This window comes from Streptomyces sp. NPDC001889, from assembly GCF_053594535.1.
Window position 1 is genome coordinate 56540 of record NZ_JBSFER010000029.1, and the last position, 57397, is coordinate 113936.

Annotated in this window: 52 protein-coding genes and 1 pseudogene (2 of these 53 cut by a window edge); 20 read left to right on the forward strand and 33 right to left on the reverse strand. The window is 72.2% G+C overall.

Annotated elements, in window-relative coordinates:
* The 10 genes from ACWCRA_RS29830 to ACWCRA_RS29875 form a co-directional block, all read right to left on the reverse strand.
* Positions 1-542 carry the 5' end (the start) of a M1 family metallopeptidase gene (locus ACWCRA_RS29830; protein ID WP_351547296.1) on the reverse strand. It extends 817 nt beyond the left edge of the window, so the window shows 542 of its 1359 coding nt (coding positions 1-542); its start codon is at positions 540-542; its stop codon lies off the left edge, out of view.
* A 191-nt stretch (positions 543-733) separates the two neighbouring features.
* Positions 734-4750: a Pls/PosA family non-ribosomal peptide synthetase gene (locus ACWCRA_RS29835; protein WP_451069073.1), complete on the reverse strand. Its 4017-nt coding sequence runs from the start codon at positions 4748-4750 to the stop codon at positions 734-736.
* 286 nt (positions 4751-5036) lie between these two features.
* Entirely contained in the window at positions 5037-6383 is a 1347-nt protein-coding gene (locus ACWCRA_RS29840) for a dicarboxylate/amino acid:cation symporter (RefSeq protein WP_351547290.1), read from the reverse strand.
* A 361-nt stretch (positions 6384-6744) separates the two neighbouring features.
* Positions 6745-7488 (reverse strand): peptidoglycan recognition protein family protein, encoded by a 744-nt coding sequence (locus ACWCRA_RS29845; protein WP_351547287.1) that lies wholly within the window; start codon positions 7486-7488, stop codon positions 6745-6747.
* 251 nt (positions 7489-7739) lie between these two features.
* Positions 7740-8021, reverse strand: coding sequence for a DUF4229 domain-containing protein (locus tag ACWCRA_RS29850; protein WP_351547284.1), 282 nt, complete (start codon positions 8019-8021; stop codon positions 7740-7742).
* Positions 8022-8166: 145 nt separating this feature from the next.
* Positions 8167-9330, reverse strand: a complete 1164-nt coding sequence (gene mqnE / locus ACWCRA_RS29855; protein ID WP_451069074.1) for an aminofutalosine synthase MqnE — start codon at positions 9328-9330, stop codon at positions 8167-8169.
* Positions 9331-9420: 90 nt separating this feature from the next.
* Positions 9421-9876, reverse strand: coding sequence for an Lrp/AsnC family transcriptional regulator (locus ACWCRA_RS29860; RefSeq protein WP_351547410.1), 456 nt, complete (start codon positions 9874-9876; stop codon positions 9421-9423).
* A gap of 158 nt (positions 9877-10034) precedes the next feature.
* On the reverse strand, positions 10035-10721 hold the full coding sequence (locus ACWCRA_RS29865; RefSeq protein ID WP_351547278.1) for a UbiX family flavin prenyltransferase: 687 nt from the start codon (positions 10719-10721) through the stop codon (positions 10035-10037).
* A gap of 173 nt (positions 10722-10894) precedes the next feature.
* A complete protein-coding gene (gene mqnP, locus ACWCRA_RS29870; RefSeq protein ID WP_451069075.1) occupies positions 10895-11815 on the reverse strand; it encodes a menaquinone biosynthesis prenyltransferase MqnP in 921 nt (306 codons plus the stop codon).
* Positions 11812-13263 (reverse strand): menaquinone biosynthesis decarboxylase, encoded by a 1452-nt coding sequence (locus ACWCRA_RS29875; RefSeq protein WP_351547272.1) that lies wholly within the window; start codon positions 13261-13263, stop codon positions 11812-11814. Before ACWCRA_RS29875 ends, mqnP begins: the two co-directional genes overlap by 4 nt.
* 89 nt (positions 13264-13352) lie before the next feature.
* Here ACWCRA_RS29875 and ACWCRA_RS29880 point away from each other — a divergent pair, with 89 nt between their 5' ends.
* Positions 13353-13694, forward strand: coding sequence for a PLD nuclease N-terminal domain-containing protein (locus ACWCRA_RS29880; RefSeq protein ID WP_351547269.1), 342 nt, complete (start codon positions 13353-13355; stop codon positions 13692-13694).
* A gap of 74 nt (positions 13695-13768) precedes the next feature.
* Here ACWCRA_RS29880 and ccsB read toward each other — a convergent pair whose 3' ends face one another.
* From ccsB to hemL, 6 genes are all read right to left on the reverse strand, one after another.
* Positions 13769-14848: a c-type cytochrome biogenesis protein CcsB gene (gene ccsB / locus ACWCRA_RS29885; protein ID WP_351547266.1), complete on the reverse strand. Its 1080-nt coding sequence runs from the start codon at positions 14846-14848 to the stop codon at positions 13769-13771.
* Positions 14845-16698, reverse strand: a complete 1854-nt coding sequence (gene resB, locus ACWCRA_RS29890) for a cytochrome c biogenesis protein ResB (RefSeq protein WP_451069076.1) — start codon at positions 16696-16698, stop codon at positions 14845-14847. Before resB ends, ccsB begins: the two co-directional genes overlap by 4 nt.
* Positions 16699-16703: 5 nt before the next feature.
* The gene (locus ACWCRA_RS29895) at positions 16704-17480 is read right to left on the reverse strand and encodes a cytochrome c biogenesis CcdA family protein (RefSeq protein WP_451069089.1); all 777 of its coding nucleotides are present in this window, start codon (positions 17478-17480) and stop codon (positions 16704-16706) included.
* Between the two features lie 52 nt (positions 17481-17532).
* Positions 17533-18129 (reverse strand): TlpA family protein disulfide reductase, encoded by a 597-nt coding sequence (locus tag ACWCRA_RS29900; protein WP_351547260.1) that lies wholly within the window; start codon positions 18127-18129, stop codon positions 17533-17535.
* 233 nt (positions 18130-18362) lie between these two features.
* A complete protein-coding gene (locus ACWCRA_RS29905; RefSeq protein ID WP_451069077.1) occupies positions 18363-19052 on the reverse strand; it encodes a histidine phosphatase family protein in 690 nt (229 codons plus the stop codon).
* A complete protein-coding gene (hemL, locus tag ACWCRA_RS29910; protein WP_351547255.1) occupies positions 19049-20356 on the reverse strand; it encodes a glutamate-1-semialdehyde 2,1-aminomutase in 1308 nt (435 codons plus the stop codon). Before hemL ends, ACWCRA_RS29905 begins: the two co-directional genes overlap by 4 nt.
* Positions 20357-20629: 273 nt before the next feature.
* Here hemL and ACWCRA_RS29915 point away from each other — a divergent pair, with 273 nt between their 5' ends.
* Entirely contained in the window at positions 20630-21187 is a 558-nt protein-coding gene (locus ACWCRA_RS29915; protein WP_351547252.1) for a hypothetical protein, read from the forward strand.
* Positions 21188-21397: 210 nt separating this feature from the next.
* Positions 21398-22138, forward strand: coding sequence for a Mut7-C RNAse domain-containing protein (locus ACWCRA_RS29920; protein WP_451069078.1), 741 nt, complete (start codon positions 21398-21400; stop codon positions 22136-22138).
* Positions 22139-22180: 42 nt separating this feature from the next.
* On the opposite strand, the gene ACWCRA_RS29925 is transcribed toward ACWCRA_RS29920, so the two are convergent.
* Complete coding sequence (locus tag ACWCRA_RS29925) at positions 22181-22762, reverse strand: TetR/AcrR family transcriptional regulator (RefSeq protein WP_351547247.1); 582 nt, start codon at positions 22760-22762, stop codon at positions 22181-22183.
* A 150-nt stretch (positions 22763-22912) separates the two neighbouring features.
* Between ACWCRA_RS29925 and ACWCRA_RS29930 the strand changes: the two genes are divergently transcribed.
* Positions 22913-24325: an FAD-dependent monooxygenase gene (locus tag ACWCRA_RS29930; RefSeq protein WP_451069079.1), complete on the forward strand. Its 1413-nt coding sequence runs from the start codon at positions 22913-22915 to the stop codon at positions 24323-24325.
* Between the two features lie 267 nt (positions 24326-24592).
* Positions 24593-25354 (forward strand): SDR family oxidoreductase, encoded by a 762-nt coding sequence (locus ACWCRA_RS29935; RefSeq protein ID WP_351547243.1) that lies wholly within the window; start codon positions 24593-24595, stop codon positions 25352-25354.
* 432 nt (positions 25355-25786) lie between these two features.
* On the opposite strand, the pseudogene ACWCRA_RS29940 reads toward ACWCRA_RS29935, so the two are convergent.
* Positions 25787-25957, reverse strand: a pseudogene (locus tag ACWCRA_RS29940) (RtcB family protein); the annotation flags it as partial.
* Positions 25958-26207: 250 nt separating this feature from the next.
* Here ACWCRA_RS29940 and ACWCRA_RS29945 point away from each other — a divergent pair.
* From ACWCRA_RS29945 to ACWCRA_RS29955, 3 genes are all read left to right on the forward strand, one after another.
* Entirely contained in the window at positions 26208-27089 is an 882-nt protein-coding gene (locus ACWCRA_RS29945; protein ID WP_451069080.1) for a DUF3558 domain-containing protein, read from the forward strand.
* Positions 27090-27219: 130 nt separating this feature from the next.
* On the forward strand, positions 27220-27972 hold the full coding sequence (locus ACWCRA_RS29950) for a DUF3558 domain-containing protein (RefSeq protein WP_351547234.1): 753 nt from the start codon (positions 27220-27222) through the stop codon (positions 27970-27972).
* Positions 27973-28048: 76 nt separating this feature from the next.
* Complete coding sequence (locus ACWCRA_RS29955; RefSeq protein ID WP_451069081.1) at positions 28049-29524, forward strand: DUF2637 domain-containing protein; 1476 nt, start codon at positions 28049-28051, stop codon at positions 29522-29524.
* A gap of 35 nt (positions 29525-29559) precedes the next feature.
* On the opposite strand, the gene ACWCRA_RS29960 is transcribed toward ACWCRA_RS29955, so the two are convergent.
* Positions 29560-29766 carry a hypothetical protein gene (locus ACWCRA_RS29960; protein WP_351547229.1) on the reverse strand — a complete coding sequence of 69 codons (207 nt, stop codon included), beginning with the start codon at positions 29764-29766 and terminating at the stop codon, positions 29560-29562.
* Between the two features lie 183 nt (positions 29767-29949).
* Between ACWCRA_RS29960 and ACWCRA_RS29965 the strand changes: the two genes are divergently transcribed.
* The 6 genes from ACWCRA_RS29965 to ACWCRA_RS29990 all read left to right on the forward strand — a co-directional run bounded on the left by ACWCRA_RS29965 (position 29950) and on the right by ACWCRA_RS29990 (position 35668).
* Positions 29950-30324: a transcriptional antiterminator gene (locus ACWCRA_RS29965; RefSeq protein ID WP_351547226.1), complete on the forward strand. Its 375-nt coding sequence runs from the start codon at positions 29950-29952 to the stop codon at positions 30322-30324.
* Between the two features lie 97 nt (positions 30325-30421).
* Positions 30422-30775 (forward strand): DUF2620 family protein, encoded by a 354-nt coding sequence (locus ACWCRA_RS29970; RefSeq protein ID WP_351547223.1) that lies wholly within the window; start codon positions 30422-30424, stop codon positions 30773-30775.
* Positions 30776-30931: 156 nt separating this feature from the next.
* Complete coding sequence (locus ACWCRA_RS29975; RefSeq protein WP_351547220.1) at positions 30932-32266, forward strand: YhfT family protein; 1335 nt, start codon at positions 30932-30934, stop codon at positions 32264-32266.
* 14 nt (positions 32267-32280) lie between these two features.
* Entirely contained in the window at positions 32281-33297 is a 1017-nt protein-coding gene (locus ACWCRA_RS29980; RefSeq protein ID WP_451069082.1) for a phosphotriesterase family protein, read from the forward strand.
* Positions 33297-34484: an aminotransferase class V-fold PLP-dependent enzyme gene (locus ACWCRA_RS29985; protein WP_451069083.1), complete on the forward strand. Its 1188-nt coding sequence runs from the start codon at positions 33297-33299 to the stop codon at positions 34482-34484. The genes ACWCRA_RS29980 and ACWCRA_RS29985 overlap by 1 nt, the downstream gene beginning before the upstream one ends.
* 26 nt (positions 34485-34510) lie before the next feature.
* Positions 34511-35668, forward strand: coding sequence for an alanine racemase (locus tag ACWCRA_RS29990; RefSeq protein ID WP_351547211.1), 1158 nt, complete (start codon positions 34511-34513; stop codon positions 35666-35668).
* A gap of 96 nt (positions 35669-35764) precedes the next feature.
* Here ACWCRA_RS29990 and lysS read toward each other — a convergent pair whose 3' ends face one another.
* Positions 35765-37525 (reverse strand): lysine--tRNA ligase, encoded by a 1761-nt coding sequence (gene lysS, locus ACWCRA_RS29995; protein ID WP_351547208.1) that lies wholly within the window; start codon positions 37523-37525, stop codon positions 35765-35767.
* 144 nt (positions 37526-37669) lie between these two features.
* Here lysS and argS point away from each other — a divergent pair, with 144 nt between their 5' ends.
* Complete coding sequence (argS, locus tag ACWCRA_RS30000) at positions 37670-39442, forward strand: arginine--tRNA ligase (protein ID WP_351547205.1); 1773 nt, start codon at positions 37670-37672, stop codon at positions 39440-39442.
* A gap of 223 nt (positions 39443-39665) precedes the next feature.
* On the opposite strand, the gene ACWCRA_RS30005 is transcribed toward argS, so the two are convergent.
* Positions 39666-39935, reverse strand: a complete 270-nt coding sequence (locus ACWCRA_RS30005) for a DUF1876 domain-containing protein (RefSeq protein WP_351547202.1) — start codon at positions 39933-39935, stop codon at positions 39666-39668.
* A gap of 276 nt (positions 39936-40211) precedes the next feature.
* Here ACWCRA_RS30005 and ACWCRA_RS30010 point away from each other — a divergent pair, with 276 nt between their 5' ends.
* Together ACWCRA_RS30010 and ACWCRA_RS30015 are read left to right on the forward strand one after the other, a co-directional pair.
* Entirely contained in the window at positions 40212-41117 is a 906-nt protein-coding gene (locus ACWCRA_RS30010; RefSeq protein ID WP_351547199.1) for a chitinase, read from the forward strand.
* A gap of 280 nt (positions 41118-41397) precedes the next feature.
* Positions 41398-42309: a glycoside hydrolase family 19 protein gene (locus ACWCRA_RS30015; RefSeq protein ID WP_351547196.1), complete on the forward strand. Its 912-nt coding sequence runs from the start codon at positions 41398-41400 to the stop codon at positions 42307-42309.
* A gap of 81 nt (positions 42310-42390) precedes the next feature.
* On the opposite strand, the gene hemB is transcribed toward ACWCRA_RS30015, so the two are convergent.
* The 7 genes from hemB to ACWCRA_RS30050 form a co-directional block, all read right to left on the reverse strand.
* A complete protein-coding gene (gene hemB, locus ACWCRA_RS30020) occupies positions 42391-43380 on the reverse strand; it encodes a porphobilinogen synthase (RefSeq protein WP_351547193.1) in 990 nt (329 codons plus the stop codon).
* A gap of 57 nt (positions 43381-43437) precedes the next feature.
* The gene (locus ACWCRA_RS30025) at positions 43438-43968 is read right to left on the reverse strand and encodes a DinB family protein (protein WP_451069084.1); all 531 of its coding nucleotides are present in this window, start codon (positions 43966-43968) and stop codon (positions 43438-43440) included.
* A 967-nt stretch (positions 43969-44935) separates the two neighbouring features.
* Entirely contained in the window at positions 44936-46594 is a 1659-nt protein-coding gene (locus tag ACWCRA_RS30030; protein ID WP_351547187.1) for a bifunctional uroporphyrinogen-III C-methyltransferase/uroporphyrinogen-III synthase, read from the reverse strand.
* Positions 46591-47550, reverse strand: coding sequence for a hydroxymethylbilane synthase (hemC, locus tag ACWCRA_RS30035; RefSeq protein ID WP_451069085.1), 960 nt, complete (start codon positions 47548-47550; stop codon positions 46591-46593). The genes ACWCRA_RS30030 and hemC overlap by 4 nt, the downstream gene beginning before the upstream one ends.
* Positions 47547-49202: a glutamyl-tRNA reductase gene (locus ACWCRA_RS30040; protein ID WP_351547184.1), complete on the reverse strand. Its 1656-nt coding sequence runs from the start codon at positions 49200-49202 to the stop codon at positions 47547-47549. The genes hemC and ACWCRA_RS30040 overlap by 4 nt, the downstream gene beginning before the upstream one ends.
* Complete coding sequence (locus ACWCRA_RS30045; protein WP_351547181.1) at positions 49199-49930, reverse strand: redox-sensing transcriptional repressor Rex; 732 nt, start codon at positions 49928-49930, stop codon at positions 49199-49201. The genes ACWCRA_RS30040 and ACWCRA_RS30045 overlap by 4 nt, the downstream gene beginning before the upstream one ends.
* Positions 49931-50313: 383 nt before the next feature.
* Complete coding sequence (locus ACWCRA_RS30050) at positions 50314-50589, reverse strand: glutaredoxin family protein (RefSeq protein ID WP_351547178.1); 276 nt, start codon at positions 50587-50589, stop codon at positions 50314-50316.
* Between the two features lie 168 nt (positions 50590-50757).
* Between ACWCRA_RS30050 and ACWCRA_RS30055 the strand changes: the two genes are divergently transcribed.
* The 3 genes from ACWCRA_RS30055 to ACWCRA_RS30065 all read left to right on the forward strand — a co-directional run bounded on the left by ACWCRA_RS30055 (position 50758) and on the right by ACWCRA_RS30065 (position 54231).
* On the forward strand, positions 50758-51699 hold the full coding sequence (locus tag ACWCRA_RS30055; RefSeq protein WP_351547175.1) for an HAD family hydrolase: 942 nt from the start codon (positions 50758-50760) through the stop codon (positions 51697-51699).
* Between the two features lie 312 nt (positions 51700-52011).
* Positions 52012-52806: an ECF subfamily RNA polymerase sigma factor, BldN family gene (locus tag ACWCRA_RS30060; protein ID WP_351547172.1), complete on the forward strand. Its 795-nt coding sequence runs from the start codon at positions 52012-52014 to the stop codon at positions 52804-52806.
* Positions 52807-53025: 219 nt separating this feature from the next.
* The gene (locus ACWCRA_RS30065; RefSeq protein ID WP_351547169.1) at positions 53026-54231 is read left to right on the forward strand and encodes a DUF5667 domain-containing protein; all 1206 of its coding nucleotides are present in this window, start codon (positions 53026-53028) and stop codon (positions 54229-54231) included.
* Between the two features lie 109 nt (positions 54232-54340).
* Here the strand turns inward: ACWCRA_RS30065 and ACWCRA_RS30070 are convergent, their stop codons facing one another.
* The 5 genes from ACWCRA_RS30070 to ACWCRA_RS30090 all read right to left on the reverse strand — a co-directional run.
* Positions 54341-55444: a lysophospholipid acyltransferase family protein gene (locus tag ACWCRA_RS30070; RefSeq protein WP_451069086.1), complete on the reverse strand. Its 1104-nt coding sequence runs from the start codon at positions 55442-55444 to the stop codon at positions 54341-54343.
* Positions 55445-55450: 6 nt separating this feature from the next.
* Positions 55451-56539 (reverse strand): NAD-dependent epimerase/dehydratase family protein, encoded by a 1089-nt coding sequence (locus tag ACWCRA_RS30075; RefSeq protein WP_351547163.1) that lies wholly within the window; start codon positions 56537-56539, stop codon positions 55451-55453.
* A gap of 191 nt (positions 56540-56730) precedes the next feature.
* Positions 56731-56829: a 30S ribosomal protein bS22 gene (locus ACWCRA_RS30080; protein ID WP_003948845.1), complete on the reverse strand. Its 99-nt coding sequence runs from the start codon at positions 56827-56829 to the stop codon at positions 56731-56733.
* A 121-nt stretch (positions 56830-56950) separates the two neighbouring features.
* A complete protein-coding gene (locus ACWCRA_RS30085) occupies positions 56951-57163 on the reverse strand; it encodes a helix-turn-helix domain-containing protein (protein ID WP_003958488.1) in 213 nt (70 codons plus the stop codon).
* A gap of 128 nt (positions 57164-57291) precedes the next feature.
* On the reverse strand, positions 57292-57397 hold the end of the coding sequence (locus ACWCRA_RS30090) for a phosphatase (RefSeq protein WP_451069087.1). The gene runs 710 nt beyond the window's last position; only the last 106 of its 816 coding nucleotides appear in the window; the start codon falls outside the window, past its right edge; the stop codon is at positions 57292-57294.

Here is a 57397-nt window from a genome sequence, read left to right on the forward strand (position 1 = left end):
ACCCAGGTCGTCGTGGAGGCGCTGATCGTCCGGGAGATCAGGGTGCCGTTGGCGACGGCGGGGTACGGGGTCGGGGCGGTGACCGTGATCCGGTACGGAGCCTTGTCCCCCGGCAGGTCGTTGCAGGGGAACCAGGAGCGCGAGCCGTGCGGCTGGGAGGCCACGAGCGCGCCCTCCTCCAACTGCTCCCAGCCCAGCTCGCCCCAGTCGCGGGTGCGGACCGGCTGGGGGACGCCCGCGTAGCGGACCTCGACGGTGAAGGGGGTGCCGGGGGGCAGCGGGCGGTCGGGGCGGATGCGGAGCTTCTCCGCGCGGTGGGTGTAACGGGCGGGCCTGCGGCCGTCGATGAGGACCTTGGTCAGCCGGAACCGGCCGAGGTCGAGGACGACCTCGGCGAGCGGCCCGGCGGCGGGGGCGACCACCGCGCCGATCCTGGCGCGGCCGGTGAGCCGGCCGGTGTGCGGGATGTACTCCAGCTCCAGGTCGTATCCGGTGGTGCGGTAGCGGTCGTCGCCGTGCTGCGGGAGGTAGGAGTCGCTCACCCTGCGTCCTTCGGTCACCTGTCGGGTCGGGGCGGGTTCTTCGGGGCGGGCCGGTCGGCCGGTCGGTCGGGGCGGGTCGGCCGGTCGTCCAATCGGTCGATCCCGGCGGGCTCTCCGGGGCGGGCGGGCCGCGCCGGGCGGACGGTGGGTACGGGCCCCGGAGGCACGGCCCCGCCCGGGGGCCGCCGGGGTCAGCCGCGCGCCGACCGGCGCTTGCGGGCGCGGGCCCGCCCCGGCCGCCACGCGGCGATCGGGTTGCCGAGCCAGCGGGTGCCGTCCGGCACCCGCTCCCCGCGCATCACCAGCGACGCGGGCCCGACCGTCGCCCGGTCGCCGATCACCGCGCCGGGCAGCGCGATGCCGTGCGGGCCGAGCGTGGCGCCCGCCCCGAGGACCACATTGTCCATGCGCATGATCCGGTCGTGGAAGAGGTGGGTCTGCACCACACAGCCGCGTCCGACGCTGGCGCCGGACCCCACCGAGACGAGATCGGCCTCCGGCAGCCAGTACGTCTCGCACCAGACACCGGAGCCGACGCGGGCACCGAGCCCGCGCAGCCACAGACTCATCAGCGGGCTGCCGCCCGCCCCGCCGACCAGCCAGGGCACCGCCAGCACCTCGACAAAGGTGTCGGCCAGCTCGTTGCGCCAGACGAACGCCGACCACAGCGGGTGCTCGACCGCCCGGAAGCGGCCCACCAGCAGCCACTTCGCGGCGAGCGCGACCAGACACGCGACCACGCCCCCCGCGAGCAGCAGCACCCCGCCGAGCAGGATCGCGACCGGGTGGCCGAAGCGGCCGGCCAGCGCGCCGAAGGCCATGATCCCCAGGACCGCGAGGGTGACGGAACACATCACCGGAACGATTCTGCACAGCTCGACGGCGGCCCTGGCCCAGCGGAGGCGGGCCGGCGGGGCGAAGGTGCGGCTCCGGTCGCCGCCCTCGGCGGCCCGGGGGAGCCGCATCGGCGGCATGCCGAGCCAGGAACTGCCCGCCTTGGCCCGCTTCGGGGTCGCGGAGAGCACCCCGACCAGACCCCGCTTGGGCACCCGCCGGCCGGCCGCCGTCATCCCCGAGTTGCCGAGGAAGGCCCGCTTGCCGATCCGGGCCTCGGCAATGCGCAGCCGTCCCCCGCCCAGCTCGTAGGAGGCCACCATCGTGTCGTCGGCGAGGAACGCGCCATCGCCGACGGTGGTCATCGCGGGGACCGCGAGCACGGTCGACGCCTCGACACCGCGGCCCACCCGCATCCCGAGCGCCCGCAGCCACACGGGCGTCGCGAGAGACGCGTACAGCGGGAAGAGATGCACCCGCGCCATGTCCATCAGCCGCTCGGTCGCCCAGGCCTGCCAGGCGATCCGGCTGTGGACGGGGTGGCTGCCCTCGCGCAGCCCGGCGCTCAGCGCGCGCACCCCGGCCAGGATCAGCAGGGCGTACGCCACCAGGGCGGCGGCCGTCGCGAGCGGGACGGCCGCGAGCGGGGAGGCGGACCGGTCCATGATCAGCAGGGCGGGGAGGGCGGCGAGCGCCGGGAGCAGGCCGAGGAGGAGCGAGGTCAGCGAGTAGAGCGCCGTCCAGCGGGCCCGGCGCGGCGGCCGGGTGCCGGGGTGCGGACGGGCCCGGCCGTCGCGGGTGGCCGGGACGCCCGACCAGCGCTCACCGGCCGGGACGGTCCCGGTGACACCGGAGCCGGGGGCGATCTCGGACCGCTTCCCGATCCGGGCGCCGGGGAAGAGGGTGCTGCGGGCGCCGACGGTGGCCTCGGCGCCGATCCGGAGCCGGCCGATGTGCAGCCGGTCGCCGTCCAGCCAGTGCCCGGAGAGATCCACCTCGGGTTCGACGGCCGCGCCCCGGCCGAGCCGGAGCAGACCGGTGACGGGCGGCAGCGAGTGCAGATCGGCGTCGTCGCCGATCCGGACGCCCAGCGCCCGCGCGTAGTACGTCAGCCAGGAGCCGGCCAGACCGGTCGCGCCGGTCAGCTCGGCGAGCCGCTCGGCGGTCCAGAGCCGCAGATGGACGCCGCCGCCCCGGGGGTGGGTGCCCGGACGGACCCCGCGCAGCAGCAGCCGCGCGCCGCCGGCGGCGATGAGGATCTTCCCCGGCGGGCTGATGACGAGCAGCCACCCCAGCGCGACCCACCACCAGGAGACGGTGGGCCCGGCGAGGTGGAGGACGTTGTTGACGGCGGCGGCGACCACGGCCCAGCGCAGCCCGGCGACGGTGAGCAGCGGGAGTGTCAGCAGGCACTGGATCAGCTGGGCCCCTCGGGGCACGGGCCGTACGGCGCGCTCGTCGTCCCGCTCGCCGGAGGTGGCCTCCAGGGTGCGGGCGAGGGCGCGGAGGGTGGGGTGCTGGTAGATGTCGCCGACGGAGCCGGTGCCGTACCGCACCCTGATCCGGGAGACCAGTTGCGCCGCCGCGAGGCTGCCGCCGCCGGAGGCGAAGAAGTCGGCGCCGGGGCCGTCGACCGGGACGCCCAGCAGCTCGGTCCACTCGCCGGCGAGCCAGGCCTCGGCCCCGGTCAGCTCTGTGCGCTCCCCGCCGCCGACGGCGCCGGCGCTGTCCGGCAGGGGCCAGGGGAGGGCGTCGCGGTCGACCTTCCCCGAGGTGCGGGTGGGCAGCTCCGCGACCGGCGCGAGCACCGGGACCAGCGCGGCGGGCAGCTCCCGGCGCAGCCGGGCGAGGGCGCCGGCGCGGTCGAAGGGGGCGGGGGTGCCGGGGGCCGGGGTGCCGGGGGCCGGGGCCTCCGGGACCAGATAGCCCACCAGGACCTGGTGGCCCGCCGGGGTGGTGCGGACGGCGGAGGCGGCGGAGGCGACGCCCGGCAGCGACTGGAGGGCGGCGTCGATCTCACCGAGTTCGATGCGCCGGCCGCCGAGCTTGATCTGTTCGTCGGCGCGGCCCAGGAAGAGCAGGCCCTCGCGCTCGGCCCGGACGAGGTCGCCGCTGCGGTAGGCGCGTGGCCAGCCCAGCGACGGGAGGGGGGCGTATTTCTCGGCGTCCTTGGCCGGGTCGAGATAGCGGGCCAGGCCCACTCCCCCGATGACCAGCTCGCCGCTGCCGCCGAGCGGCACCGGCTCGCCCCGGGGGTCGACGACGGCCAGCTCCCAGCCGTCGAGCGGCAGCCCGATGCGGACCGGGCCCTCCCCGGTGAGCAGGGCGGCGCAGGCGACGACGGTGGCCTCGGTGGGGCCGTAGGTGTTCCAGACCTCCCGGCCGGGGACGGCCATCCGGGCCGCCAGCTCGGGCGGGCAGGCCTCGCCACCGAAGATCAGCAGCCGGACGGCGGCCAGTGATTCGGCGGGCCACAGGGCCGCGAGCGTGGGGACGGTGGAGACGGCGGTGATGCGCTGCTCGACGAGCCAGGGGCCCAGGTCGGCCCCGGTCCGTACGAGGGAGCGGGGCGCGGGCACCAGACAGGCGCCGTGCCGCCAGGCGAGCCACATCTCCTCGCAGGACGCGTCGAAGGCGACCGAGAGCCCGGCGAGCACCCGGTCCCCGGGCCCCAGCGGCTCCCGCGCGAGAAACAGCTCCGCCTCGGCGTCGACGAACGCCGCCGCGCTCCGGTGCGTGACGGCGACCCCCTTGGGCCGCCCGGTGGACCCCGAGGTGAAGATCACCCACGCGTCGTCCCCGGGGGTGACCTCCGGTCGGGTACGGGAGGAAACGCCGGGGCCCCCGGACCCGGCCCCGCGCGAGACCGGCCCTCCGGCAACGGGACCCGGCACACACCCGCCGGGGGGCCCGGTGGCAGCGGGTGGGGCCTCCGGGGGCAGGGTCAGGGTCAGGGTCAGGGCTTCCGTCAGGGTCGCGCGGACGCGTGCCTCGGTGAAGACCAGGGCGGCCCGCTCGTCGGGGTCCTCCGCGTCCACCGGGACGTACGCCGCGCCGGCGGCGAGGACGCCGAGGACGGCCACGTACAGATCGGCGGTCCCGGACGGCACCCGCACCCCGACGCGGTCGCCGGGCCCGATCCCCGCCCCGGTCAGCCGCCGGCGCAGCGACTCCACCCGGTCCGCGAGGGCGCGGTAGGTCAGCGGGGACGTGCCGTCGTCCACGGCGTGGGCCGTCGGATGGCGGCGGGTGGTCTCGCCGAGGATGTCGAGGAGGGTGCGCTCCGGGGCCGCGCGGCCCGCGCGGAACACGGCCGGGGCCTCGGGGCCGATGTCCGGGTCCAGCAGCGCCGGGGTGTCCGGGGCGACGGTCATCCGGCGCACCCGTCGCCGCCCGTCGGTCCGCTCGGGGCGCCGAGGCCCCCGTGTCCCCGCTGGATGGGCAGAACCCGGTTCATCCGCGTCTCACTCTCCGTAGGCCCTGTGGAGTGCGCTGCGACTGCTGCCCCGCACACGGCAAACGAGAAGTTTATCCAGCGTTGCCCCGGCTCGCCTGTTCTGGGTCCCGGGTCCGGGGCCGGGGCGTCCGCGCACCGGAAGGCCCCCGTTCCCCGCCGCGCGGGCGCGCGGCGGGGAACGGGGGCCTCGGAAGCCGCCGGGGTCAGGCCGTGACGGAGACCGGCCGGGTGTCCTGGGACGTCCCGGGGACGTCGTCGATCGGCGAGGACTTGGCGGAGGTGTACGCGTCGTGGTCCAGGATCTTCTCCCGCGCGGCGACGATCACCGGGACCAGCGCCTGGCCCGCGACGTTCGTGGCCGTGCGGATCATGTCCAGGATCGGGTCGATCGCCATCAGCAGACCCACACCCTCCAGGGGCAGCCCCAGGGTGGAGAGGGTCAGGGTCAGCATGACCGTGGCACCGGTCAGACCGGCGGTGGCGGCCGAGCCGACCACCGAGACGAACGCGATCAGCAGGTAGTCCTGGATGCCGAGCTGCACATCGAAGATCTCCGCGATGAAGATCGCCGCCAGCGCGGGGTAGATCGCGGCGCAGCCGTCCATCTTGGTCGTGGCGCCGAACGGAACCGCGAAGGAGGTGTACTCCTTCGGCACACCGAGCCGCTCGGTGACCTTCTGGGTGACCGGCATGGTGCCGACGGAGGAGCGGGAGACGAAGGCCAGCTGGATCGCGGGCCAGGCGCCCCGGAAGAAGTGCAGCGGGTTGACCTTGGCGACGGTCGCCAGCAGCAGCGGGTAGACACCGAAGAGCACCAGGGCGCAGCCGATGTAGACATCGGCGGTGAAGGTGGCGTACTTGCTGATGAGGTCCCAGCCGTAGTCGGCGATGGCGAAGCCGATCAGACCGACCGTGCCCAGCGGCGCGAGGCGGATCACCCACCACAGGGCCTTCTGGAGCAGTTCGAGCACGGCCTCGCCGAGCCCGAGGATCGGCTTGGCCTTCTCGCCCAGCGCGAGGGCGGCGATCCCGGCGACGGCGGCCATGAAGACGATCTGGAGGACGTTCAGCTCGGTGAAGGGGGTGATGACATCGGTCGGGACGATCCCGGTCAGGAAGTCGATCCAGCTGCCCTCGCGCTTGGGCAGGGCGCCGTCCTTCGGGGTGAGGCCGGTGCCCTCGCCCGGGTTGGTCAGCAGGCCGATGCCGATGCCGATGGCGACCGCGATCAGCGAGGTGATCATGAACCAGAGCAGGGTCTGCCCGGCCAGCCTGGCGGCGTTGTTCACCTTCCGCAGGTTGGTGATCGACACCATGATCGCGAAGAAGACCAGCGGGGCCACGGCGAGCTTCAGCAGCCGGATGAAGATGTCGCCGATGTGGCCCAGGGTCTCCTTGAGCCAGCCGATGTCCTGCTCGCGGGCGAGCCAGCCGAGCAGGACGCCGAGCACCAGACCGGCGACGATCTGGACCCAGAAGGGGATCTTGGATATGCGGAAGCCGGAGCCCGAGGGCTTTCCGGTCGTGGTGGACGCGGTGTTCGCGGACACGGACACACTCCAGTAGCGGCGTAAAAGGGGAGAAGAGCGGGGAGGGGCGGCGCCCGTGCGCGAGGGGACTGTTCCGCTGCGGCGGGGGTCAGGCCGAGCGGCGACAGACCGCGGACATACAGCGGCAGAGATCGACATGCAGGCGCGCCACGAGCGGGGGGCTCGCGGCATGGTGAAGGCGCTCTGCTGACGTCATGTCCGATACGTTAACACTTGAACTTTGAGAACCTCAAAGCTCCGCTTTGGGATCTTCGCCACTCCCCGGGCTGCCGGACACCCGGCCCCGCCCAGGTCAGCCCCCGGCAAGACCGCGCCGCACCCGTGCGGCCCGCCGGGACCGGCCTCCCCCGCCCCCCGCCGCTCAGCCCCGGCGGGACCGCCGCACCCGGCGCAGTACCGCTTGCCGCTGGGCCGCCCGCACCGGCCCGGGGCAGGCGTGCGCGCCCCACGCGGCCCCGCCCATCTCATGGGTGCCCAGCCCCCGCCCCTCCGGGGAGTCCGCCACCTCCAGCGGCCAGCCGTGCTCCCGGGCGCCCCAGGCGTAGACGCGCGCGACGGATGCGACCTGCGCGCCGGTGAGCGGCCGGTCCGCGAACCCCGAGGTCTCCACCGACACCCAGGCGGCATTTCCCGCGCGCTGGGTCCAGGCGCGGTCGTGCACCGAGACGTACTGCTCGATCTCGCCCGCCCGCGAGACCCAGAAGTGGGAGGAGCTGCGGGTGGCCGGGTTCGAGAACCGCTCGAACAGCGACCCCTCCCCCTGCTGGACGTGGAGTATCAGCCCGCGCTGCCCCTCCCGTCCGCCCTCGCTGAAGTTCTCGCCGATCGGCCTGCGGGCGGCGCCGGGCATCCAGCCCGGAGGCGGTGCGGCGGAGGCGGTGGAGGCCGAGACGGCGCGGGGCTGCCGGGTGGTGCGCGGCTCCGGGGCGGCGGGGGTCCGCCCGGGCCGTCCCTCCCAGAGGAGGGCCGCCGCCGACACCGGGGCGAGAAGCAGCCCTCCCCCCAGCAGGAACACACCCCGCCGGGACGGCCCGTCCGGTCTCCGGTGCTTCCGCGTCACGGCTGCCTCCGCGTCGGTGCGCCGGGGGCCGTGGGGCTGTTCCACAGGGTGGGCATGCCGAACACTGTGTCCCGCACATGTGATCGTTACCCCATGGCGGCATGACGGGAAGGAAACAGCCCGGACCGGAACCGCCCCCTCCGCGCGCACCGGCCCCGCACCCGGGCGCGCCGGCGGCTCCAGGGGTGCCTGGAGGCCCCGGGTGTGCCGGAAGCCCCGGGTACGCCGGAAGCCGGAGCCCGCCCGCTGTTGTTCGGGAGGCTCCGGCTTCTCGGGGACGCGGAGAGGGAGGAGGGTCAGTCCTCCTGGGTGCGGTTCGCCTGGAGACGGGCCTTGGTCCGGTCGACCTTGCCCACGATCTGCTCGGACATCGCGTCCCGCTGCCGGCGCAGCAGGACGAAGCTGAGCGGCGCGGAGAGCACCAGCGCCAGCAGCACCACCCAGGCGAAGTTGGCATCGGCCACGCCCTTGGGCAGCAGACCGAAGTGGACCAGACCGGCCACCACCACGAAGCAGCCGGCGAAGACGGCCAGGCGCAGGGCCGTGTACTTGATCGCGGCACTCGACTTGGCTGACACTGCGGGGCCTACTCTCTCTCTTCGTACGGGTGGCAGAACGTGCCGAACCAGTGAAGCACGCCCCTCCGGAGGGCGGCACAGTGGCTCGGGGCCGGGCGCGGGACACCCGGTTCGGCACCCACCGCCCCGGGACCGCCGGCGGATCTCAGACGCGCATGGGCTGGGGCGACTCACGGCGGTCGGCGTCCGGACCCGGGTACTCGCGGATGATCTCGTAGCGGGTGTTCCGCTCGACCGGGCGGAACCCGGCGTCACGGATCAGGTCCAGCAGATTGTCGCGGGTCAGCTTGTTCGGCGTGCCGTAGTTGTCCGCGTCATGCGTGATCTTGTACTCGACGACCGAGCCGTCCATGTCGTCCGCCCCGTGCTGGAGCGCGAGCTGGGCGGTCTGCACGCCGTGCATCACCCAGAAGACCTTGACGTGCGGCACGTTGTCGAAGAGCAGCCGGGAGACCGCGAAGGTCTTCAGCGCCTCGGCACCGGTCGCCATCGTCGTCCGCGCCTGGAGGCGGTTGCGGATCTTGCCGTCCTGCATGTCCACGAAGTCGTGCTGGTAGCGCAGCGGGATGAAGACCTGGAAACCGCCGGTCTCGTCCTGGAGCTCCCGCAGCCGCAGCACATGGTCGACGCGGTGGCGGGGCTCCTCGATGTGCCCGTACAGCATGGTCGAGGGGGTCTTGAGGCCCTTGCCGTGCGCCAGCCGGTGGATGCGCGACCAGTCCTCCCAGTGGGTCCTGTGGTCGACGATGTGCTGGCGCACCTCCCAGTCGAAGATCTCCGCGCCGCCACCGGTGAGCGATTCGAGGCCCGCCTCGATCAGCTCGTCCAGGATGTCGGAGGCCGACATGCCGGAGATGGTCTCGAAGTGGTGGATCTCGGTGGCGGTGAAGGCCTTCAGGGAGACGTGCGGGAGGGCTTCCTTCAGCGCGCTCAGGGAGCGCGGGTAGTACCGCCACGGAAGGTTGGGGTGGAGCCCGTTGACGATGTGCAGCTCGGTGAGGTTCTCGTTCTCCATCGCCTTGGCGAGGCGGACGGCCTCCTCGATGCGCATCGTGTACGCGTCCTTCTCGCCCGGCTTGCGCTGGAACGAGCAGTACGCGCACGACGCGGTGCACACATTGGTCATGTTGAGGTGGCGGTTGACGTTGAAGTGGACGACATCGCCGTTCTTGCGGGTGCGCACCTCGTGGGCGAGACCACCGAGCCAGGCCAGGTCGTCCGAGGCGTACAGAGCGATCCCGTCCTCGCGGGTCAGCCGCTCCCCGGCCGTGACCTTCGCCTCCAGCTCGCGCTTGAGCCCAGCGTCCATGCGCCCGCCTCCCATGTCTGACGTCAATCGGGCTCCGACAACGTTACTCCCCCGTCCCCGACGGACGGGGGCGCCCCCACGGCCCCCGGATCAGCTCTGCTCCGGAAGGTCCCCGACCCGGTTCTCCCACTTGGTGGAGAGCACGATCGTGGTGCGGGTGCGGGAGACACCCCGGGTCCCGCTGAGCCGGCGGATCGTCTTCTCCAGGCCGTCGACATCGCCGACGCGCACCTTCAGCATGTAGGAGTCGTCACCCGCGATGAACCAGCAGTCCTCGATCTCCGCGAGATCCCGCAGCCGGCGCGCCACGTCCTCGTGGTCGGCCGCGTCGGAGAGGGAGATGCCGATGAGGGCGGTGACCCCGAGGCCGAGGGACGCCGCGTCGACGGTGGCGCGGTAGCCGGTGATGACACCGGCCGCCTCCAGGCGGTTGATCCGGTCCGTGACACTGGGCCCGGAGAGACCCACGAGCCGTCCCAGCTCGGCGTACGAGGCCCTGCCGTTCTCCCGGAGGGCCTGGATGAGCTGTCTGTCCACCGCGTCCATGTGCCTGGAGCCTTCCATAGTTGCTGAACCTGAGGCGTGCAGGGCGCGAGCCCTGCGATTCTGATGGCGAATCTGATGACGAACCAGCGATGATCTTCAGGGTGTCCGGAATCCCCGGGCAGCGGGAGCCCACGGCGACGGATGTCCGAAAAGGGCCGTCAGGAGGCCGGACCGGCTCCCCGGGAGCCCCCCAGCTCCCCTTCCCAGCGCCGGTACAGCCGGTGCGGTACGCCCACCGCGTCCAGCGCCCGCCCGGCGACGAAGTCCACCAGGTCCTGGATGTGCGTCGCGCCCGCGTAGAAGGCCGGTGAGGCGGGCAGCACCACGGCCCCGGCCTCGTCGAGCGTGACGAGATGCCGCAGGGTCTGCCCGTTCAGCGGGGTCTCCCGCACGGCGACCAGCAGCGGGCGCCGCTCCTTGAGCGTGACGCTGGCGGTGCGCTGGAGGAGATCCTTGGAGAGCCCGAGGGCGACCCCGGCGACGGCGGCCGTCGAGGCCGGCACGATCAGCATCCCCTTCGCGGGGTACGAGCCCGAGGAAGGACCGGCCGCGAGATCCCCGGCCGACCAGTGGCGCACCCCGTCCAGCTCCACCCGGAAGGTGTCCGGCTTGCCGTCCGCGCCCCGGGCGAGCCACTCCCGCAGATCGTCGCGCCAGTGGGCGTCCCGGAAGGAGATCCCGGTCTCGTCGAGCAGCGTCAGCCGGGAGGCCCGCGAGACCACCAGATCGACGCTCTCGCCTGCGTCGATCAGCCCGCGCAGCACGGCGGCGGCATACGGTGTCCCGGAGGCGCCGGAGACGCCGACGATCCACGGGCGACGGGGGTTGTTCTGTGCTGGCTCCACACAGGGAGCCTATCCGGCGGGCCCGAGGACCCGTGTGCCAGGCGCCGGGGCCCGCGACCGGGAGCGGGCCGGAGCAGCGGCCGGAGCGGGACCGGGAGCGGGCGGCGGGCAGCGGGACCGGGAGCGGGCCGGAGCGGGCGGCGGGCGGCGGGAGCGTCCGAGCGGGCGGCGGGCTAGAGGGTGAGCCCGCGCACCAGCAGATCCAGCAGGGCGAACCCGAACAGGCTGATCCCGATGAAGCCGTTGACGGTGAAGAACGCCCGGTTCAGCCGGGACAGATCGTGCGGCTTCACCACCGTGTGCTCGTAGCAGAACGCCACCGCCACGATCAGGAGCCCCGCCCAGAGGAACACCCCGGCGTCCGTCGCCAGCGCGTACCAGACCAGCAGCGCGGCCGTCACGGCGTGCGCCGCCCGGGCCCCGTGCAGCGCGGCCGGGACACCGAAGCGGGCCGGCACCGAGCGCACGCCCTCGGCGCGGTCCGCCGAGACGTCCTGGGTGGCGAAGATCAGATCGAAGCCGCCGATCCAGACACCGACCGCGAGCCCGAGGATCACCGCGTCCCACGACCACTCCCCGGTGACCGCGAGCCAGGCGCCGATCGGACCCATGGCCTGCGCCAGGCCCAGGATGGCGTGCGGGTAGTCGGTGAACCTCTTCCCGTACGGATAGACCACCATCGGGACCACCGCGACGGGCGCCAGCATCAGACAGAGCGGGTTGAGCAGCGCGGCGGCCCCCAGGAAGACCACCAGCGCGATCAGGGCCCCGGTCCACGCGGACCGCACGCTCACCGCGCCCGTGACCAGCTCCCGGCCGGCGGTGCGCGGGTTCCGGGCGTCGATCTCGCGGTCGATGATCCGGTTGCAGGCCATCGCGAAGGTCCGCAGCCCGACCATCGCGAAGGTGACCAGCAGCAGCGTCCCCCACTGGATGGACCCGCCGTCCAGGAACATCGCGGTGAGGGCGGCGATATAGGCGAAGGGCAGCGCGAAGACCGAGTGCTCGATCATCACCAGCCGCAGAAAGCTCCTGGTGCGGCCGGGGCTGTCCGGGAGCGGGCTGTCCGGGAGCGCGTCGGCGGACGCGCTCACAGGCCGTACTCCTTCCAGCGGCGGTCCACCAGCGCCGCCGTGTCCGGGTCGGACTCCACCATGTCGGGCCAGCCGCCGTCGCGGACGTACCCCTCCTCGGGCCACTTCCTCGTCGCGTCGATGCCCGCCTTGCCGCCCCAGAACTGCTGGTAGGAGGCGTGGTCGAGATGGTCGACTGGGCCCTCGGCCACGGTGAGGTCGCGGGCGTAGTCGGTGTTGCCCAGGGCCCGCCAGGAGACCTCGTGGAGATCGTGGACATCGCAGTCGGCGTCGACGACCACGATCAGCTTGGTGAGCGACATCATGTGCGCGCCCCAGATCGCGGACATCACCTTCTGCGCGTGCTTGGGGTACTTCTTGTCGATCGAGACGATCGCGCAGTTGTGGAAGCCGCCCGACTCGGGCAGGTGGTAGTCGACGATGTCCGGCACGATGATCTTCAGCAGCGGCAGGAAGAAACGCTCCGTCGCGCGCCCCAGCGGCCCGTCCTCGGTCGGCGGGCGGCCCACCACGATCGACTGGAGCAGCGGGCGCCTGCGCATCGTGACGCAGTCGATGGTCAGCGCCGGGAACGGCTCCTGCGGGGTGTAGAAGCCGGTGTGGTCGCCGTACGGGCCCTCGGGGAGCATCTGCCCGGGCTCCAGCCACCCCTCCAGCACCACCTCCGCCTGCGCGGGGACCTGGAGCGGGACGGTCTTGCAGTCGACCATCTCGATCCGCTTGCCCTGGATGAAACCGGCGAAGAGGTACTCGTCGATGTCGCCGGGGAGCGGCGCGGTGGAGGCGTAGGTGACGGCCGGCGGACAGCCGAAGGCGATGGCGACCGGCAGCCGCTCGCCCCGGCGGGCGGCGACCTGGTAGTGGTTGCGGCTGTCCTTGTGGATCTGCCAGTGCATCCCGATGGTGCGCCGGTCGTGCCGCTGGAGCCGGTAGAGCCCCAGATTCCGTACGCCGGACTCCGGGTCCTTGGTGTGCGTCAGCCCGAGATTGAAGAAGGAGCCGCCGTCCTTCGGCCAGGTGAAGAGCGCGGGCAGCCGGTCGAGGTCGACGTCGTCGCCGCGCAGGACCACCTCCTGCACGGGGGCGTCCTTCACCTTCTTCGGCGGCACGTGCACCATCGAGCCGAGCTTGCCGAACGCCTCGCGCACCCCGACGAAGCCGTGCGGCAGCTCGGGCTTGAGCAGCCCGCCGATCTTGTCGCTGATGTCGCTGTACGAGGTGAGGCCGAGCGCCTTGAGCAGCCGGCGGTCGGTACCGAAGACATTCATCGCGAGCGGCATCGCGGAGCCGCGCACATTCTCGAAGAGAAGGGCCGGGCCGCCCGCCTTGTTCACCCGGTCGACGATCTCCCCGACTTCCAGATGGGGGTCCACCTCGGCCTTGATGCGCTTGAGGTCGCCCTCGCGTTCCAGGGCCCTGAGCAGGGTACGAAGATCGTCGTAAGCCATGCGCTCCAGTATCGGGTACCGGTTACCCTGGCCGCGTCACCGGGGCCCCGCACAAGCCCCCTCACCTCATTCCGGGAGACCGTAAGACCATGCTCAGGTATCTGCCCTTTCTGCTGGTCCTGGCGCTGTGGATCTACGCCTTCATCGACTGCCTGAACACTCCCGAGAAGGAGGTCAGGAATCTGCCGAAGGTGGCGTGGGTCATTATCGTGCTGCTCTTCGGGCAGGTCCTGCTGGGCCCGGTCGCCTGGTTCATCGCGGGGCGCCCGCGCAGGGCCCTGGGACACGGCGGGGCGCGGGGCGGCGGCTGGGTGGCGCCCGACGACAATCCGGAGTTCCTCAAGTCGCTGCGGGACGAGAAATCCCCGGAGGACGACCAGAGGAACGACGGCAAGGACAAGGACAAGGACAAGAACGACGAGGGCGCGTGAGGTGAGACGCCGGTGCCCCGCCGGTCCGGGACATCCGGACCGGCGGGGCACCGGGGACGGGGCCGCCCACGCGGTCACGCGTAGGAGTGCAGACCGTCCACGAAGATGTTCACGCCGTAGTAGTTGAACAGCCAGCAGGCGAAGGCGATCAGCGCCAGCACCGCCGCCTTGCGGCCCTTCCACCCGGCGGTCGCGCGGGCGTGCAGATAGCAGGCGTACGCCACCCAGGTGATGAAGGACCAGACCTCCTTGGGGTCCCAGCCCCAGTACCGGCCCCAGGCGTCGCCCGCCCAGATCGCGCCCGCGATGATCGTGAACGTCCACAGCGGGAAGATCGCCGCGTTGACGCGGTACGCGAACTTGTCCAGGGAGGCCGCCGACGGCAGCCGGTCCAGGACCGAGGCGGTGAAGGCGCCGGGCTTGCCGCCGCGCGCCAGCTTCTTCTCGTAGGAGTCCCGGAAGAGGTACAGCACCGTGCCGACCGCGCCGAGGTAGAACACCGCGCCGCAGAAGATCGCGGTGGAGACATGAATCCAGAGCCAGTAGGAGTCCAGCGCCGGGACCAGCTGGTCGCTCGCGGTGTAGAGCCAGGTGGTGGCGATACCGAGGTCGATCAGTACGGTGCCGACCAGCGGCAGCCCCAGCCAGCGGACGTTCTTCCCCGCGGCCAGGAAGCCCAGGTACGCGCCGACCAGCACCGTGGAGAAGGTGATGGAGAACTCGTACATGTTGCCCCAGGGGGCGCGCTGCACCGACATCGCGCGGGTCGCGACACCCCCCGCCTGGATGGCGAACGCCAGCACGGTGAGCGCGATCGCGATCCGCCCGTACAGATCGCCCTTGAACGTGCCGCCGGCGGCGCCGGGCCCGTCCGGGACATCACGGGTGCCGGGCGCGGAGCGGGTGACGACCCTCGGCTTGTCGAGGACGGCCGTGCCGCCCTCCTTCCCGGCCTCCTTGCCGCGCACCTGGACGGCGGGGGCGGACGCCGGGGCGGTCAGCGCGGCGGCGGTACGGCCCACCTTGCTGCGGCTGCCGAAGACCCACTCGGCGATGTGCGCCAGGAACGCCAGGGTGTAGACGGCCATCGCGGAGTAGATCAGTGTGTTGCTGATCTGGGCGAGGTTCTCGTTGGTTGCGGCGGCGAGACTCACTTGTCAGCCCCTTCGGCAGAAACTTCCACGGCATCGCTTCGATCGTCGGAGTCGTTCGGTGGTACGGGCGCGGTCGGCGCCCGTTCGTGGAGGGCGGCGGCCAGTCCGGCCAGCTCCTCCGGCAGCTTCGGCGACTCGCTGCGGCCGAGGCCCGCCATCTCGACCACCGTCACCCCGTCGGCGCCGCGCACGGCCCGCACCCAGACCCGGCGGCGCTGGATGAAGAGCGAGCCGACCAGGCCCGCGATGGCGGCGACCGCGCCGCCCAGCGCCCAGCCGTTGCCGGGCGACTGGGAGATCTGGAAGCTCGCCCACTCCTTGACCTCCTTCTCGAAGGTGATGGAGCCGGCGCCGTCCGGGAGCTTCATGGTCTCGCCGGGCAGCAGCCGCTCGGCGAGCTTCTCGCCCTTCTCGTCCGTGAACTGCTTCATCTTGCTCGTGTCGAGCTGGTACACGTTCTGCGGCAGTCCGGAGTTGACCCGCAGATCGCCGATGAAGCCGGTCAGCGCGAGCACCGGATTGTCCAGGGCGGGGAAGGTGGAGAACATCGTGCCCGCGCCGTGGCCGGCGAAGGTGGGGACGAAGAAGGCGCTGAAGCCCAGCTGGGTCTTCTTGCCGTTCTTGTCGCGGTAGCCGTCCATCACCTTGATCGCACCGGTGGAGGTGACATTGGAGTCCGCCGGCAGCAGCGGGGTGGCGCCGCTGAAGACGACCTTGCCCCGGCCGTCCCGGACCGTGACCACCGGGGCGTACCCGTGGGCCAGCAGATAGACCTTGGTGCCGTCGACCACCAGCGGCCGGTTGACCTCGATCGTGGCCTTCTTGTCCTGGCCGCCCGGCTCGGACCAGGTGACCGCGGCCTCGTAGGTGCGGGGGGTGCCGCGCTGCGGCCCGGTCTTCTCGTACGTACCGGTGAACTCGTCCAGCATGAAGGAGAACGGCACCAGGTCGTCGATGTCGTGGAGCGAGCCGGACCGGAAGTCGTCGTAGTGCGTGAGGCTGTTGGAGAACCCGCCGCCCTCGACGATCAGCTTGCCGCCCTCGGACTTGAAGAGCTGGCCGGCGGCGAAGGCCACCAGCATCACGATCAGCGAGACATGGAAGACCAGGTTCCCGGCCTCCCGGAGGTACCCCTTCTCGGCGGCGACCGCGTTGCCGACCGTGTGCGCCCGGAACCGGCCGCGCCCCAGTATCCCGAGCGCCAGCTCACGCACCTGCTCGGGCTCGGCGTCGGTGCGCCAGGTGGTGTACGCGGGCATCCGGTCGAGCCGCCCCGGGGCGCCCGGCGGACGGCTGCGGAGCTGGCCCACGAACTGCCAGGTCCGCGGGACGATACAGCCGATGAGGGAGACGAACAGCAGGATGTAGATCGCCGAGAACCAGACCGAGCTGTAGACGTCGAAGAGCTGGAGCGCCTCGAAGACCGGGGTCAGGGTCTCGTTGTTCTCCTGCCAGGTCTGCACCTTGAGGTCGTCGACGCTGTTCTGCGGGATCAGCGAACCGGGGATCGAGGCGAGGGAGAGCAGCAGCAGCAGGATCAGCGCGACCCGCATGGAGGTGAGCTGCCGCCAGAACCAGCGCGCCCAGCCCACGAGACCGAGGGTGGGGCCGCCGGCCGGCTCCTCCTGGGAGGTCTCCTCCCGGGGGGCGGTGGAGAGCCGCGCCCCGGCGGCCGTCTCCCGGCTCCGCTCGGCCGCGCGCTCCTGCTCGCTCCCGGCCGTGGTCCCGTCCCCGGCCGTGGTTCCGTCCCCGGTCCCGCTGCCGGTCTCCGTTGTGCTGTCGCTCACGGCCCCGCTCTTGCCCTTGTCGCTGGTGCTGGTGCTGGTGCTCTCGGTCGTGCCCTTGCCCATGGGTGTCAGATCCCCACCGTGAAGCCGTTGGACCAGGTCTGCATCTGCGCCACCATCGAGTCCCAGACCCCGGTCAGCAGCAGCAGCCCGGTCACGATCATCATGATGCCGCCGATCCGCATCACCCAGACGTAGTGCCGCTTGACCCAGCCGAAGGCGCCCAGCGCCTTGCGGAAGGCCACGGCGGCGAGCACGAAGGGCACTCCGAGACCGAGGCAGTACGCGACGGTCAGTATGGCCCCCCGGCCCGCGCTGCCCTGCTCCATCGCCAGGATCTGCACGGCCGCGAGCGTCGGGCCGATACAGGGGGTCCAGCCGATGCCGAAGAGCGCGCCCAGCAGCGGCGCGCCGAGCAGCCCGGTCGCCGGCCTCTTCCGGAAGCGGAACTCACGCTGGGTCAGCCAGGGCATCGCCCCCATGAAGAACGCCCCGAGCAGCAGCATCAGCACGCCGAGGATCTTCGAGAGGGTCGCCTGGTGGTCCTGGAGGCTGAGGCCGAAGTGGCCGAAGAGCGCGCCGCCCGACACGAACACGGCGGTGAAGCCGAGCACGAAGAGCGAGGCGCCGGCCACCATCCGGCCGCGCCTGGCCTCCGCCAGATCGGTGCCGGAGACACCGGTGACATAGGAGAGATAGCCGGGGACCAGCGGCAGCACACAGGGGGAGAAGAAGGAGACGAGCCCGCCGAGGACGGCGATCGGCAGCGCCAGCGCCAGCGCCCCGCCGAGGACGGTCTCATTGACGCCCGCCGCCAGCACGGTCCAGTCGGAGCCGGTGGGCACGGGCGGACGCGACGCGGCGAACTCGGCCACGGTCTGTGCGGTGCTCACCGGATCACTTCTCCGCGATCAAGGGGTCGATCATCTTGCGGAGCTGCTTCTCGCTCAGTTCCGCGAGTGAACGGGCCGCGATCTTTCCGTCCCGGTCGAGGACGACCGTGGAGGGAATGGCCTGCGGCGCCAGGGTTCCCCGGGGGAAGCCATTGATGATCAACTTGCCCGCGGGGTCGTACAGACTGGGGTAGCTGACTTCGTATTCCTTCTCGAAGGCAACCGCCGAGCCTTTGTTGTGGTCTCTGGTGTTGATCCCGACGAACTCGACGCCCTTCGGCTTCAGCTCCTCGGACACCTTGTCGAAATGCTTTGCCTCGGCGCGGCACGGACCGCACCACGAACCCCAGACATTGATGACGACGATCTTGCCCTTGAGGTCGGCGACATCGAGCCGCTTTCCCTCCAGGGTCTCGCCGGCGATCGTGCCGGTGGCCTTGCGCTCACCCTTCGCGACGGTGGCGATGCCTCCGGTGTCCGTGACGAAGTTGATGTTGTTTCCGCCCTTGCCGGAGTCCTGGCCGCAGGCGGACAGGACGAGCCCGCCGGCCACGGTCACGGCGGTCAGCAGGGCAGCACGAGGTGCACGGCTCAGGCTCATGTGAAAAGTTTCGCATGACGGTTCCGGCGATCTTCCGCGCCCCCCTCGCTGCCCGTATGACCCCTCTTACGCCTGTTGTCAAGCCGCCTTAAGGAATCCGGCCGCACAACGGGCGGGAGGCGGGCCCCGAACATGCGGCAGGGGGCGCGGGACGCCCATTTCCCGGCGTCCCGCGGCCCCTTGTCACCACGCTGTCCGCGCGCTCTTCCCCGGCAATTCCCGCACCCGCCGGGTTATGCGCCGAACGCCTTCGATTTCCCCTTCACCGGCTTGGCGCCGGCCCGCAGATGCGGGGGTACGAGATCGAGCGCGGGCTCCGAGTACCCCACCGAGACGACGCGGTCGCCCTCGTAGGTGAACGAGGTCAGCGACGCCAGCGTGCACTGCCGGCGGCGCGGGTCGTGCCACAGCCGCCGCCGCTCGATGAAGCTGCGGACGATCCAGATCGGCAGCTGATGGCTGACCAGCACGGCCTCGTGCCCCCGGGCGGCGTCGCGCGCCGAGTTGAGCGCGCCCATCATCCGGACGACCTGGTCGATGTACGGCTCCCCCCAGGACGGGCGGAACGGATTGGTCAGATGCCGCCAGTTCCCCGGCCTGCGCAGGGCCCCGTCGCCGACGCCGAAGGTCTTGCCCTCGAAGACATTGCCCGCCTCGATCAGCCGGTCGTCGGTGCCGAGGCCGAGACCGTGGCCCTTGGCGACGGGGGCGGCGGTCTCCTGGGCGCGCTCCAGCGGGGAGGCGACGACCTGGACGATGTCCCGGTCCGAGAAGTGCTCGGCGACCCGGTCGGCCATCTCCCGGCCGAGCCCGGAGAGGTGGTAGCCCGCCCGTCGCCCGTAGAGCACACCGTCGGGGTTGTGGACCTCGCCGTGGCGCACCAGGTGGACCACGGTCCTGGTGGTGTCGGCGCTCGTGCTCATGCCGTGGCCTCCGCGGCGGCGCGGGCGGCCGAGGGCAGCGCGGCGGCGATCCGCTCCACCGCCCGGGAGTCGTGCGCGGTGGAGACGAACCAGGACTCGAAGGCGGACGGCGGGAGATAGACGCCCTGCGCCAGCATCGAGTGGAAGAAGGCGTTGAAGCGGTACGCCTCCTGGCGCCGCGCCCCCTCGTAGTCGGTGACGGCGTCCGGGGTGAAGAAGACCGAGAACATCGTGCTCGCCGTCTGGAGCCGGTGTGCCACGCCCTGCTGGGTGAGGGCGGCGGTGACCAGGCCCTGGATCTCGGTGGAGACCGCGTCGAGCCGCCGGTACGCGGCGTCGTCCAGCAGCCGCAGCTGAGCGAGACCGGCGGCGGTGGCGACCGGGTTCCCGGAGAGGGTGCCCGCCTGGTAGACGGGCCCGGCCGGGGCGAGCCGCTCCATCACGTCCCGGCGTCCGCCGAACGCGGCGGCCGGGAAGCCGCCGCCCATGACCTTGCCGAAGGTCATCAGATCGGGCTCGACGCCGTCGACACCGAACCAGCCCGCCCGGCTGGTGCGGAAGCCGGTCATCACCTCGTCGGAGATGTAGAGCGCGCCGTGCTCGCGGCAGAGGTCCTTCAGCCCCTGGTTGAAACCGGGCAGCGGAGGGACCACGCCCATGTTGCCGGGCGAGGCCTCGGTGATCACACAGGCGATCTCGCCCGGGTGGGCGGCGAAGGCGGCGCGCACGGCTTCGAGGTCGTTGTAGGGCAGCACGACCGTCTCACCCGCCTGGGCGCCGGTGACCCCGGGGGTGTCGGGCAGCCCGAACGTCGCCACACCGGAGCCGGCGGCGGCGAGCAGGGCGTCCACATGGCCGTGGTAGCAGCCGGCGAACTTCACGACCTTGGCCCGGCCGGTGAAGCCCCGGGCGAGCCGGATCGCCGACATCGTCGCCTCGGTGCCGCTGGAGACCAGCCGCACCTGCTCGACGGGGGCGACCCGGGCCACGATCTCCTCGGCGAGGGCGACCTCGCCCTCACCGGGCGTACCGAAGGAGGTGCCGCGTGCGACGGCGGCGTGCACGGCCTCCAGAACAGCCGGGTGGGAGTGGCCGAGAATCATCGGTCCCCACGAGCAGACGAGGTCGACGTATTCGCGTCCGTCCGCGTCGGTGAGGTACGGGCCGGTGCCGGACACCATGAACCGGGGCGTGCCGCCCACGGCCCTGAAGGCCCGCACGGGTGAGTTGACGCCGCCGGGCGTCACTGCGGACGCACGGTCGAAGAGCGCCTGCGAAACTGGGGCTTCGTATGAATACGCCACTTTGGTCCTGATCTGCGATTCGGGGTTCGGGCGGCCGGGGCGGATGATCTCGGCCACGGGTGAGCGGGGAGCGTGATCTCCTCGTATTACGGAACGGCGTCACCCTCCCCGCATCTGCGAAACTGGGTCGACACAGGGAAGGCTCACGCAATCCATGGTGTCAGAGGCCACGGTGTTCCTCGCGGACAGGTGTTTCACCAGGCGTTCGCGGGGGAGGTCACTGTCACGATGATCGGGTTGCGCGGCGGGGGCCGCGAGTGGTCGGGTGGAGATATGTATCGCGGTGGCGGACTGGGCGAGGGCACCGACGACCTGGGTCCTGAGCCTGCCCGTCGGGGCAGGCACCGACGGGGCGACGCGGACGCGGAGGCCATGGGAGGCAGGAACGCCCGCATGGGGGTGACCTACAAGTATTTCGGGGCGCCCAATGGGGCCACGGCGGCGCGGGTCCCGATCTCGATGCGCCCGGAGGAGCTGGGCGGGGACGAGCTGGGCATGGGCGGCCTCTTCACGAAGATCAAGCCGGAGACCATAGCCGCGATGGTGCTGATGGGCATCCAGGGCCTGCCCCTCAACAAGGTGCCGCCCCTGGAGCTGGTGGTGCTGCATCCGGACTACGCGGTGGTGCGGCTGCCGATGACGGTGGTGGACCCGCTGCGGGACATCGGCGAGGAGTCGGTGGGGGCCGCGGCCTTCATCTGGTCGACGGTGCCGGACCGGGGCGGGCCGAGGGACGCGTACAACGTCTACCAGCTGCTCCACGAGTGGCAGGACTTCAGCCTCCGGCTGCACGAGGCGGGGCACCAGCCCTACTGCCTGGTCTGGCCCTAGGGAGGTTGCCGCGTCCGCGGGGGTTCGGGGGCCGGCCCCCGGCCGAGGCCCGCACCGTGCGGGTCTCCTGGGGCACGGGGTCCGTCCTCAATCGCCGGACGGGCTGGGTCGCCGGGGGCACCCGTGGCACAGGGTCCGTCCTCGAACGCCGGACGGGCTGGGTCTCCCAGCCCCGCCGGGAGGCACCCGCCCCGGTGGGATGCTGGCACCGTGAACGGACCGGAAATCCACCTCCTCATCGCCCCCGAGCTCCACCTCTTCATCCCCGCCGAACACCGCCACCCCCAGACCCCCACCTCCCTCCTCACCGACGGCACCTCCACCCTCGGCCACACCATCGAATCCCTCGGCATCCCCCTCACCGAGGCGGGCCGACTCCTCGTCGACGGCGAGGAGGTGACGGTCGCCCACATCCCCCGCGCGGGCGAGACCGTCGGCGTCCACCCCGTCCAGCGCCCCCAGCACATCCCCGGCGCACCCCTCCGCTTCCTCCTCGACGTCCACCTCGGCACCCTGGCCCGGCGCCTGCGCCTGCTGGGCGTGGACGCGGCCTACGAGAGCGAGGACATCGGCGACCCGGCGCTGGCGGCGCTCTCCGCACGCGAACGGCGGGTCCTGCTCTCACGGGACCGGGGCCTCCTGCGGCGCCGGGAGATCTGGGCCGGGGCGTACGTCTACAGCGACCGCCCCGACGACCAACTGCGCGACGTACTGGGACGTTTCGCGCCCCCGCTCACCCCCTGGACCCGCTGCACCGCCTGCAACGGCCCGCTGCGCGAGGCCGGCAAGGACGCCGTGCGGGCCCAGTTGCGGCAGGGCACCCAGCGGACCTACGACGTGTTCGCCCAGTGCGCGGAGTGCGAGCGCGTCTACTGGCGGGGCGCCCACCACGCCCGGCTGGAGGCGATCGTCGCCGAGGCGGTGAGGGAGTTCGGCGGCACGGCGGCGTGACACCGGGGCCCGGGCGGGACCGGGCCAGAGGCCACTCCCCGGTCACTCCCCCTCGGGCGCGTCCCCCGTCAGATACCGCTGGACCGTGGGGGCCAGCCACCCGACCAGCTCCTCCCGCGCCATCCCCACAGCGGGCGCCAGCCGCAGCACGTACCGGCTGAAGGCCAGCCCGATCAACTGCGAGGAGACCAGCGCGGCCCGCCCCGCCGCCTCCTCCGGGCGCGGGGAGACCCGCAGGGCGAACGGCCTGAGCTGCTCGTCGAACATCCGCCGCGCCCGCTCGGCGGCGACCTCGTGGGTGGCGCTGGCCCGCAGCAGCGCGGGCAGACCGTCCTCCGCCTCCCACCGGCCGAGGAAGTGCCGGACCAGCGCCGCGCCCATGCCCTCCGCCGGCACCCCGTCCAGAGCGGAGAGCCGGAGGTCGAAGTCGGAGGCGGCGGCGAAGAGCCCCTCCTTGTTGCCGTAGTAGCGCATCACCATCGACGGGTCGATCCCGGCGTCACGGGCGATGGCGCGAATGGTCGCCCGCTCGTACCCGTCGGCCGCGAAGCGCTCCCGGGCGGCGCCCAGGATCGCGGCTCTGGTGGCATCGGACCGGCGCGGCGCGGCGGGCTCTTTCGTCATACCAACAACTGTAGGCCAACGGATGTTGACGGAGCCTCAACGGAAATCTACGGTTGCCCACAAGCGTTGGCCCACACCCGTTGGCCCAGACGCCGGCGCAGGGCGCCGGCGCGCAGGCGTCCGCACCCCCAGGGCACCCAGGAGGCAGCCGTGCAGACCACCACCACCACCGAACACACCGAGACCCTCGTCGTCGGCGCCGGGCCCACCGGATTACTGCTCGCCGGGGATCTCGCGGCCCAGGGCATCGACGTCACCGTGATCGAACGCCGCCCCCGCGCCGCGAGCACCCTCACCCGGGCCTTCGCCGTCCACGCCCGCACCCTGGAACTGCTCGACACCCGGGACCTCGCCGCGGAACTCCTCACCCGGGGCAAACGCATCGACCGCCTCCGCTTCTTCGGCGGCCTCGGCTTCGACCTGGCCGGACTGCCGACCCGCTTCCCCTTCGTCCTCATCACCCCGCAGTACGAAGTGGAACGGCTCCTCGAACAGCGCGCCCGCGCCGCCGGCGCCACCTTCCGGTACGGAACGGAACTGACCGGCCTCACCCAGAGCCCGGACGAGGTCACCGCCCACATCCGGGAAGGCGACCGGACCGGCACGATCCGCGCCCGCTACGCCGTCGGCGCCGACGGCGTGCGCAGCACGGTCCGCACCGCCCTCGGCACCCCCTTCCCCGGCAAGGCCGTGATCCGCTCCATGACCCTCGCGGACGTCCGGCTCACCACACCCCCCGACGACCTGATCAGAGCCGACGGCACCGGGGACGCCATCGCCTTCATCGTCCCCTTCGGCGACGGCTGGTACCGCGTCATGGGCTGGGACCCCCGCCACCAGGCCGCCGACAGCGCCCCCGTCGACCTGGAGGAACTGCGCCGCGTCACCCGTCTCGCCCTCGGCTCGGACCACGGAATGCACGACGCCCGCTGGATCTCCCGCTTCCACTGCGACGAACGCCAGGTCCCCCGCTACCGCAGCGGCCGGGTCTTCCTCGCGGGCGACGCAGCCCATGTCCACTCCCCCGCCGGCGGCCAGGGCATGAACACCGGCCTCCAGGACGCGGCCAACCTCTCCTGGAAACTCGCCGCCGTCCTCGGGGACCGCACCCCGCGCCCCGAGGCCCTCCTCGACAGCTACCACGCCGAGCGCCACCCCGTCGGCGCGATGGTGCTCCGCTCCAGCGGCGGAATACTCCGGCTGGCCATGGCCCACACCCGGCGCCGGCGCGCACTGCGCACCCTCGCCGGACTCGCCCTCACCGCGGTCCCGGCCGCCCGGAACCGCGCCGTCGGACAGGTCTCCGGTATCGGGATCGCCTACCGCCGGCCCCTCGGCGCCCACTGGCTCACCGGCAGGCGCGCCCCCGATCTGCGGCTCGCGGAGGGCCGGCTCCACGCGCTGCTGCGCGCGGGCGCCCCTGTGCTGGTGGCCCCCGAGGGCGCGGCCCCCGCCTCGGCACCCGCCCCCGCCGGCACGGTCAGGGCGCACTGGGCCTCCGGCCGGCGCGGCGCGCTGCTGGTCCGCCCCGACGGCTACATCGCATGGGCGGAGGGCCTCTGAGGGGGGACCGCGCGGCGGCCGTGGCGGGGGTTCGCGTGCCGGCGTACCCGCGTACCCACGGGCTCGCGGGCTCGGCCGCCCTGTCCGTGGTCACCCCGGGGACCGCTGACCCGCGCGCCGACCGCCCGGGGACCGCTGACCCGCGCGCCCGGCCCCCGGCCCGGCTTCCAGCCCCGCTTCCGGCCGGGCTTCCGGACCGGCCCACCCCGGAGCCCCCGACCCGCCTATCCTGACCGCGTCGTCGATCTCACGTGCGAGGAGCAGTCCATGACCAGCGGTACCCCCGTCGCCGTCGTCACCGGAGCCAGCAGCGGCATCGGAGCCGCCACCGCACGCCAGTTGGCCGAAGCCGGGTACCACGTGATCCTCACCGCCCGCCGCAAGGACCGGATCGACGCGCTCGCCGCCGAACTGACCGCCGCGGGCCACCGGGCCGACGCCCACCCCCTCGATGTGACCGACCGGGACGCGGTCGACGCCTTCGCCGCCGGTCTCGACCGCTGCGACGTCCTCGTCAACAACGCCGGCGGCGCCCTCGGCGCCGATCCGGTCGCCACCGGCGACCCCGAGGACTGGCGCCGGATGTTCGAGGTCAACGTCATCGGCACCCTCCACACCACCCAGGCCCTGCTCCCCGCCCTCACCGGGAGCGGCGACGGCACCGTGGTCGTCATCACCTCCACGGCGGGTCACGCCACCTATGAGGGCGGCGCCGGCTATGTCGCCGCCAAGCACGGCTCCCACGTCCTCGCCGAGACCCTCCGCCTGGAGATCGTCGGCACCCCGGTCCGGGTGATCGAGATCGCCCCCGGCATGGTGAAGACCGAGGAGTTCGCCACCACCCGCTTCCACGGCGACACCGAGAAGGCGGCCAAGGTCTACGCGGGCGTCGCCGAACCCCTGACCGCCGACGACGTCGCCTCCACCATCACCTGGGCCGTCACCCGCCCACCCCACGTCAACGTCGACCTGCTCCTCCTCCGCCCCCGCGCCCAGGCCTCCAACACCAAGGTCCACCGCACTCCCTGACCCCGGCCGGCGCACGGCCATCACGCAGCCGGGTCACCACCCCAGGTGACCCGGCTGAGGCATGCCTGCGCAAGCGCGCAAGCACATCCCCATACGATCACCAGTTCGAGTAACAATCCGCTCTTCACCCACCTCGAAGCCCCGCTCCACCCAAGCATTGCCGTATGACCTTCATGGATCTTCAGGACCCGAGATATGCCTATATGTTTGGCTTCCTCCAGGCTGACGGCCATCTCGCCACCGGAACCGGGAAGAAGGGGCGGCCGCTGGAATCCGGCCGAGGACCACGTGCTCCTCTCCTCGCCCACAGTGGCCGACGCGGCAGCACTACTGCAGCGATCCGTGAGTTCATGCCTCAACCGGCGCCACAGGCTCAGGCCGGGAACCCGTGCCCCGCGAAGGTGAGAGCCGGCGGGCACGGGCGGGCGTTCAGCCCGCCGTCGCGCCCTTGCCGTAATGGACGTCCGGCATCACGGCCAGGCCCTTGATCCAGGGCAGCGTGGAGACATTGCGGAGCTGCTCCATCGCCACCCCCTCGACCGTCGCCGGGTCGGCCCACATCCGGATCGGAACCCGCTCCCCCGGCACCTCTGCGTACGACATACTTCCCCGATTCCCCCGATAAGCTCCGAAAATCAATGAATCGCAAAACCGGCGCCAATACCCGCGAAAGACCCAGCGGACCGGCACCCACGGCAGTGCGTGCGATAGACATTGTGTCCATCGGCCGCCTTCGCGCGGCAACCGCTTTTCCGCTCGAAGGGAGTCTGGGACCGTGCAGCGAAAGGCGTGCGCCCCCCGCCGCGAGGCAAGCCCGGCCGGTGGGGCACGCGGGGCCCGTACCCCCATGCCCATGGCGTACGCCACCGCTCTCGCGGCGGCGCTCCTCTCGGTCCTGGTGGCCGGCTGCACCGGGGACTCCGGCGACGAGGGAGAGGCCACGGACGCCAAGGGCACCGCGCCCGCCGCCCAGCCGGGGAAGTACCGCACCCTGCTCGAACCCTGCGGCTCCATCGGGCGCTCCACGCTCAAGGAACTGCTCCCCGGTGCGGTCGATCTCCCCGACGAGCAGCAGCAGAAGATCCTCAGAGGCACCCCGACCAGCACCTTCGACACCGATCGCCGGGTCGGCTGCGGCTGGCGGGCCACCGCCCCGGACGCCTCGCACACCCTCTCGCTCGACTTCGAGCGCGTGGTGTCGTACGACCCGGCCGTCAGCGACAGCGACCGCGCCCAGGAGGTCTTCGCCAAGAAGCAGAGCGCCGCCTCGCTCCCCGTCACCACTCCCTCACCGGGAGCGGAGGGGTCGCGGGAGCCCGGGGAGCCGGGGGCGCAGTCGTCGCAGGGCGCGCCGGCCCCGGGCACGGACACAGCCACGGACCCGGACTCGGACTCGGACTCGGACACAGCCACGGACACGGGCGGATCGCCGGGCGCCACCGACGGCGGCGGCAGCCCGGGGACCGGCACCGGAGGCGACGCGGACGACCTGGCGCCGCGCATCCTCGACGATCTCGGGGACGCGGCCTTCCTCAACGACGAGCTCAGCTCCGCGGGCGCCGGCTCCACCGCCCGCAGCCGCACCGTGAGCGTGGCGTTCCGCACATCGAACGTCATCGTCACCGTCGTCTACACCGAGCAGGCCGGCCGCGTCACCACGGTCCCGGACAGCAAGGAACTCCAGGACAAGGCCCGCGGCCTGGCCGGGAGCCTGGCCGGAAAGTTCGGCGGCTGACCGCTCCCCGGGGTGCCCGGACCACCGGCTCCCGCCCCGGGGAGTGCTCCACTCGCGCGCCGGGTCCGCGTACCGTGGCCGTGTTCCAGCCCCGGCCGGAGACCGTACGACCAACGAAACCGAAGGAACCATGCACCGAACAGCCCCGCGACTCGCCCGCATACTCGCCTGCGCAGCCGTCCCGGTGATGCTTGTCGTCGCCGGCTGCTCGTCGGACTCGGGCGGCGACTCCGACAAGTCCAGCTCCTCCGGTGACACGGGCGGCGGCGGCAAGGACTCGGCCTCCGCCTCGGCCGCGCCCGAGGTGAAGAAGTCCCCGACCGTGGAGCCCGCGAAGTTCGCGAAGCTGCCGGACGCCTGCAAGTCGATCCCGTCGAAGACGGTCAAGGACCTGGTCCCGTCGGTCAAGTCCGCCTCGGGCACCCCGAGCAAGTCCTCGGACACCATGACCCGCGCCGGCTGCTCCTGGAACGGTCTGGACGACAACGGCGTCAAGGGCTCGCAGTACCGGTGGCTGGATGTCTCCTTCCTCCGTTACGAATCGGACAAGGCGCTGGCGGTCAGCGCCGCCAAGCGCGCCGAGGACAGCTTCGCCAAGGAACTCGCCAAGGCCCAGGCGACCTCCGGGGCGAAGGAGGTCAAGACCGCGGCCGTGAGCGGGGTCGGCCAGCGCGCGTCCGCCGTGACCTATGAACTCCGCAAGACCGGCGAGGACTTCTCGTACGTGACGGTGGTGGCGCGGGTCGAGAACACGGTCTTCACGCTGACCTACAACGGCACCGGTTACGCGGGAGCGAAGCCCCCGGCCGTCTCCGGTCTGTCGAAGGACGCCGCCGGCGCCGCCAAGGCGGTGGCCTCTTCGGTGACCGCAGCCAACAAGTGACCCCCGTCGGCGAGTAGCCTGCCCCTGGCCGAAAAGGAACGAACACGCGTTCAGCCGTCAGGGGAGGGGGTCGCGGGTGGCCGCGATGCAGCTGACACGGACCCACCGGATACTCATCTCGGTCGTGGTCACCGGCGCGGTGGTCATCGCCGGGATCGGTTTCGCCGGTTCGTACGCCGCCGTGCGCGATCTCGCCGAGCGCAAGGGCTTCGGCGATTTCGCGGTGGTCTTCCCCATCGGCATCGACGCGGGCATCTGTGTGCTGCTCGCCCTCGATCTGCTGCTGACGTGGATGCGCATCCCGTTCCCGATGCTGCGTCAGACGGCGTGGCTGCTCACGATCGCCACGATCGCCTTCAACGGCGCCGCGTCCTGGCCCGATCCGCTGGGTGTGGGGATGCACGCGGTGATCCCGGTGCTGTTCGTGGTCTCGGTGGAGGCGGCGCGGCACGCGGTGGGCCGGATCGCGGACATCACGGCCGACAAGCACATGGAGGGTGTGCGGCTGACGCGCTGGCTGCTGTCCCCGGTGCCGACCTTCAAGCTGTGGCGGCGGATGAAGCTCTGGGAGCTGCGCAGCTATGAGCAGGTGATCAAGCTGGAGCAGGACCGGCTGATCTATCAGGCGAGGCTTCAGGCCCGGTACGGACGGGCGTGGCGGCGGAAGGCTCCGGTGGAGTCGCTGATGCCGCTGCGGCTGGCGAAGTACGGGGTGCCGCTGGCGGAGACGGCCGCCGCGGGGCTCGCGGCGGCGGGGGTGGAGCCGATGCTGCTGCCGCCCGCCCCGCCGCAGCCGGAGCTGGAGCCCCAGCGCGCGTACCGGGACCCCGAGGAGGGGCCGGTGCGGCTGCACAAGGCGGAGGGGCCGCGGGGGGCTCAGGAGGCGCGGGGATCTCAGGAGGCCGGGGAGGCGCCGGAGCCGTCCGGGGCCGAGCGGTCCGGCCGGCCGCAGCTTCCCCCGGCGCGGGAGCGGCGGCGAAGTGCCTGGCCGGAGGAGGAGTGGCCGCAGGAGCACGAGGAGTTCCGGTACGACCAGGAGTACCAGGAGTACGTGGACCAGCCCGCGCGGCAGCCCCGATCGGAGGGGAGCCCGTGGTTCGCGGCGCAGGTGCACCCGGACGAGTACGAGGGCGGCTACGACCCCTCGTACACCGATGACCGGCGGCCGGACGACCGGCGGGAACAGGAACCGGAATCGGAGCGGGAGCGGGAGCGGGAGCACGGCCCCGTACGGGTCCCCACCGGGACGGGCGATCGCACCCGCGACCTCACCGACCCCGCGCTGCGCCCGGAACCGGCGCGGGTACCCGCCCCCGCCGCCGCCCCCGAGCACTCCGCCCAGGACGAACGGGAGTTCTACGAGACCGTCTACCCGGTCTTCGTCTCGCTCGCGCACGAACTCGGCGACTACCCCAAGGCCGAGCATCTCGACATACATCTCGCGGACGCCCACGGCATCACCCATCCGCACAGCCTGGCGCTGCTGCGGCAGGCGATGCCCGCCTTCAGGGAGCGCTTCCAGGCGGAGCTGGAGCAGGAGCACATCGCCTGAGACCACGGGCGCCCGCCGGGGTCCGGCCGCCGGTGTCAGGCCCGGGCGCGCCTGCGCGCCGCTTCACCGGCGTACGCCACCAGCAGCCCCGCCGCCGTGATCGCGAGGTAGCCGGCGGTGGGCACGTCCCACCATCGCTCCAGCATCCCCCAGGGGCCGTCGCCGAGGAGCCGGCCGCCCGCGCCGAGGGCGCCCTGGATCGCGGTGACCCAGCCGGCGGTCAGAGTGATGTCGTTCCTCATGGGTCCACGGTCTCCCGCGCCCGGCCCGGTCGCGTCGTGCTCTGGTCGTACCCGGCGGTAGGCCGAAGGATGCAGTTCCCGGGGGCTCGGGGTTCCCGGGCGGTGTGCGGGACCCGCCGGTCCTGTGGCGCTCACGGACCGGGTGTCCGGAATCCTGTTTACTGTCCGGGCTGGGAGGTTCTCATGGACGACCAACTCGCCGAGCGCATCCGACTCTTCCGCGAGGACGGCCGGATTCGGCCCGAGGTGGCCGATTTCGTCAGCGCCGAGCTGAGGGCGCTCGCGGACGAGGGCAGAACCGTCACGGAGGCGACGGCGGGCATGCTGACGAGCCATCTGATGATGGCTCTCACCCGGCTGCTGGACGGGGTCCCGGCCGAGCCCGCGCCCGGCGGCGAGCGGCTGGCGGCGGAGCTGGCCGGCCATCCGGAGGCGCTGGCCCGGGCCCGTACGGTCGCCGCCCGCGCCGGGCGGGAACTCGGCGCCGCTCTGACCGAGACCGAGATCGTCTTCCTCGGGCTCCATCTGGCCGTGCTCGCCCGGCAGCCCACCGTCTGACCCGACCCACCCGACCCACCCGGCACCAAAGGCATCAGCGGCATCAGCGGCATCAGCGGCATCAGCGGCATCACAACGGGACCAAGGAGAGCCGGCCATGAGAATCCTCACCGGTGGAATCGGCAAGGACGAGACCGCGGCCGCGGTCCGGGCGCTCGCGCTCGATGGCATCGATGTCACCGTCTCCAGCGATCTGGACGCGGCGGCGAAGCTCCGCGCGGGCGGGGCGGACTACTACCTGGGCACCTGTCACACCGGCGCCGGCGCCTCCCTCGGGCTGCTCGTCGGGCTGCTGGGCCGGGGTGCCTGCCACACCTTCGGACGCTCCGTGCCCTCGGAGGAGGAGGTCAACGCCCTGCTCGCGGGCGGTACGAAGGTGTTCGGCTTCTCGGTCGACCGGATCGGCGCGGTCGCCCCCACCGTGGCCCGCGCCATCGCCGCCCGCGCCTGACCGGACAAGGCCCACGGCACGCGGCCCGGGCCCACGGCACGCAGCACACCCAGCACACGCAGCACGCGGCACGCAGCACCAAGAGACAGAAGGCAGAAGGCAGGACGCAGGACGCAGCAGACCGGCGACACCTCCCGGGCACGAAGGAGTGACCCCGTGACCACGACTCTTCTCGCCGCCGCCCGCCCCGCTCTCGACTTCACCCCGGCCCAGCAGCTCACCGTGATCGCCCTCTGCGCGCTGACGGCGCTCGTCTCGCATCTGGCCGTCGCGGTCTTCAACGACGGGGTGCGCCCCTTCCTGCTCGACTTCGTCCAGGGCCGGGCCACCCGGGCCGCCACCACCGCGGTCGCCTTCGGCCTCTCCGCCGGCTTCGTCTTCGGTCTGGGCGCGCCCCTGGCCCTCTCCACCGGAGTGCTCAACCCCTGGCTGCTCTTCCTCCCCACCGATGTGCTGGGTCTGCTCGCGCCGCGGAAGTGGCTCGCGCCGCTTCTGGGCGGTGCGTGGGGCGCGGTGGTCGTCTTCGGTCTCCGGGGCGCGAACGAGCTGGCGCACGATCTGCCCGTCGACTTCCTCACGGCGATGCAGCAGATGTCGACGCCGATCCTCTTCCTCTTCGCGCTCTTCCCGGTGCTGGCCGTCACCCAGCAGTTCGGGCGGCGGTGGGGCGGGTTCGCGGCCGTTCTCGAACTCGCGCTGACCGTGCTGACCATGAAGGTCTGGCCGCACATGTTCGCCGGGGCGCTCGCGATGGCCGCCGGGGTGCTGCTGCTGATCGCCTTGGCGCTGGCCCGGGACCTCGCCCGGCGGCGCGCCGGGCGGACGGGGGACGAGGTGAGCGCCGGTGAGGATCTGACGGCCTCTCTCTTCGGCGCCGGAGCGGCCCGGCTGCGGCGGTATCTGCCGCTCTTCGCGCTGCTGGGCGCGGGGGTCGCGGTGCTGGCGCAGAGCGGGGTGTTCGGGGGCGGTGAGGCGACCGGTTTCCTGATCGCCGACGGTGAGCGCACGGAGGCCGCGCAGGTCGATTTCTACCGTGCCTTCGGATTTCTGCCGCTGATCGCGACGACGGCGCTCGCCTCGGGGGCGTACGGCATCGTGGGGTTCACCTTCGTCTATCCGATCGGCTATCTGATGCCGAACCCGGTGCTCGCGGCGCTCGCGGGTGCCGCCGTCCTCGTGGTGGAGGTGCTGGCCCTGTCGTCCGTGGGGCGGGTTCTGGGGCGGCTGCCCACGGTCCGTGACGCGTCGGAGTATCTGCGCGGCGCGATCACGGACACCCTTCAGCTCGCGATTCTCTTCGGTTCGCTGCTGGCGGCCGACACCATGGGCGGCGGGCTGGGCATTCTCGTCGTCGGCGGGCTCTATCTGCTCAATGAGGCGATGGGGCGGCCCGTGGTGCGGATGGCGGCGGCGCCGGCGGCGGTGATCGCGGGCGGGGTGCTGCTCAATGTCCTGTACTGGCTGGGGCTGTTCACCCCGGTCGCCGGATGAGTCCGGGAGACGCCATGGGCACCGTGCGCACCGTCACCGGCCCGCTGCCGCCGCACGCGCTGCGGGGGCCGGTCCTCGCCCATGAGCATCTCGTCCTCGATCTGGACCGTACGGGGGAGGGCGCGGCGGTTCTCGGCCGCCGCCACGCCCCGGCCGTCGCCGCCGAACTGGCGGATCTCCGCGAGAGCTTCGGTCTCGGGCTGGTCGTGGAGATGACCTGCCGGGGCATGGGGCGCGACGCGCCCGCGCTGGCCCGGCTGTCCCGTGCGTCGGGGGTGGCCGTGGTGGCCGCGACCGGCTGGTACTACGAGTCCTTCCACACACCCGACATCGCCCGCGGCAGTGTGGAGCGGCTGACGGATGTCCTGGTGCGGGAGATCGTGGAGGGCATCGGCACCACGGGCATCCGTCCGGGGGTGATCGGCGAGGTCGGCAGTCACGGGGAGCGGCCCAGCGAGCCGGAGGCGCGGGTGCTGCGGGCCGCCGCCCGTGCCGCGCTCGCCACCGGGCTCGCGGTGGCCACCCATGCGCGGCTGGGCCGGGGCGGGGCCGCCCAGCTCGCGCTGCTCACCGGGGAGGGGCTGCCGCCGGAGCGTGCCGCGATCGGCCATCAGGATCTGCTGGACGACCCGGGGGCGCACCGGGAGCTGGCGGCGGCGGGTGCGTACATCGCCTTCGACACCGTCGGCAAGGAGAACTACCGGAGCGACGCCACCCGGCTGCGGCTGCTGCTCGCGCTGTTGGAGGTGGGTCACGCGGACCGGGCGCTGCTGAGCGGGGACATCTCGCGGCACCGCTATCTGCGGTCGGAGGGCGGGCAGGGGTACGGGCATCTCTTCCGGGGGTTCCTGCCGGGGCTGCGGGCGGCGGGGGTGGAGGAGGGGCTGATCGATCTGATGACCCGGCGCAATCCGCTGCGCTTTCTGACCGGGACGGACCCGGGGCCGCCCGGCCCCGGACCCGGCCCCTACCCCGGCCCCGGGTCCGGGTCCGGGGCCGTCCCGTCCACCGCCACCGAGCAGGAGCCCTGATGTCCGTGCCCGCCCCTGAGCCCGAGCCCGCCCCTGAGCCCGTGCCCGAGCCCGCACCCGAGCCCGTCGTGCTGCCCCGTACGTTTCCGCTGCCCGCACTGGAGGTCGAGGACGCGATCGCGGTCCAGTTCCGGCTGCTGGAGTGCACGGCCGCGCACTTCCGGGGCGAGGAGCTGTTCACCGCCGACGCGGGGGTGGTGCCGGGCCCGGGGCGGCCCCGGGCCACCGCCCGGGTGGAGTCGGTCCTCGCGGACTTCTTCGGCGCGGGGGACGCGGCCCTGGTCCAGGGCGCGGGGACGGGGGCGGTGCGCGCCGCCCTGGACACGCTGCACGCCCTGCCGGGTGCGGGCGCACCGCCCCGGCTGCTGATCCACAGCGCTCCGGCCTACCGCACGACGGCCACCACGCTGCGGGGGATGGCCGTGGAGCGGGCCGAGGCCGACTTCAACGATCCGGCGGCCGTGCGCACGGCTCTGGCCCGCTCCGGGGCCCGCTGGGCGTTTCTCCAGCACAGCCGGCAGCGGCTGGCGGACTCCTACGATCTCGCCGGGGTGCTCGCGCTCTGCGCGGAGGCGGGGGTGCGCACGATCGTGGACGACAACTACGCGGCGCTGCGGGTGCCGGCGTGCGGGGTGCAGCTCGGCGCGGACGCGTCGGCGTTCTCCCTGTTCAAGCTGCACGGTCCGGAGGGGGTCGGGGTGGTGGTGGGCGCGCCGGATCTGGTGGGGCGGGTGCGTGCGGACAACTACTCGGGCGGCGGGCAGGTGCAGGGCCATCAGGCGCTGGAGGTGCTGCGGGCGCTGACGCACGTGCCGGTGATGTGGGCGATCCAGTCCCGGGTCACGCGGGAGGTCGCGGACCGGCTGGATGCCGGGGAGGTGGCGGGGGTGGCCCAGGCCAGGGTCGCCAACGCGCAGGACCGCTGTGTGCTGGTACGGCTGGACCGGCCCGTGGCCCGCCGGCTGCCGGCGGTCGCGGCGGGTCTCGGGGCGGCGCCCTGGCCGGTGGGGGCGGGCTCCCGGTACGAGATCGCCCCGCTGGTGTACCGGCTGTCGGCCTCGGCGCTGGCGGACGCTCCGGAGCTGGCCGACTGGACCGTCCGGGTCAACCCCATGCGCGCGGGCGCCGATCTGGTGGTGGGCCTCCTCGGCCGTGCGATCGGCGCCCTGTACGGCTCCGGGGACTGAACGTTTCTCTTCCAGGGAGTGCACCCGTGTTCCTCGACACCGTCCTCGCCCGCAATCCCGCCCTGGTGGAGGCGGCGACCGCGCTGCACCGGCGGGGCGCCATCCCGCCCGACACCTATGTGGTGGATCTCGACGCCGTGGAGTCGAACGCGGCGCTGCTGGCGGCGGAGGCGGACCGGCTGGGACTCGCGCTCTGGTTCGTCGTCAAACAGCTCGGCCGCAATCCGGAGGTGATCCGGGCGGTCGCCCGGCACATCCCCCGGTACGCGGCGACGGACGCGGCCGAGGCCCGTGTCCTCAACGCGGCGGGGGCCCGGCCGGGCAATCTCGGGCACCTGGTGCAGATCCCGCGCCGGGCGCTGCCGGAGCTGCTCGCGCGGCGGCCGTCGGCGGTGACGGTGTACGACCCGGGGAACGCCCGCGCGGTCGCGGAGGCGGCGCGGGGGCTGGGGTTCGTCCAGGACGTGCTGGTACGTCTCGACGGGGGCGAGGGGAGCGGCTATCCGGGCCAGGAGGGGGGTGTGCCGCTCTCCGCGCTGGCGGGGTTCGCCGAGCGGGCGGGGCGGCTGCGGGGCATCAGGATCGCGGGGGTCACCGCGTTCCCGTGTCTGCTCTGCGACCCGGCGACGGGGGTTCCGCGGCCGACGCCGCTGCTGGGGCTGGCGGTGGCGGGGCGGGAGGTGCTGCGCGGGCTGGGCCACCGCGATCTGCTGCTGAGCGCGCCCAGTGCGAACTGTGTGGCCTCGCTGCCGCTGCTGGCGTCGGCGGGCGCGACCCACGCGGAGCCGGGGCACGCCCTGACGGGGACGACTCCGCTGCACGCGGTGGACGCGGGGCAGCCGGAGAAGCCGGCGTATGTGTATGTGACGGAGGTGTCGCACATCCTCGCGGACGGGCGGCCGGCGGTGTTCGGCGGGGGGTTCTACGCGCGGGGGCGGGTGGGGAGTGCGGTGCTGCCCCGGGCGGGGGTGCGGCTGAGGGTGGGGGAGGCTCCGGCGGGGGTGATCGACTACTACCGGGTGCTGGAGGGGGACGGGGGGAGGGTGCGGGTGGGGGACACGGCGGTGCTGGCCTTCCGGGCCCAGTTCTTCGTCACCCGCTCAACGGTGGCGGTACTCTCCCCCACCCGCCGCCACCTCTCCCTCCACACTCCCCAGGGCCTCCCCCTCCCGCCCCTCACCTGACCCTCATCCCGGGCCCCCGGGCCGAACGAACCCGCCAACCCCAGCCCGTCCGGCGCTTGAGGACGGACCCCGCACCCCGGGACCCCGGGCCGAAGCTCAGACCGTCAGCAGACGGCGAACCCGGTCCGCCCCCACCGCCAGCAGCAGCGTCGGAAGCCGCGGCCCCGTCTCCCGCGTCACCAGCAGCCGGTACAGCAGCGCGAAGAACGTCCGCTGCGCCACCTTCAGCTCCGGCGTCGGCCTGGCGTCCGCCTCCAGCCCCGCCATCACCTTCGGCACCCCGTACACCAGCGTCGTCAGCCCATCCAGCGACCAGTGCGACTCCAGCCCCTCCAGCAGCAGCCGCAGCGACGCGCGCCCCTCCTCGTCGAGGGACTCCAGCAGCTCCTTGTCCGGCTCGTCGCGCACGATGGTGCGCGCCTCCGCCGGGACCTGGGTGCTGATCCAGTTCTCGGCGCGGTCCAGCCTCGGACGCACCTCCGCCAGCGAGGAGAGCGGGTTCGCCGGGTCCAGCTCGCTGAGGATGCGGACGGTCTGCTCGTCGTGCCCGGCGGTGATGTCCACGACGGACGCCAGCGTCCGGTACGGCAGCGGCCTGGGCGTGCCCGGCAGCTCCCCCTCGGCGGTGCGCACGGCACGGGAGTGCGCGGCGGCGTCCGCCGGCAGCGCCGACCCGTCCGCGACCTTCGCCTCCAGCTTGTCCCACTCGTCGTACAGCCGCTGGATCTCCTGGTCGAAGGCGATCTTGAACGACTGGTTCGGCCGCCGGCGCGCGTACAGCCACCGCAGCAGCGGCGCCTCCATGATCTTGAGGGCGTCGGCCGGGGTGGGCACCCCGCCCTTGGAGGAGGACATCTTCGCCATCCCGCTGATCCCGACGAAGGCGTACATCGGCCCGATCGGCTGCTTCCCGCCGAAGATCCCGACGATCTCCCCACCGACCTGGAACGACGACCCGGGCGACGAGTGGTCCACCCCGCTCGGCTCGAAGACGACCCCTTCGTACGCCCAGCGCATCGGCCAGTCGACCTTCCACACCAGCTTCCCGCGGTTGAACTCGGAGAGCCGCACCGTCTCCGAGAACCCGCACGCCGCGCAGGTGTACGTCAGCTCGGTGGTGTCGTCGTCGTACGCCGTGACGGTGGTGAGGTCCTTGTCGCAGCCGCCGCAGTACGGCTTGTACGGGAAGTATCCGGCGGAGCCGGTCCCGTCGTCCTCGCCGGCCGCGCCGGAGCCCTCGGCGGCCTCCAGCTCGGCCGCGTCGACCGGCTTCTGCGACTTCTTCGGCGGGGCCTTCCTGGTGCGGTACTGCGCGAGGACCGCGTCGATGTCGCCCCGGTGCCGCATCGCGTGCAGCACCTGCTCGCGGTAGACGCCGGAGGTGTACTGCGCGGTCTGGCTGATGCCGTCGAACTCCACCCCCAGCTCCGCCAGGGACGCCACCATCGCGGCCTTGAAGTGCTCGGCCCAGTTGGGGTGCGCGGAGCCCCGGGGTGCGGGCACCGAGGTCAGGGGGCGGCCGATGTACTCGGCCCAGCTCTCGTCCACGCCCTCGACGCCGGCGGGGACCTTGCGGTAGCGGTCGTAGTCGTCCCAGGAGATCAGATGGCGGACCCGGTGTCCGCGCCGCCGCACCTCGTCGGCGACCAGGTGCGGGGTCATCACCTCGCGGAGGTTGCCCAGGTGGATCGGGCCGGAGGGGGAGAGACCGGACGCGACGACGATCTCCGGGGCGCCGGCCGCGGAGGGTGCCGAGTGTTTCGCCCCGGGCGCACGCCGTTCCGATTCCGCAATGACCTCGTCCGCGAAACGGGAGACCCAGTCGGTCTCGGTGCTGCTCTGAGCCACGGTCGGCACGTCCTTCTTTCTGGTATCCGGATGCACTCATTCTCCCAGACGGAACGACCCGCTCCGGGGTTGTCCACAAACGGGGAGATCGAGCCTGCTCGCCCATGGGACACTTGACAACCGATATAGACCTCTACCCAGGAACGGAAGCTCATGGCCTCGGTCCCTTCCCTCGCCTCGCATGTGCAGCAGCGCCTCGCGGACGCCCTCTCGGCAGCCCTGCCGGAGGCCGGCTCCGCCGACCCGCTGCTGCGACGCAGCGACCGGGCCGACTTCCAGGCGAACGGCATCCTGGCGCTCGCGAAGAAGGCCAAGGCCAATCCGCGCGAGCTGGCGGACCGGGTGGTGGGCGCGGTCGACTCCGGCGAGCTGCTCCAGGAGATCGAGGTCTCGGGCCCCGGCTTCCTGAACATCACCCTCACCGACCGGGCGATCATCCGCACGCTCGCCGAGCGGTACGCGGACGACCGCCTCGGCGTCCCGCTCAGCGAGCACCCGGGCACCACCGTGATCGACTACGCCCAGCCGAATGTGGCCAAGGAGATGCATGTCGGCCATCTCCGGTCGGCGGTGATCGGCGCGGCGATGGTGGAGATCCTGGAGTTCACCGGCGAGAGGGTGATCCGGCGGCACCACATCGGCGACTGGGGCACGCAGTACGGCATGCTCATCCAGTATCTGATCGAGCACCCCCACGAGCTGGACCACGACCAGGACGGCGAGGTCTCCGGCGAGGAGGCGATGTCCTCGCTGGACCGGATCTACAAGGCGTCCCGCGCGGTCTTCGACTCCGACGAGGAGTTCAAGGCGCGCGCGCGGGACCGGGTGGTCGCCCTCCAGTCGGGCGACCCGGAGACCCGGGCCCTGTGGCAGCGGTTCGTGGACGAGTCGAAGATCTACTTCTACTCGGTCTTCGACAAGCTCGACATGGAGATCCACGACCCGGACATCGTCGGCGAGTCCGCCTACAACGACATGCTGGACGAGACCTGCCGGCTCCTGGAGGAGTCGGGTGTCGCGGTCCGCTCCGAGGGCGCGCTCTGTGTCTTCTTCGACGACGTCAAGGGCCCGGACGGCAACCCGACCCCGCTGATCGTGCGCAAGTCCAACGGCGGCTACGGCTACGCGGCCACCGACCTCTCGGCGATCCGGGACCGGGTGGGGAGCCTCGGCGCGGACACCCTGCTCTATGTGGTGGACGCCCGGCAGTCGCTGCACTTCAAGATGGTCTTCGAGACCGCCCGCCGGGCCGGCTGGCTGAACGACGAGATCGAGGCCGCCCAGCTGGCGTTCGGCACGGTCCTGGGCGCGGACGGCAAGCCGTTCAAGACCCGGGCCGGTGAGACGGTCCGGCTGGTGGACCTGCTGGACGAGGCGGTGCAGCACGCCACCGGCGTCGTCCGTGAGAAGGACGGCAACCGGGGCGAGCTGACCGAGGCGGAGATCGTCGAGCGCGGCGAGCAGGTCGGCATCGGCGCGATCAAGTACGCCGACCTGTCGACCTCGGCGACCCGGGACTACCGCTTCGACCTGGAGCAGATGGTCGCGCTCAACGGCGACACCTCGGTCTACCTCCAGTACGCGTACGCCCGTATCCAGTCGATCAAGCGCAAGGCGGGCGACACCAGCCCTGCCGCCCACCCGGAGCTGCCGCTCGCCCCGGCCGAGCGGGCGCTCGCGCTCCATCTGGACCAGTTCGGCGAGACGGTCGCGGAGGTGGCGGCGGCCCGCGAGCCGCACAAGCTGGCCGCGTACCTCTACCAGCTGGCCTCGCATCTGACGAAGTTCTACGACCAGTGCCAGGTCCTCAGCCCGGAGAACCCGGCGGAGGTCGTGGAGAACCGGCTGTTCCTGATCGATCTGACGGCGCGCACCCTGCACCGGGGCATGGCGCTGCTGGGCATCCGCACCCCCGAGCGCCTCTGACCGCTCGCGCGCGGACGGCGGGGGCTCCTCGGCGCGGACGGCGGGGCTCCTCCTCGGCGGCCTCGCCGCCGAAGTCCGATCCGGCCGCTCGCGCGCGGACGGCCGGGCGGTCCGTCACCCCGGTCCACCCCGGTCCGTCACCCCGGGCACCCACACGGTTCCCCGCGGTGACGGTCCGGCCGCGCGCCCGCGCGGGCCGGCGCGCGGCCGGGTCCGCCGGGCCTCAGACCAGGGTGTGCGAGCTGCGCCCCGAGGCCGCGTCGATTTCCTGATGCGCCTTCTGGAGCATCTGTGAAGCGATGTCCATGAGCGCCCGCGCGCCCGCGATCTCCTCTCCGACCCTGAGCTGTTCCGAGTCCGACGGGTGACGCCGCGCGTTCCCGTGGCCGCGGATCTCGGTCCCGTCCGCGAGCCTCACCAGGGCGGCGGCCCGGGTCCGCTCGCCCTCCTCGCGGAATTCCATCTCGACATGCCATCCGACGAGTGTCTGCATGGCGGATCACCTCCGACGGTACGTCTCCAGGGTGCGCCCGCGGCCGTGAGATCACCACTTTCCGCGGCGAGGGCACCACCGGTCACCCCCTTCTCCCGGGCAACACCCCCCGGCGAAAGGTGGGTTGTGAACACACATTCACATTGGTCTATACCTTGACGGAGGACCGTCAAGGCGCTTCAGTGTGGGTACCACCCCCACCATCACGGCGCACCGGGAACACCAGGCCCCCAACCAGGCCCCGGTACGGCCGTTGACGCACGAAGGAGAGAACTCGTGCTGAAGCAGCGCATCAAGTCGGTGCTGGTCGCCGTGCTCGCGGCGGCCGGTCTCGCGACCGCGAGCCTGATCCCCACGGCATCCCCCGCGGCGGCCGACGAGTGCACCACGGCACCCAACTGGCAGCAGGGCACCAACTATGTGCCGGGCAACGTTGTCAAGTACCGCGACGGCAAGTACTACATCGCCGAGCACGCGAACCCCGGCTACGACCCGACCGTCAGCACCTGGTTCTGGAACCCCCACACCTGTAGCGGCGGACAGCAGCCGAACCCGAACCCCACGGGTTTCGTGGTGAGCGAGGCCCAGTTCAACCAGATGTTCCCCAGCCGGAATTCGTTCTACACGTACAAGGGCCTGACGGACGCCATGAGCGCGTTCCCGGCTTTCGCGAAGACCGGCAGCGAGACGGTGAAGCGCCAGGAGGCCGCGGCCTTCCTCGCCAACGTCAGCCATGAGACCGGCGGGCTGGTCCATGTGGTCGAGCAGAACACCGCGAACTACTCGCACTACTGCGACCGCAGCCAGCCCTACGGCTGCCCCGCGGGCCAGTCCGCGTACTACGGCCGCGGCCCGATCCAGCTCAGCTGGAACTTCAACTACAAGGCGGCCGGCGACTTCCTCGGCATCGACCTGCTGAACAACCCCTCGCGCGTCCAGAACGAGTCGGCCGTGGCCTGGAAGACGGGCCTCTGGTACTGGAACACCCAGAGCGGGCCGGGCACGATGACCGGTCACGCGGCCATGGTGAACCAGTCGGGCTTCGGCCAGACGATCCGGGCCATCAACGGCACGCTGGAGTGCAACGGCGGCAACCCGGCCCAGGTCCAGAGCCGGGTGAACAAGTACACCCAGTTCACCCAGCTCCTGGGCGTGCCGACGGGCGCCAACCTCTCCTGCTGAGAGCGCGCGGAAGGGTCCGCCGGGAGCGGCCGGACTCCCCCACACCACTGCGGGCCGGGATGCCTTCCCCGGCCCGCAGTGCGTTGCCAGAGGCCATCCCGCAGGTCAACGCCCCTGCATATCAAGTGGGTTACTACGGAATCTCGCATTGGTCTATACCTTGACTCCACCCCTCGGGGGGCGCTTGGGTGTGCGTACACCCCGCCACGGCGTGCTCACGGTCATCTCTGTTCCCACCAGACCGGTCAGGCACGTCCGTTGACGCACGGAAGGCGTAGTCGTGCTCAGAGAACGTATGAAGTCATTGATGGTCGGCGTCGTCGCGGCCGGCTCCCTCGCGGCCACGGCGCTCATGCCGACCGCCTCGGCCTCCGCCGCCACCTCCCCGGTCGACGAGTGCGCCATCGCACCGACCTGGACCGCCGGCGCGAACTACCAGGCCAACGACATCGTCAAGTACACCGATGGCAAGGTCTATGTCGCCGAGCGCGACAACCCGGGCTACGACCCGGTCGCGAGCAGCTGGTACTGGAACCCGTACACCTGTGGCGGAAACGGGAACCCGAACCACAACAGCTTCGTGGTCACCGAGGCCCAGTTCAACCAGATGTTCCCCCGGCGGAACCCCTTCTACACGTACAAGGGCCTGACGGACGCCGTGAAGGCGTTCCCGAAGTTCGCCCACACCGGCACCGACACCATGCGCAAGCAGGAGGCCGCGGCCTTCCTCGCCAATGTCAGCCATGAGACCGGCGGCCTGTACTACATCAAGGAAATCAACGAGGCGAACTACCCGCACTACTGTGACCGCGACCAGCCCTACGGCTGCCCCGCGGGCCAGTCCGCGTACTACGGCCGCGGACCGATCCAGCTCAGCTGGAACTTCAACTACAAGGCGGCCGGCGACTTCCTCGGCATCGACCTGCTGAACGACCCGTGGAAGGTCGAGACCGACCCGGCGATCGCCATGATGACGGGCCTCTGGTACTGGAACACCCAGGACGGCCCCGGCCCGATCACCGGCCATGACTCGATGGTCAGCGGCGCCGGCTTCGGCCAGTCGATCCGCTCGATCAACGGCGCGATGGAGTGCAACGGCGGCAACCCCGCCCAGGTCCAGAGCCGTATCAACCGCTATAAGAACTTCACCCAGATCCTGGGTGTGCCGACCGGCGGGAACCTCTCCTGCTGACGCGGTGACGCATGGGAACGGGCCGGGGAGCAACAGCTCCCCGGCCCGTTCCGCGCTCCGGCGCTCCGGAGACGGCCGCACTCAGAGGGAGCGCGCCGCCTCGGTCGCCCAGTAGGTGAGGATCATTCCCGCGCCCGCCCGCTTGATCCCGGTGAGGGTCTCCAGGATCGCCTTGTCCCGGTCGATCCAGCCCTTCTCGGCCGCCGCCTCCACCATCGCGTACTCACCGCTGATCTGGTACGCGGCCACCGGCACCGACACCGATTCGGCGACCTTGGCGAGCACATCGAGATACGGCCCGGCGGGCTTCACCATCACGATGTCGGCGCCCTCCTCCAGGTCGAGGGCCAGCTCCCGCAGGGCCTCCCGGGCATTCGCCGGGTCCTGCTGGTACGTCTTGCGGTCCCCGGTGAGCGAGGAGCCCACCGCCTCCCGGAACGGCCCGTAGAAGGCGGAGGAGTACTTGACGGCGTACGCCAGGATCGCCACGTCCTCCTTGCCGATGGTGTCCAGCGCGTCCCGGACCACCCCTACCTGGCCGTCCATCATTCCGCTGGTGCCCACCATGTGGGCCCCGGCGTCCGCCTGGACCTGCGCCATCTCCGCGTACCGCTCCAGCGTGGCGTCGTTGTCGACCCGGCCGTCGGAGTCGAGGACCCCGCAGTGGCCGTGGTCGGTGTACTCGTCCAGACAGAGATCGGACATGATCACCAGATCGTCGCCGACCTCGGCGCGGACATCGCGGATGGCGACCTGGAGAATGCCGTCCGGGTCGGTACCGGCGGTGCCCAGGGCGTCCTTCTTCGCGTCCTCCGGGACCCCGTAGAGCATGATCCCCGCGACCCCGGCCTGCCGTGCCTCGACGGCGGCCTTCCGCAGGGTGTCGCGGGTGTGCTGGACGACACCGGGCATCGACCCGATCGGCACCGGCGCGCCGGCGCCCTCCCGTACGAACGCGGGGAGGATCAGATCGGCGGGGTGCAGCCGGGTCTCGGCGACCATGCGGCGGACGGCGGGGGTGGTCCGCAGGCGGCGGGGCCGGGCGCCCGGGAAGCTTCCATACACACTCATGGCTCCTACGCTACTCCCCGCCCCGGGGCTCCCGTGACCGGGCGGTCACCCCCGCGGTCACCCGGACAGGGCCCTTCGCAGATGGAGGGTGAGACCGATCTCGGAGACGTTCTTGGCCAGTTCGACATTGACCCAGGCGGCGATGTCGGCGAGCGTCTGCTCCCGCCCCCACGGCAGCCCGGCGGTCCGCTCGGTGGAGTCCAGCTCCTCGTCGCCGAGGGCGGCCAGCTCGGCCCGCCACCGCTCCTTCAGCTCCGTCAGCCACACCACGGCCCCCTCGGCGGTCCCCGGCCAGTCGATCTCCTCCCGGCCGGGCGCGCCGCCCTCGAAGCAGTGCCCGTGGGTGGTGGTCCACCAGTAGCCGATGTGCCAGGTGAGCCAGGCGATGGAGGTGGTGGGGACCGGGTCGGGCTCGGGCACCTGCCAGTCGGCGACCCACCGCCCGGCCTCCCCCCGCCGCACGGTCCACGCCCCGGGCGCGGGCTCCCAGAAACAGGCCGGATCGTCCAGGCCGGCGCGGTGGTGCTCGAAGAGGGACCAGACGAGATCGAGTTGCCGTACGAGAAGGGCGGCACGGGAGGAAGTCACCGCAGGAGGCTCCCACCGGCCACGACGGCCGGGCAACCGATTTCGACGGGGCCGGAGGGGGAGGGCTCGCGGGGCGGGGGGCGCGGGCACGTGCGGCGGGGCGCGGGGCACGGACCACAGGCGCGGGCACACGGCCACGGGCACGAGCACAGGCACGGGCGCAGGACCAGGACCACCCGCACCGGCACCGGCGACAGGCATGGGTTCATTGACCGGCACCGGCGCCGGCGGCAGGCGCGGGCACGGGTACAGGGCACGGGCACGGGCACGGGCGCAGGCACGTGCAAACCGGCCCAGGCGACAGGCGTGGGCACAGGCACCGGCGCACCAGCACCGGCGGCAGCCGCGGGCACAGGCACAGACCCGAGCACAGGCGGCAGGCGCGCGGGCACCAGCACGGCCACAGGACACAGGCACGGCCACACAGGCACAGGCATGGGCGCAGGACCGGGACCCCCGCACCGGCACCAGCGACAGGCATGGGTTCATTGACCGGCACCGGCGGCAGGCGCGGACACGGGTACAGGGCACGGGCCCGGGCACCCGCACCGGCGGCAGGCACCGGGGTGCCGTCCCCCGTGCGGCCGCGCCGTCCCGTACGCCCGGGGAACGGCGGGACCGGAGGCCCGCCGCCGGACCGGATTCCCCGGAGGAAGCCCACCGGCCCGGCGGAGCCCGGTACCGAGCCGGTACCGACCCGGTCCCGGGCCGGCCGACGGCCCACCAACGCCTGACCGACGACCGATCGACGACCGACAGCCGGGGGCCGAGGGCCCGACCACCAGCCGGCCACCCCGCGCGACCGCCACCACCCCCGCCGACCGCGCGCCAGCGCCACAAGGCGCGCCAAACGCCGAAAGACGGGCCGACGCCAAAAAGCAGGCCGACGCCAAAAGACGCGCCAACGCCAAAAGGCGGGCCGGGGATTATCTCCCCCGCCCGCCCTTCGCACCGCTGTGCCGTTCGCTCAGGTGGTCCGGCGCCGTCTGCCGCCCGGCCTGCGCTCCGAGGGCCGGAGCACATGCTCGCCCGCCTCCACCGCCACGGCCCTGCGGGCCGCGCCGAACTCCGCCAGCGCCTCGGCGAGCCGGTGCACCGACGGCTCGGGCGACAGCACGTCCACCCGCAGCCCGTGCTCCTCCGCCGTCTTGGCCGTCGCCGGCCCGATACACGCGATGACCGTCACGTTGTGCGGCTTCCCGGCGATGCCCACCAGGTTCCGCACGGTCGACGAGGAGGTGAAGAGCACGGCGTCGAAGCCGCCGCCCTTGATCGCCTCACGGGTCTCCGCCGGCGGGGGCGACGCCCGCACCGTCCGGTACGCGGTGACGTCGTCCACCTCCCAGCCCAGCTCGATGAGGCCGGCGACCAGCGTCTCGGTCGCGATGTCGGCTCTCGGCAGGAAGACGCGGTCGATCGGGTCGAAGACCGGGTCGTAGGGCGGCCAGTCCTCCAGCAGCCCCGCCGCCGACTGCTCGCCGCTCGGCACCAGATCGGGCTTCACACCGAAGTCGATCAGGGCGCGCGCGGTCTGCTCGCCCACCGCGGCGACCTTGATCCCCGCGAAGGCGCGGGCGTCGAGCCCGTACTCCTCGAACTTCTCCCGCACCGCCTTGACGGCGTTCACCGAGGTGAAGGCGATCCACTCGTACCGCCCGGTGACCAGGCCCTTGACCGCGCGCTCCATCTGCTGGGGCGTGCGCGGCGGCTCGACCGCGATGGTCGGGACCTCGTGCGGGACGGCACCGTAGGAGCGGAGCTGGTCGGAGAGCGACGCCGCCTGTTCCTTGGTCCGCGGCACCAGCACCCGCCAGCCGAAGAGCGGCTTGGACTCGAACCAGGCGAGCTGGTCGCGCTGGGCGGCGGAGCTGCGCTCCCCGACCACGGCTATGACCGGCCGGTGCCCGTCCGGAGCGGGCAGCACCTTCGCCTGCTTGAGGGTCTGGCCGATGGAGCCGAGCGTCGCGGTCCAGGTCCGCTGCCGGGTCGTCGTACCGCCGACGGTGACGGTCAGCGGGGTGTCGGGCTTGCGGCCCGCGGCCACCAGCTCGCCCGCAGCCGCCGCGACCGCGTCCAGCGTGGTCGAGACGACGACCGTGCCGTCGCTCGCGCCCACCTCGGTCCAGCAGCGCTCGCTGGCGGTACGGGCGTCCACGAACCGGACGTCCGTCCCCTGCGCGTCCCGCAGCGGGACACCGGCGTAGGCGGGCACGCCGACGGCGGTGGCGATCCCCGGCACGACCTCGAAGGGAATCCCCTCCGCGGCGCACGCGAGCATCTCCTGACCGGCGTCCGCGTCGAGACCCGGATCGCCGGTCACCGCACGGACGACCCGCTTGCCGCCCCGCGCGGCCTCCATGACAAGATTGACCGCATCCCTGAGTACGGGGATTCCGGCGGCTGTTGACGCATCGTCAGCAATCGTCGGCTCAGGCGTGCTGACGCTCGCCCGCGCATGGCCGCGCACCACGTCGAGCACATCCGGCTCGGCGATGAGTACGTCGGCTCCCGCGAGTGCCTCGACAGCGCGCAGTGTCAGCAGTCCGGGATCGCCGGGACCGGCGCCGAGGAAAGTGACGTGCCCGTGTGCCGAGAACGCCGAGGACGGGTGGGTGGTGGGGCTCAATGTGCTCGCTCCCCCATAAGACCGGCCGCACCCTTGGCGAGCATCTCGGACGCGAGTTCGCGACCGAGCGCGATGGCGTCGCCGTGCGACGTGGGTACGGGACCGGTGGTGGACAGCTGCACCAGCGTCGAGCCGTCGGTGGTGCCGACGACGCCGCGCAGGCGCATCTCAGTGACAGCCTCCTCCTCGCCCAACAGGTCGGCGAGCGCACCCACAGGTGCACTGCAGCCGGCCTCCAGGGCGGCGAGCAGGGATCGCTCGGCGGTCACGGCGACCCGGGTTCGCGGGTCGTCGAGTTCGCCGAGCACGGCGCCGAGGGCAGCGTTATCCGCAGCGCACTCGATCGCCAGTGCCCCCTGGCCGGGGGCGGGCAGGACGGAGTCGACCGACAGGAAGTCGGTCACCTCGCCGGCTCGTCCGATGCGGTTGAGCCCGGCGGCGGCGAGTACCACCGCGTCCAGCTCCCCGCTCCGCACGAATCCGATCCGGGTGTCGATATTGCCACGGATCGGGACGGTTTCTATCCGCGTGTGGTGCTCGCGGGCGTATGCGTTCAGCTGTGCCATGCGGCGCGGCGAGCCGGTGCCGACGCGCGCGCCCTCGGGCAGCTCCGCGAAGCGGAGCCCGTCCCGCGCCACCAGGACGTCCCGGGGGTCCTCGCGCGGCGGGACCGCCGCGAGGAGCAGCTCGTCGGGCTGGGTGGTGGGAAGGTCCTTCAGCGAGTGAACGGCGAAGTCCACCTCACCGCGCAGCAGTGCCTCCCGGAGCGCGGCCACGAACACGCCCGTGCCGCCGATCTGCGCGAGATGCTCACGGGAGGTGTCCCCGTACGTGGTGATCTCGACCAGCTCGACGGGGCGGCCGGTCAGCTCGCGCACCGCCCGCGCCACTTGGCCGGACTGGGCCAGGGCGAGCTTGCTGCGCCTGGTCCCGAGCCTCAGTGCCCTCTCGGTCATACTCGCCCTCGGTTCTTGACGTCGGCGTCATTCAGGTCGGCCCGGCTGACGGAGGCGACCGTCTCCGGGTCGAGGTCGAAGAGTGTCCGCAGCGCGTCGGCGTACCCGGCGCCGCCGGGCTCGCCCGCGAGCTGCTTCACCCGCACGGTGGGCGCGTGCAGGAGCTTGTCGACCACCCGGCGGACGGTACGGCCGATCTCGGCGCGCTCCTTCTCGTCCAGGGCGGGCAGCCGCCCCTCGAGCCGGGCGATCTCACCGGCGACGACATCGGCGGCCATGGCGCGCAGGGCGACCACGGTCGGGGTGATGTGCGCGGCGCGCTGGGCGGCGCCGAAGGCGGCGACCTCGTCGGAGACGATGGTGCGGACCTGGTCCACGTCGGCGGCCATGGGCGCGTCGGCGGAGGCGTCGGCGAGCGACTCGATGTCGACGAGCCGGACGCCGGGGATGCCGTGGGCGGCGTGGTCGATGTCACGCGGCATGGCGAGGTCGAGCAGGGCCATCCGTACGGGACCGGTGCCGGCGTCCGCCGAGGGTCCGCCGGGCGCCGCGGTGCGGGCCGGGCGGGAGGCGTTCTCCAGCCAGGCGCCGTGCTGGGCGAGCGACTCGACGGTGTGCCGGTCACCGAGCCCCACCGGGCAGCCGTCGTCGGTCTCGTCCGCCACGCGTCCGGGGATCGCGGTCTCGGCGGCCGGTGTGCCCGCCGAGCGGTCGGCGACCCGGCCGTCGCGCGCGGCCGTCGCGGCGAGCCGCGCCACCAGGCTGCCGTCCGGGGCGCGCAGATCCTCGGCGGCCCTGGCGGGGCCGGCCCCGGTGGCGGACTCGGCCAGCGCGGTCGCCACGGCGTCGGCGGTGAGCACGAGACCGGTGGCGCCGGTGCAGGAGACCACCACGTCGGCACGTGTCAGCTCGTCCGTGACGGCGGCCATCGGCACGGCCCGCACCGGCGCCCCGCCGGGGGTGGAGAGCGCCACGGCCAGCCGGCCCGCACGCTCCAGCGTGCGGTTGGCGATGACCAGTTCGCGGACGCCGAGGCGGGCGAGGGTGGTGGCGGCGAGCGAGGACATCGACCCGGCGCCTATGACGAGCACCCGCTTGTCCGCGGCCCACGCGCCGACGTCGCGGCCGTCGGCGAGCTGCTCCAGGCCGAAGGTGACGAGCGACTGCCCGGCCCGGTCGATCCCGGTCTCGCTGTGGGCGCGCTTGCCGACGCGCAGCGCCTGCTGGAAGAGGTCGTTGATCAGCCGCCCGGCGGTGTGCAGCTCCTGGCCGCGCGCGAGGGCGTCCTTGATCTGGCCGAGGATCTGGCCCTCGCCGACGACCATGGAGTCGAGCCCGCAGGCCACCGAGAAGAGGTGGTGGACGGCCCGGTCCTCGTAGTGGACGTAGAGATAGGGCGTCAGCTCCTCGAGGCCGACGCCGCTGTGCTGGGCGAGCAGGGTGGACAGCTCGGCGACGCCCGCGTGGAACTTCTCCACGTCCGCGTACAGCTCGATGCGGTTGCAGGTGGCGAGCACCGTCGCCTCGGCGGCGGGCTCGGCTGCCAGGGTGTCCATCAGCAGCTTGGCCTGCGCGTCCGCCGAGAGGGACGCCCGCTCCAGCACGCTCACCGGCGCGCTGCGGTGGCTCAGTCCGACGACCAGGAGGCTCATGCCGGCATCACGGCGGGCATGTCCCCGTCGGGTCCCTTCCGGTTGGCCGCCTCGGCGTCGGCCTCCTCGCCGGCCTTCCGCTGCTCGTGGAAGGCGAGGATCTGGAGTTCGATCGAGAGGTCGACCTTGCGCACGTCGACGCCGTCCGGCACCGAGAGCACCGTGGGCGCGAAGTTCAGGATGGAGGTCACACCGGCGGCGACGAGCCGCTCGCAGACCTGCTGGGCGGCGCCCGCGGGGGTGGCGATGACGCCGATGGAGACCCCGTTGTCGCTGATGATCTTCTCCAGCTCATCGGTGTGCTGCACGGCGATCCCGGCGACCGGCTTTCCGGCCATCGCGGGGTCGGCGTCGATGAGCGCCGCGACCCGGAAGCCGCGGGACGCGAATCCGCCGTAGTTGGCGAGGGCGGCGCCGAGGTTTCCGATGCCGACGATCACCACGGGCCAGTCCTGGGTCAGCCCCAGTTCGCGGGAGATCTGGTAGACGAGGTACTCCACGTCGTAGCCGACGCCGCGGGTGCCGTACGAGCCGAGGTAGGAGAAGTCCTTGCGCAGCTTCGCCGAGTTGACCCCGGCGGCCGCCGCCAGTTCCTCGGAGGAGACCGTGGGGACGGACCGCTCGGACAGTGCGGTCAGCGCCCGCAGGTACAGCGGAAGCCGGGCGACGGTGGCCTCGGGGATTCCTCGGCTACGGGTCGCCGGTCGGTGATTTCGGCCAGTTGCCACGGTGCTCCTGCGGGATGAGCGGGGCTCTAGGCGGCCGTGTGTTCCAAGACCGCCCCGTCGAATGCAGGCTATGTCTTTGTGAACGCGTGCACAAAGATACTGTCCGTTTTGTCCGAGCAAAGTGATCGGGGTCACGCGCATGGTTCCCGTCAAGGCGGAACCGGGAGCCACGCCGGACCGTTCGAGGCGCGAAGGGGGCAAAGCCGTACACACTCCTCACGTAGCGCCCCCGAGACCGCCCCACTGTGCCCTGCCGCACGGGAGTCTCGATAGGGCCATGACAACGGAAAAGCCGTCGCGCAAAGATTCCGATGGCAACCGCGGCACCTCCCTCCGCCGGTCTCCGCCCTCCCGGCCCTCAGGGCCGGGGGCCGGCACCGCTCTCAGGACTCCAGCGCGCGCCGCAGCCGCTCCGGGTCCACCCGCCAGAAGGTGTGCTGCTCACCGTCGATCAGCACCACCGGGATCTGCTCCCAGTACGCCCGGTGCAGGGCCTCGTCCCGGGTGATGTCCTTCTCCTCCCAGGACGCGCCGACCCCGCCGCACACCCGCTCGACCACGGCCCGGGCGTCGTCGCACAGATGGCACCCCGGCTTGCCGATCAGGGTCACCACGCGCTCGCCGGCCTTCTTCCTGGTACGCCGCAACAGAGGACTCATACCCCCATTCTCCGCCCGCGCACCCGGGCCCCGGCGCCCCCCGGGTGCTGAGACACCGCCCACATTCCGCCCCGCCCGGACTCCGTTTCACCGCGTGGACGCGCAGAGTTCACACCGTCGCGCCCCGGCGCGTCGGGAAGTTCCGAACAGACTGGCTATGCTCGCCACATGGCCGCACTGGGATGGCTCACCCCCCGTAGGCGCTCCGCCACCGCACGGAGCGTCCTCGCAGGCGAGGCAGCAGCCGAGGCAGCGCGCAAGACCTCACAGCAGCTCGCCGAGAGCGAAGAGGCCACCGCGGCCGACGAGGCCGCCGAGCCGCCCTTCCCGGTCGCCGGGGACGAGGCGGCGGCCGCCTTCTTCGATCTCGACAACACCGTGATGCAGGGCGCCGCGCTCTTCCACTTCGGGCGGGGTCTGTACAAGCGGAAATTCTTCCACCGCAACGACCTGGCCCGGTTCGCCTGGCAGCAGACCTGGTTCCGGCTCGCGGGCGTCGAGGACCCCGAGCACATGCAGGACGTGCGCGAGTCCGCGCTCTCCATCGTCAAGGGCCACCGGGTCTCCGAGCTGATGAGCATCGGCGAGGAGATCTACGACGAGTACATGGCCGACCGGATCTGGCCGGGCACCCGGGCGCTCGCCCAGGCCCACCTGGACGCGGGCCAGAAGGTCTGGCTGGTCACGGCCGCCCCGGTGGAGACGGCCACGATCATCGCCCGCCGGCTCGGTCTGACCGGGGCGCTGGGCACGGTCGCCGAGTCCGTCGACGGCGTCTACACCGGCCGGCTGGTCGGCGAGCCGCTGCACGGCCCCGCGAAGGCGGAGGCGGTGCGCGCGCTCGCGGCGGCCGAGGGACTCGAACTGGCGCGCTGCGCCGCGTACAGCGATTCGCACAACGACATCCCGATGCTCTCGCTCGTGGGACACCCCTACGCGATCAACCCGGACGCCAAGCTGCGCAGGTACGCGCGTGAGCGCGAGTGGCGGCTGCGCGACTACCGCACCGGCCGCAAGGCGGCCAAGGTCGGCATCCCGGCGGCGGCCGGGGTGGGCGCCATCGCCGGCGGCACGGCGGCCGCGGTGGCCATCCACCGCCGCCGCCGCTGACCCCCGGCCCCGCCCTCCTCCCGGCACCCCGCACCGCACCCCGCCCCGCCGCGGGCCCCTGTCGCCATGAGCGCGCCCGCTCCGCGAACAGTCAGAACACGATCGAATCCGATCAACAAATGTTCACACTTCGCCACTAGAAGCGTCGCCAAGTCGGAACAGAAGCGACGGAAACGATGATTTGAGCAACTGGGTGTAGCACTGCCTGTACGAAGCGTTATTCTCCTCAGACGCATACGGGACCCCACCAGTCGCCACGACGGGTGACCGTCCCGCACTGCTCGTGATGGAAGCTCTGCCTCTGGGAGTCCCGTGTACCCACACGTCGGGGTTGACGCCTCGGGCCTGGCTACGCTGCGCGCGGCGGTCCTCGACCACTTGCGCGGCTTCGTCCCCACCGCGTACGCCGTCCCCGCCCTCGCCATGCCCCGCCTTGCCACCAGCGGCCCAGCCGCTCCCTGCTACGCCCTGGCCGACGGCCGCGCGGCGGTCGGCAGACGGAGCAGCCGGGGCGGCTCCAGCGCCTCGACCACCGCCCGCCGGCCCAGCGCCGACAGCGACAGCGCCCGGATGATGGAGCTGGTCGAGCGCGCCCAGGCCGGCGAGGCGGAAGCCTTCGGCCGGCTCTACGACCAGTACAGCGACACGGTCTACCGCTACATCTACTACCGCGTCGGCGGAAAGGCGACGGCGGAGGACCTCACCAGCGAGACCTTCCTCCGCGCTCTGCGCCGGATCTCCACCTTCACCTGGCAGGGCCGCGATTTCGGCGCCTGGCTGGTCACGATCGCCCGCAATCTGGTCGCCGACCACTTCAAGTCGAGCAGATTCCGGCTGGAAGTGACCACAGGCGAAATGCTCGACGCCAACGAGGTCGAGCGCAGCCCCGAGGACTCCGTCCTGGAGTCGCTCTCCAACGCCGCCCTGCTCGAAGCGGTGCGGAAGCTCAATCCACAGCAGCAGGAGTGCGTGACCCTGCGCTTTCTCCAGGGTCTGTCGGTCGCCGAGACCGCCAGGGTGATGGGGAAGAACGAGGGCGCGATCAAAACCCTCCAGTACCGTGCCGTGCGCACCCTCGCCCGCCTGCTGCCCGACGACGCCCGCTGACCGAACCCAACTCACAATCGGTGACGCCTCGATGACGCACTGGTCCGATCATCCTTCGCGCGTAACCCAAGTGCCGAGACACTCGTTGTCCGGGATGCAGGCTCCCTGTGGTCACGCCATGCCCGCAGCCACTCACTCGATCGTGTGGATGTGTTCAAGGTGTGCAACCTTCCAGACCCCGAGGGGAGTCGACCGTCATGACGAGAGGAGGTGCCGCCAGTGATCGCGAACGTATCGGCGCACCGGCGGGCGAACGCCTTCGCCCAGGCCTTGGAAGACCAGGCGGCCGGGCAGCCGGACGAATCGGTCGAACCGACCGATCGTGGCCGGCTGCTGGCTCTGGCGACCGGCCTCGGCGAGCTGCCGAGGCCGGAACTGGATGCCGAGGTCAAGGTGGTGCAGCGCGCGCAGCTCGTGGCCGCCATGGAGGCCATGCTCCAGGAGGGCACGGCAGCCGGGGGCGCACCCGCGGGCCCTACCGTGCCGGAGCAGCGAAAGTCCGGCCGGGGCGCCCACCGGGCCTCCCCGCTCCGGAAATTGCGACCGCGTTCCCGCTGGTCGAAGGGGCTCGCGGCCGGCGGACTGACCGTGGGCGTCGCCGCGGGGGCCTTCAGCGGGGTGGCCGCTGCCAGCTCCGACGCCCTCCCCGGTGACACGCTGTACGGGCTGAAGCGCGGCATGGAGGACATCCGGCTGGGCATGGCCGACGGCGACACGGACCGGGGCCAGCTCTATCTCGACCAGGCCTCCACCCGGCTCAGCGAGGCCCGGCGCCTGATGGAGCGCGGCCGGGCCGGAGACCTGGACCACGAATCGCTCGGCGAGGTCCGGCGCGCGCTCAACGGCATGCGCCACGACGCCAGGGAGGGCCACCGGCTGCTCCACGCGGCCTATGCGCGCGATGGCTCGCTGGGCCCGATCCAGAAGCTCAATTCGTTCTCCCGCTCCCATCTGGACGCGTGGAACGGACTGCGCGACCGGCTCCCGGCCCAGCTGACCGATGTCGGCGACGAGGTCAGCGATGTCTTCGCCGCCATAGAGCAGGAGGTCAGTCCGCTCAAATCGCTGCTGCCCACCCCGCCGGAACAGGGTCGCGGCACCTCTCAGCGGCCCGGCACCGCCTCCCAGGACACCGGACGCACGGCACCCTCCGGGAGCCGTACGGCACCGTCGTCCTCCGAGGCCCCGGCGGCCCAGCAGGGCTCGGACACCGCGAAACCCCGCCCGTCCTCCTCCGCCGCCCCCGAGGAGGAGGGTCTGCTGGGCGGGACGGACAGCTCCGGGCTGTTCGACTCCCCGTCCAAGTCGGAGAGCTCCACCCCCGCCACGGGCAAGGAGTCCACGCCGAAGCCGGATGTCACCATCCCGCCCCTGATCGAGGACATCATCCCCGGCCTCGGGCTGAACATGGAGGACGACCAGTAGCGCGCACCGCGCGAAAGAGGGCGGGCGGCACCGGAGAGATCCGGCGCCGCCCGCCCTCCGCGCTCTCCGGCCGGTCCGGTGACCACCGGGCCGGCCGGAGGAGGACCGGTCAGAAGAAGACGGACCGCCGCTGCACCAGCAGCTTGTACAGCGTGTGCTGGATCTGCTCCCGCACCTGATCCGTCAGATTGAACATCAGCATCGGATCGTCCACCGCGTCCGCCGAGAACCCCTTGGTCTCGATCGGCTCCCCGAACTGGATCGTCCACTTCGTCGGCAGCGGCACCGCCCCCAGCGGCCCCAGCCACGGGAAGGTCGGCGTCACCGGGAAGTACGGAATACCCAGCAGCCGGGCCAGGGTCTTCGCGTTCCCGATCATCGGATAGATCTCCTCCGCGCCGACGATCGAGCACGGCACGATCGGCACGCCCGCCCGCAGCGCCGTGGAGACGAATCCGCCGCGGCCGAAGCGCTGAAGCTTGTAGCGGTCGCTGAACGGCTTCCCGATGCCCTTGAAGCCCTCCGGCATCACTCCGACGACCTCACCCCGCTGGAGCAGCCGCTCGGCGTCCTCGGCGCAGGCCAGGGTGTGCCCGGCCTTGCGGGCCAGTTCATTGACGACCGGCAGCACAAAGACCAGATCGGCCGCGAGCAGCCGCAGATGACGGCCGGCCGGGTGCTGGTCGTGGACGGCGACCTGCATCATCAGCCCGTCCAGCGGGAGGGTGCCGGAGTGGTTGGCCACCACCAGCGCCCCGCCCTCGGAGGGGATGTTCTCGATGCCCTTCACCTCGACCCGGAAGTACTTCTCGTACAGCGGGCGCAGCAGGGTCATCAGGACCTGGTCGGTGAGTTCCTCGTCGTAGCCGAACTCGTCGACCTCGTACTCACCGGTGATCCGGCGCCGCAGAAAGGCCAGCCCGTCCGCGATCCGCCGGTCCAGGCTCCCGCCGCCGCCACCTCGGCCGGCGCCGTCGGCCGGGCCGGGCGCCGCCTCCCGCGGGGCCCGTGCCCCGGGCAGCGGGCTGACGACCGGGGACTGGCGCACCACCCGGGGTCCGCCCTCCCCGCCGTCCGCGCCCGACGGGGCCGCGGCACCGCCGGAGCCCGGGGTGCCCGCCGCGGGCCGGCGGCGCGCCGGGCGCTGTCCGCCGCCGCTGCCACCACCCCGCGCGCGGTCGTCGTCGAAAGGAATCACCTTGGCGTCCGCCATCGTTGCCTACGCTCCTTCTCCGGCGCCGCTCGGTACGGTACGGACCGCCCCGGCGTTCTGCCGCTCGGCGTCCCCGAGGGACTCCCCCACCCGGTCCACGGCCCTGGCCAGGGACTCCGGCGGCAGCAGCCCCGGTCCCCGGCTGCGGGCGAAGTCGGCGAAGGCCGCGGTGGTGGTGAATCTCGGCGCGAACCCCAGTGTCTCGCGCATCTGTACGGTGCTGACCACCCGGCCGTGCGTCAGCAGCCGGATCTGCTCCGGCGAGAAGTCCGTGACCCCGACCGTGCGCAGCGCGGAGCCGATCCAGGTGACGGCCGGCAGCAGCACGGGCACCGTGGGCCGTCCCAGCCGCCGCGCGCACTGCGACAGCAGCAGCACGCCGTCGCCCGCGATGTTGAACGTGCCGCTGTTCAGGGTGGCCCTGCGCGGTTCGTGCAGCGCGATCCGCAGCACATCGATCACATCGTCCTCGTGGACGAACTGGAGTCTCGGGTCGTAGCCGAAGACGGTCGGCAGGACCGGCAGCGAGAAGTACTCGGCGAGCGGCGAGTCGGCGCACGGACCGAGGATGTTCGCGAAGCGCAGGACGCACACGGCCACATCGGGCCTGCGCCGGGCGAAGCCCCGGACATATCCCTCCACCTCCACTGCGTCCTTCGCGAAGCCACCGCTCGGCAGGGACTTGGGCGGAGTGGACTCGGTGAAGACCGCCGGGTCGCGGGGAGCGGAGCCGTACACGCTCGTACTGGACTTGATCACCAGCCGCCGGACGGTGGCCGACTTCTGGCAGGCCCCCAGCAGCTGCATGGTGCCGATGACATTGGTCTCCTTGACCGCCGCCCGGCCGCCGGCGCCCAGCGGGGTGCCGGTGACATCCAGATGGACGACGGTGTCGACGCCGTGCTCGGCCAGGACCCGGCCGATCGCGGGAAGCCGGATGTCCGCGCGGACGAACTCGGCACCGCCGAGATGGTGCGCGGGCTCCACGGCGTCCACGGCGATCACCCGCTCCACCTCGGGATCGCGCTGGACCCGCCGCACGAGACGGCCGCCGAGCTGCCGGGCCACACCGGTGACGAGCACGACCTTTCCCAAGACCAGCGCCTTCCCTGAGGTCGAAATGGGCCCACTCCCAGCGTCACCGTAGCGGTTCGCCGAAGTGCTGTGACGCCCACGGGCCGCTCCTTTGCGAGGAGCTTGCCCGGAAGCGCCCGGAGCCCGGGGAAAACACCGCGGCCCTCCCACCATGATGGTGGGAGGGCCGCGATGACACGTACAGCTGCCGCCTACTTCTTGTTACGGCGCTGAACGCGGGTGCGCTTGAGCAGCTTGCGGTGCTTCTTCTTCGCCATCCGCTTGCGCCGCTTCTTGATAACAGAGCCCACGACTACCCTCGCTCACTTCTCTTCACTCGGTGCGGGGCGTCTGGGCCCACACGACCTACGTCGGTCCAGCCTACCCGCCTGAGCATCGAGGTTGTAATCCGAGGGCAGCCACCCCGCTCCGCTATGCGGATTCCACCCCCACAAAGGACTCGCGGAGGTAGTCGTGCACCGCTTGTTCCGGTACGCGGAAGGACCTCCCCACCCGGATCGCCGGCAGATGACCGCTGTGCACCAACCGGTACACCGTCATCTTCGACACCCGCATCACCGAGGCGACTTCCGCCACGGTAAGAAACTTGACCTCGTTGAGAGGCCTCTCGCTGCCAGCAGCCATGACCCACCTGTACCTTCCGCACAAGACGCCCACCGGCTTCCCCTCCGGTGACTCTTCGTCGCTGTGCGCTCACTCCCCAGACTAGGGGCGGGTGGTGCGAGTGGGGAAGAGGAGCAGCCATCGGCCGCCTACTGTGACAGACACGCCCGATTGAGTACATAGCGTGTCAGCGGTCGGTAGTAAGAGGACCGCACGGAGTCATCAAGCGGGACGGCGACGGCCACGATCCCCTCG

Coding starts and splice junctions, on each gene's coding strand:
- resB (WP_451069076.1), bottom strand. CDS start 16,698: ATGGGCAAGGGCACGACCGAGAGCACCAGCACCAGCACCAGCGACAAG.
- ACWCRA_RS29960 (WP_351547229.1), bottom strand. CDS start 29,766: ATGAGGAACGACATCACTCTGACCGCCGGCTGGGTCACCGCGATCCAG.
- ACWCRA_RS29950 (WP_351547234.1), top strand. CDS start 27,220: ATGCACCGAACAGCCCCGCGACTCGCCCGCATACTCGCCTGCGCAGCC.
- ACWCRA_RS29875 (WP_351547272.1), bottom strand. CDS start 13,263: ATGGCTTACGACGATCTTCGTACCCTGCTCAGGGCCCTGGAACGCGAG.
- ACWCRA_RS30005 (WP_351547202.1), bottom strand. CDS start 39,935: ATGCAGACACTCGTCGGATGGCATGTCGAGATGGAATTCCGCGAGGAG.
- ACWCRA_RS30050 (WP_351547178.1), bottom strand. CDS start 50,589: ATGAGTCCTCTGTTGCGGCGTACCAGGAAGAAGGCCGGCGAGCGCGTG.
- ACWCRA_RS30040 (WP_351547184.1), bottom strand. CDS start 49,202: ATGAGCCTCCTGGTCGTCGGACTGAGCCACCGCAGCGCGCCGGTGAGC.
- ACWCRA_RS29880 (WP_351547269.1), top strand. CDS start 13,353: ATGCTCAGGTATCTGCCCTTTCTGCTGGTCCTGGCGCTGTGGATCTAC.
- ACWCRA_RS29935 (WP_351547243.1), top strand. CDS start 24,593: ATGACCAGCGGTACCCCCGTCGCCGTCGTCACCGGAGCCAGCAGCGGC.
- hemB (WP_351547193.1), bottom strand. CDS start 43,380: ATGAGTGTGTATGGAAGCTTCCCGGGCGCCCGGCCCCGCCGCCTGCGG.
- ACWCRA_RS29860 (WP_351547410.1), bottom strand. CDS start 9,876: ATGGACGCGGTGGACAGACAGCTCATCCAGGCCCTCCGGGAGAACGGC.
- ACWCRA_RS29945 (WP_451069080.1), top strand. CDS start 26,208: ATGGCGTACGCCACCGCTCTCGCGGCGGCGCTCCTCTCGGTCCTGGTG.
- ACWCRA_RS29925 (WP_351547247.1), bottom strand. CDS start 22,762: ATGACGAAAGAGCCCGCCGCGCCGCGCCGGTCCGATGCCACCAGAGCC.
- ACWCRA_RS29965 (WP_351547226.1), top strand. CDS start 29,950: ATGGACGACCAACTCGCCGAGCGCATCCGACTCTTCCGCGAGGACGGC.
- ACWCRA_RS30055 (WP_351547175.1), top strand. CDS start 50,758: ATGGCCGCACTGGGATGGCTCACCCCCCGTAGGCGCTCCGCCACCGCA.
- mqnE (WP_451069074.1), bottom strand. CDS start 9,330: ATGGACGCTGGGCTCAAGCGCGAGCTGGAGGCGAAGGTCACGGCCGGG.
- ACWCRA_RS29905 (WP_451069077.1), bottom strand. CDS start 19,052: ATGAGCACGAGCGCCGACACCACCAGGACCGTGGTCCACCTGGTGCGC.
- ACWCRA_RS29980 (WP_451069082.1), top strand. CDS start 32,281: ATGGGCACCGTGCGCACCGTCACCGGCCCGCTGCCGCCGCACGCGCTG.
- ACWCRA_RS29985 (WP_451069083.1), top strand. CDS start 33,297: ATGTCCGTGCCCGCCCCTGAGCCCGAGCCCGCCCCTGAGCCCGTGCCC.
- ACWCRA_RS29915 (WP_351547252.1), top strand. CDS start 20,630: ATGTATCGCGGTGGCGGACTGGGCGAGGGCACCGACGACCTGGGTCCT.
- ACWCRA_RS30085 (WP_003958488.1), bottom strand. CDS start 57,163: ATGGCTGCTGGCAGCGAGAGGCCTCTCAACGAGGTCAAGTTTCTTACC.
- ACWCRA_RS29970 (WP_351547223.1), top strand. CDS start 30,422: ATGAGAATCCTCACCGGTGGAATCGGCAAGGACGAGACCGCGGCCGCG.
- argS (WP_351547205.1), top strand. CDS start 37,670: ATGGCCTCGGTCCCTTCCCTCGCCTCGCATGTGCAGCAGCGCCTCGCG.
- hemC (WP_451069085.1), bottom strand. CDS start 47,550: ATGACCGAGAGGGCACTGAGGCTCGGGACCAGGCGCAGCAAGCTCGCC.
- ACWCRA_RS29835 (WP_451069073.1), bottom strand. CDS start 4,750: ATGACCGTCGCCCCGGACACCCCGGCGCTGCTGGACCCGGACATCGGC.
- ACWCRA_RS30070 (WP_451069086.1), bottom strand. CDS start 55,444: ATGGCGGACGCCAAGGTGATTCCTTTCGACGACGACCGCGCGCGGGGT.
- ACWCRA_RS29900 (WP_351547260.1), bottom strand. CDS start 18,129: ATGAGCCTGAGCCGTGCACCTCGTGCTGCCCTGCTGACCGCCGTGACC.